General features: G+C 68.8%; 56 protein-coding genes and 4 pseudogenes (2 of these 60 cut by a window edge). 23 read left to right on the top strand and 37 right to left on the bottom strand.

Annotated features, from left to right (window positions below):
• On the bottom strand, nt 1–1,934 hold the 5' portion of the coding sequence (locus tag QCN29_RS15415; RefSeq protein ID WP_279928594.1) for a S9 family peptidase. 205 nt of this gene lie to the left of the window's left edge; only the first 1,934 of its 2,139 coding nucleotides appear in the window; the start codon lies at nt 1,932–1,934; its stop codon lies beyond the left edge, outside the window.
• 167 nt (nt 1,935–2,101) lie between these two features.
• On the opposite strand from QCN29_RS15415, the gene QCN29_RS15410 reads away from it, so the two are divergent.
• The 9 genes from QCN29_RS15410 to QCN29_RS15370 all read left to right on the top strand — a co-directional run bounded on the left by QCN29_RS15410 (nt 2,102) and on the right by QCN29_RS15370 (nt 9,394).
• Nucleotides 2,102–2,701: a TetR/AcrR family transcriptional regulator gene (locus QCN29_RS15410; RefSeq protein ID WP_279928593.1), complete on the top strand. Its 600-nt coding sequence runs from the start codon at nt 2,102–2,104 to the stop codon at nt 2,699–2,701.
• 47 nt (nt 2,702–2,748) lie between these two features.
• Complete coding sequence (locus QCN29_RS15405) at nt 2,749–3,189, top strand: nitroreductase family deazaflavin-dependent oxidoreductase (RefSeq protein WP_240136245.1); 441 nt, start codon at nt 2,749–2,751, stop codon at nt 3,187–3,189.
• Nucleotides 3,190–3,359: 170 nt separating this feature from the next.
• On the top strand, nt 3,360–4,175 hold the full coding sequence (locus QCN29_RS15400) for a HipA family kinase (RefSeq protein WP_279928591.1): 816 nt from the start codon (nt 3,360–3,362) through the stop codon (nt 4,173–4,175).
• Entirely contained in the window at nt 4,172–4,555 is a 384-nt protein-coding gene (locus tag QCN29_RS15395; RefSeq protein ID WP_279928590.1) for a DUF3037 domain-containing protein, read from the top strand. The genes QCN29_RS15400 and QCN29_RS15395 overlap by 4 nt, the downstream gene beginning before the upstream one ends.
• 229 nt (nt 4,556–4,784) lie before the next feature.
• Nucleotides 4,785–5,546 (top strand): 3-oxoacyl-ACP reductase FabG, encoded by a 762-nt coding sequence (gene fabG / locus QCN29_RS15390; protein WP_279928589.1) that lies wholly within the window; start codon nt 4,785–4,787, stop codon nt 5,544–5,546.
• 16 nt (nt 5,547–5,562) lie between these two features.
• Nucleotides 5,563–6,372 carry an SDR family oxidoreductase gene (locus QCN29_RS15385; RefSeq protein WP_279928587.1) on the top strand — a complete coding sequence of 270 codons (810 nt, stop codon included), beginning with the start codon at nt 5,563–5,565 and terminating at the stop codon, nt 6,370–6,372.
• A gap of 125 nt (nt 6,373–6,497) precedes the next feature.
• Nucleotides 6,498–8,078, top strand: a complete 1,581-nt coding sequence (locus tag QCN29_RS15380) for an ABC transporter substrate-binding protein (RefSeq protein WP_279928586.1) — start codon at nt 6,498–6,500, stop codon at nt 8,076–8,078.
• A gap of 134 nt (nt 8,079–8,212) precedes the next feature.
• Entirely contained in the window at nt 8,213–8,896 is a 684-nt protein-coding gene (locus QCN29_RS15375; RefSeq protein WP_240136255.1) for a uracil-DNA glycosylase, read from the top strand.
• Between the two features lie 30 nt (nt 8,897–8,926).
• Nucleotides 8,927–9,394, top strand: a complete 468-nt coding sequence (locus QCN29_RS15370) for a hypothetical protein (RefSeq protein WP_279928585.1) — start codon at nt 8,927–8,929, stop codon at nt 9,392–9,394.
• 199 nt (nt 9,395–9,593) lie between these two features.
• Here the strand turns inward: QCN29_RS15370 and QCN29_RS15365 are convergent, their stop codons facing one another.
• The 3 genes from QCN29_RS15365 to QCN29_RS15355 form a co-directional block, all read right to left on the bottom strand.
• Nucleotides 9,594–10,157 carry a hypothetical protein gene (locus tag QCN29_RS15365; protein ID WP_279928584.1) on the bottom strand — a complete coding sequence of 188 codons (564 nt, stop codon included), beginning with the start codon at nt 10,155–10,157 and terminating at the stop codon, nt 9,594–9,596.
• Between the two features lie 90 nt (nt 10,158–10,247).
• Nucleotides 10,248–10,763 carry a DinB family protein gene (locus QCN29_RS15360; protein WP_279928583.1) on the bottom strand — a complete coding sequence of 172 codons (516 nt, stop codon included), beginning with the start codon at nt 10,761–10,763 and terminating at the stop codon, nt 10,248–10,250.
• A gap of 40 nt (nt 10,764–10,803) precedes the next feature.
• Entirely contained in the window at nt 10,804–11,421 is a 618-nt protein-coding gene (locus QCN29_RS15355; RefSeq protein ID WP_279928581.1) for a TetR/AcrR family transcriptional regulator, read from the bottom strand.
• A gap of 92 nt (nt 11,422–11,513) precedes the next feature.
• On the opposite strand from QCN29_RS15355, the gene QCN29_RS15350 reads away from it, so the two are divergent.
• Together QCN29_RS15350 and QCN29_RS15345 are read left to right on the top strand one after the other, a co-directional pair.
• Complete coding sequence (locus tag QCN29_RS15350) at nt 11,514–12,770, top strand: FAD-dependent monooxygenase (protein ID WP_279928579.1); 1,257 nt, start codon at nt 11,514–11,516, stop codon at nt 12,768–12,770.
• Between the two features lie 41 nt (nt 12,771–12,811).
• Nucleotides 12,812–13,717, top strand: coding sequence for a Gfo/Idh/MocA family protein (locus QCN29_RS15345; protein WP_279928626.1), 906 nt, complete (start codon nt 12,812–12,814; stop codon nt 13,715–13,717).
• On the opposite strand, the gene lnt is transcribed toward QCN29_RS15345, so the two are convergent.
• From lnt to QCN29_RS15305, 8 genes and pseudogenes are all read right to left on the bottom strand, one after another.
• Entirely contained in the window at nt 13,641–15,362 is a 1,722-nt protein-coding gene (lnt, locus tag QCN29_RS15340; protein WP_279928578.1) for an apolipoprotein N-acyltransferase, read from the bottom strand. The genes QCN29_RS15345 and lnt overlap by 77 nt on opposite strands.
• 109 nt (nt 15,363–15,471) lie before the next feature.
• The gene (locus QCN29_RS15335; protein WP_279928577.1) at nt 15,472–15,933 is read right to left on the bottom strand and encodes a nuclear transport factor 2 family protein; all 462 of its coding nucleotides are present in this window, start codon (nt 15,931–15,933) and stop codon (nt 15,472–15,474) included.
• A 126-nt stretch (nt 15,934–16,059) separates the two neighbouring features.
• Nucleotides 16,060–17,256, bottom strand: a complete 1,197-nt coding sequence (locus QCN29_RS15330) for a methyltransferase (protein WP_279928576.1) — start codon at nt 17,254–17,256, stop codon at nt 16,060–16,062.
• Nucleotides 17,257–17,446: 190 nt separating this feature from the next.
• Nucleotides 17,447–17,665, bottom strand: coding sequence for a hypothetical protein (locus tag QCN29_RS15325; RefSeq protein WP_240136267.1), 219 nt, complete (start codon nt 17,663–17,665; stop codon nt 17,447–17,449).
• Between the two features lie 87 nt (nt 17,666–17,752).
• Nucleotides 17,753–17,944 carry a hypothetical protein gene (locus QCN29_RS15320; RefSeq protein ID WP_279928636.1) on the bottom strand — a complete coding sequence of 64 codons (192 nt, stop codon included), beginning with the start codon at nt 17,942–17,944 and terminating at the stop codon, nt 17,753–17,755.
• A 52-nt stretch (nt 17,945–17,996) separates the two neighbouring features.
• Nucleotides 17,997–18,134: pseudogene (locus tag QCN29_RS15315) on the bottom strand (undecaprenyl-diphosphatase); the annotation flags it as partial.
• On the bottom strand, nt 18,131–19,534 hold the full coding sequence (locus QCN29_RS15310; protein ID WP_279928574.1) for an integrase: 1,404 nt from the start codon (nt 19,532–19,534) through the stop codon (nt 18,131–18,133). The gene QCN29_RS15310 and the pseudogene QCN29_RS15315, both read right to left, overlap by 4 nt.
• A 353-nt stretch (nt 19,535–19,887) precedes the next feature.
• Nucleotides 19,888–20,244: a hypothetical protein gene (locus tag QCN29_RS15305; RefSeq protein WP_279928573.1), complete on the bottom strand. Its 357-nt coding sequence runs from the start codon at nt 20,242–20,244 to the stop codon at nt 19,888–19,890.
• A gap of 449 nt (nt 20,245–20,693) precedes the next feature.
• Between QCN29_RS15305 and QCN29_RS15300 the strand changes: the two are divergent.
• A pseudogene (locus QCN29_RS15300) lies at nt 20,694–20,804 on the top strand (glycosyltransferase family 2 protein); the annotation flags it as partial.
• A gap of 387 nt (nt 20,805–21,191) precedes the next feature.
• Nucleotides 21,192–22,085, top strand: a complete 894-nt coding sequence (locus QCN29_RS15295) for a carbon-nitrogen hydrolase family protein (RefSeq protein ID WP_279928572.1) — start codon at nt 21,192–21,194, stop codon at nt 22,083–22,085.
• 418 nt (nt 22,086–22,503) lie between these two features.
• Here QCN29_RS15295 and QCN29_RS15290 read toward each other — a convergent pair whose 3' ends face one another.
• Nucleotides 22,504–22,968 carry a hypothetical protein gene (locus QCN29_RS15290; protein WP_279928569.1) on the bottom strand — a complete coding sequence of 155 codons (465 nt, stop codon included), beginning with the start codon at nt 22,966–22,968 and terminating at the stop codon, nt 22,504–22,506.
• 51 nt (nt 22,969–23,019) lie between these two features.
• Here QCN29_RS15290 and QCN29_RS15285 point away from each other — a divergent pair, with 51 nt between their 5' ends.
• The gene (locus QCN29_RS15285; RefSeq protein WP_279928567.1) at nt 23,020–23,184 is read left to right on the top strand and encodes a nucleoside triphosphate pyrophosphohydrolase family protein; all 165 of its coding nucleotides are present in this window, start codon (nt 23,020–23,022) and stop codon (nt 23,182–23,184) included.
• A gap of 30 nt (nt 23,185–23,214) precedes the next feature.
• Here QCN29_RS15285 and QCN29_RS15280 read toward each other — a convergent pair whose 3' ends face one another.
• The 4 genes from QCN29_RS15280 to QCN29_RS15265 all read right to left on the bottom strand — a co-directional run bounded on the left by QCN29_RS15280 (nt 23,215) and on the right by QCN29_RS15265 (nt 27,769).
• A complete protein-coding gene (locus QCN29_RS15280; protein ID WP_279928565.1) occupies nt 23,215–24,999 on the bottom strand; it encodes a hypothetical protein in 1,785 nt (594 codons plus the stop codon).
• A 303-nt stretch (nt 25,000–25,302) separates the two neighbouring features.
• On the bottom strand, nt 25,303–26,352 hold the full coding sequence (locus QCN29_RS15275; RefSeq protein WP_279928564.1) for a threonine/serine dehydratase: 1,050 nt from the start codon (nt 26,350–26,352) through the stop codon (nt 25,303–25,305).
• Nucleotides 26,353–26,376: 24 nt separating this feature from the next.
• A complete protein-coding gene (locus QCN29_RS15270) occupies nt 26,377–26,571 on the bottom strand; it encodes a hypothetical protein (protein ID WP_279928561.1) in 195 nt (64 codons plus the stop codon).
• Between the two features lie 133 nt (nt 26,572–26,704).
• Entirely contained in the window at nt 26,705–27,769 is a 1,065-nt protein-coding gene (locus QCN29_RS15265; RefSeq protein ID WP_279928559.1) for a hypothetical protein, read from the bottom strand.
• A 19-nt stretch (nt 27,770–27,788) separates the two neighbouring features.
• Between QCN29_RS15265 and QCN29_RS15260 the strand changes: the two genes are divergently transcribed.
• The 5 genes and pseudogenes from QCN29_RS15260 to QCN29_RS15240 all read left to right on the top strand — a co-directional run.
• A complete protein-coding gene (locus tag QCN29_RS15260; RefSeq protein ID WP_279928557.1) occupies nt 27,789–28,109 on the top strand; it encodes a hypothetical protein in 321 nt (106 codons plus the stop codon).
• A 164-nt stretch (nt 28,110–28,273) separates the two neighbouring features.
• Nucleotides 28,274–29,497 (top strand): class I SAM-dependent methyltransferase, encoded by a 1,224-nt coding sequence (locus QCN29_RS15255; protein ID WP_279928555.1) that lies wholly within the window; start codon nt 28,274–28,276, stop codon nt 29,495–29,497.
• A gap of 128 nt (nt 29,498–29,625) precedes the next feature.
• Nucleotides 29,626–30,342, top strand: a complete 717-nt coding sequence (locus QCN29_RS15250) for a uracil-DNA glycosylase family protein (RefSeq protein WP_279928553.1) — start codon at nt 29,626–29,628, stop codon at nt 30,340–30,342.
• Between the two features lie 136 nt (nt 30,343–30,478).
• On the top strand, nt 30,479–31,213 hold the full coding sequence (locus tag QCN29_RS15245) for a hypothetical protein (RefSeq protein WP_279928552.1): 735 nt from the start codon (nt 30,479–30,481) through the stop codon (nt 31,211–31,213).
• A 172-nt stretch (nt 31,214–31,385) separates the two neighbouring features.
• Nucleotides 31,386–31,946: pseudogene (locus QCN29_RS15240) on the top strand (AMP-binding protein); the annotation flags it as partial.
• 115 nt (nt 31,947–32,061) lie between these two features.
• Here QCN29_RS15240 and QCN29_RS15235 read toward each other — a convergent pair.
• The 10 genes and pseudogenes from QCN29_RS15235 to QCN29_RS15190 form a co-directional block, all read right to left on the bottom strand.
• Nucleotides 32,062–32,271 carry a hypothetical protein gene (locus QCN29_RS15235; RefSeq protein WP_279928634.1) on the bottom strand — a complete coding sequence of 70 codons (210 nt, stop codon included), beginning with the start codon at nt 32,269–32,271 and terminating at the stop codon, nt 32,062–32,064.
• A 234-nt stretch (nt 32,272–32,505) separates the two neighbouring features.
• Nucleotides 32,506–33,198 carry an HAD family hydrolase gene (locus QCN29_RS15230; RefSeq protein WP_279928550.1) on the bottom strand — a complete coding sequence of 231 codons (693 nt, stop codon included), beginning with the start codon at nt 33,196–33,198 and terminating at the stop codon, nt 32,506–32,508.
• The gene (locus QCN29_RS15225; RefSeq protein ID WP_279928625.1) at nt 33,195–34,364 is read right to left on the bottom strand and encodes an MFS transporter; all 1,170 of its coding nucleotides are present in this window, start codon (nt 34,362–34,364) and stop codon (nt 33,195–33,197) included. Before QCN29_RS15225 ends, QCN29_RS15230 begins: the two co-directional genes overlap by 4 nt.
• A gap of 122 nt (nt 34,365–34,486) precedes the next feature.
• Nucleotides 34,487–35,260 (bottom strand): MFS transporter, encoded by a 774-nt coding sequence (locus QCN29_RS15220; RefSeq protein WP_279928549.1) that lies wholly within the window; start codon nt 35,258–35,260, stop codon nt 34,487–34,489.
• 77 nt (nt 35,261–35,337) lie between these two features.
• Nucleotides 35,338–35,751 (bottom strand): annotated as a pseudogene (locus QCN29_RS15215) (MFS transporter); the annotation flags it as partial.
• Nucleotides 35,752–36,022: 271 nt separating this feature from the next.
• The gene (locus tag QCN29_RS15210) at nt 36,023–36,553 is read right to left on the bottom strand and encodes a hypothetical protein (RefSeq protein WP_279928548.1); all 531 of its coding nucleotides are present in this window, start codon (nt 36,551–36,553) and stop codon (nt 36,023–36,025) included.
• 189 nt (nt 36,554–36,742) lie between these two features.
• Nucleotides 36,743–36,868: a hypothetical protein gene (locus QCN29_RS15205; RefSeq protein ID WP_279928546.1), complete on the bottom strand. Its 126-nt coding sequence runs from the start codon at nt 36,866–36,868 to the stop codon at nt 36,743–36,745.
• Nucleotides 36,869–36,891: 23 nt separating this feature from the next.
• Entirely contained in the window at nt 36,892–37,224 is a 333-nt protein-coding gene (locus QCN29_RS15200) for an SH3 domain-containing protein (protein ID WP_279928544.1), read from the bottom strand.
• A 296-nt stretch (nt 37,225–37,520) separates the two neighbouring features.
• On the bottom strand, nt 37,521–37,877 hold the full coding sequence (locus QCN29_RS15195) for an SH3 domain-containing protein (RefSeq protein WP_279928543.1): 357 nt from the start codon (nt 37,875–37,877) through the stop codon (nt 37,521–37,523).
• Nucleotides 37,878–38,243: 366 nt separating this feature from the next.
• Nucleotides 38,244–38,459, bottom strand: coding sequence for a hypothetical protein (locus QCN29_RS15190; protein WP_279928542.1), 216 nt, complete (start codon nt 38,457–38,459; stop codon nt 38,244–38,246).
• A 606-nt stretch (nt 38,460–39,065) separates the two neighbouring features.
• Between QCN29_RS15190 and QCN29_RS15185 the strand changes: the two genes are divergently transcribed.
• The 4 genes from QCN29_RS15185 to QCN29_RS15170 all read left to right on the top strand — a co-directional run bounded on the left by QCN29_RS15185 (nt 39,066) and on the right by QCN29_RS15170 (nt 41,419).
• Nucleotides 39,066–39,659 carry a DNA-binding protein gene (locus QCN29_RS15185; protein WP_279928541.1) on the top strand — a complete coding sequence of 198 codons (594 nt, stop codon included), beginning with the start codon at nt 39,066–39,068 and terminating at the stop codon, nt 39,657–39,659.
• A 471-nt stretch (nt 39,660–40,130) separates the two neighbouring features.
• Nucleotides 40,131–40,628: a hypothetical protein gene (locus QCN29_RS15180; protein ID WP_279928540.1), complete on the top strand. Its 498-nt coding sequence runs from the start codon at nt 40,131–40,133 to the stop codon at nt 40,626–40,628.
• Nucleotides 40,625–40,810, top strand: a complete 186-nt coding sequence (locus QCN29_RS15175; protein ID WP_279928537.1) for a hypothetical protein — start codon at nt 40,625–40,627, stop codon at nt 40,808–40,810. Before QCN29_RS15180 ends, QCN29_RS15175 begins: the two co-directional genes overlap by 4 nt.
• Nucleotides 40,811–40,849: 39 nt before the next feature.
• Nucleotides 40,850–41,419, top strand: coding sequence for a hypothetical protein (locus QCN29_RS15170; protein ID WP_279928536.1), 570 nt, complete (start codon nt 40,850–40,852; stop codon nt 41,417–41,419).
• Nucleotides 41,420–41,491: 72 nt separating this feature from the next.
• Here the strand turns inward: QCN29_RS15170 and QCN29_RS15165 are convergent, their stop codons facing one another.
• The 10 genes from QCN29_RS15165 to QCN29_RS15120 form a co-directional block, all read right to left on the bottom strand.
• Nucleotides 41,492–41,971 carry a hypothetical protein gene (locus tag QCN29_RS15165; RefSeq protein WP_279928534.1) on the bottom strand — a complete coding sequence of 160 codons (480 nt, stop codon included), beginning with the start codon at nt 41,969–41,971 and terminating at the stop codon, nt 41,492–41,494.
• A gap of 102 nt (nt 41,972–42,073) precedes the next feature.
• Nucleotides 42,074–45,412, bottom strand: a complete 3,339-nt coding sequence (locus tag QCN29_RS15160) for a hypothetical protein (RefSeq protein ID WP_279928532.1) — start codon at nt 45,410–45,412, stop codon at nt 42,074–42,076.
• Nucleotides 45,413–45,456: 44 nt separating this feature from the next.
• Complete coding sequence (locus QCN29_RS15155) at nt 45,457–47,751, bottom strand: hypothetical protein (protein WP_279928531.1); 2,295 nt, start codon at nt 47,749–47,751, stop codon at nt 45,457–45,459.
• A gap of 55 nt (nt 47,752–47,806) precedes the next feature.
• Nucleotides 47,807–48,706, bottom strand: a complete 900-nt coding sequence (locus QCN29_RS15150) for a hypothetical protein (RefSeq protein ID WP_279928529.1) — start codon at nt 48,704–48,706, stop codon at nt 47,807–47,809.
• A gap of 574 nt (nt 48,707–49,280) precedes the next feature.
• Nucleotides 49,281–50,270 carry a hypothetical protein gene (locus tag QCN29_RS15145; protein ID WP_279928528.1) on the bottom strand — a complete coding sequence of 330 codons (990 nt, stop codon included), beginning with the start codon at nt 50,268–50,270 and terminating at the stop codon, nt 49,281–49,283.
• A 170-nt stretch (nt 50,271–50,440) separates the two neighbouring features.
• Complete coding sequence (locus QCN29_RS15140) at nt 50,441–52,816, bottom strand: DNA topoisomerase (RefSeq protein WP_279928527.1); 2,376 nt, start codon at nt 52,814–52,816, stop codon at nt 50,441–50,443.
• 221 nt (nt 52,817–53,037) lie between these two features.
• Entirely contained in the window at nt 53,038–53,589 is a 552-nt protein-coding gene (locus tag QCN29_RS15135; RefSeq protein ID WP_279928526.1) for a hypothetical protein, read from the bottom strand.
• Nucleotides 53,586–54,758 (bottom strand): hypothetical protein, encoded by a 1,173-nt coding sequence (locus tag QCN29_RS15130; protein ID WP_279928525.1) that lies wholly within the window; start codon nt 54,756–54,758, stop codon nt 53,586–53,588. The genes QCN29_RS15135 and QCN29_RS15130 overlap by 4 nt, the downstream gene beginning before the upstream one ends.
• Nucleotides 54,755–55,162, bottom strand: a complete 408-nt coding sequence (locus QCN29_RS15125) for a hypothetical protein (protein ID WP_279928524.1) — start codon at nt 55,160–55,162, stop codon at nt 54,755–54,757. The genes QCN29_RS15130 and QCN29_RS15125 overlap by 4 nt, the downstream gene beginning before the upstream one ends.
• Before the next feature lie 292 nt (nt 55,163–55,454).
• A protein-coding gene (locus QCN29_RS15120) for a hypothetical protein (RefSeq protein WP_279928522.1) crosses the window boundary here: on the bottom strand, nt 55,455–55,988 show its 3' portion. Its footprint extends 168 nt past the window's final position; the window shows 534 of its 702 coding nt (coding positions 169–702); its start codon lies beyond the right edge, outside the window; the stop codon is at nt 55,455–55,457.

Genomic DNA, 55,988 nt, shown 5'->3' with positions numbered 1-55,988 from the left:
CGGGTCAGACGGTCGGCGAACGGCACGAGCGACGAGCGCCGGTAGTTCTCGGGCGTGACCTCCGGATGGCCGAGAAAGCGCTCCTCCCAGTGTGTGTCGTACAGCCGGCGGTCGGCGGGCGCACCCCCGGCGATCGCGGCGTGGAACACCTCGGGGCGGTGCAGCACGGCCCCGGCGGCGAGATAGCCGCCGTAGGACCAGCCACGGATCGCCACCGCACCCGGATCGAGGTCGGGATGGCGGTCTGCGGCCGCGTGCAGCGCGTCGACCTGGTCCTGAAGGACGGGGCCCAGCCGGTCCCCGCGGATCGCCCTGGCCCAGGCATGGCCCCGGCCGGGGGTGCCGCGGCCGTCGGTCACCAGCACCGCGAAGCCCTGCTCCGCGAACCACTGCGCCACGCACGCGTGCCATGCCCGGGAGCGCTGCACCAACTGGATGCCCGGGCCGGAATACGGGTTCAGCAGCACCGGTAGCCGGCCCTCGCCCGGGCGGTGCCACGACGGCAGGAACAGATGGCTGCGCAGCGCGCGTTCACCGAGGCTCAGCCGCACCGGTCGCGGAGTGAGGACCGGTCGCTCGGCGAGCACTTCGATCGAGCCGGCGGGCACACCGCCGCGCAGCACGGTCACGCTCCCGCCGTCGTCCGTGTCACTGCTCAGCACGACGGTGTCCCCGCCGGCCGCCGCGGTGTGGACGCCGGGGGAGCGGCTGACCCGGAAGAAGGGGGAGGCGGCGTCGGACTCCGGGTCGCAGCACCACACATGTGTTTCGGTCGGGTCCTCGCTCGCGCTGAAGTAGACGCGTTCCCCGACGGCGCCCAGCACCGTGCGGACCTGGAGGCCGGGCGGCGTCCGCACTCCGCCGATGCGCAGCCCCTGGACGTCGTCCTTGACGAACGGTGCGACCGGTGCGCCCGAGGTCGTGCGGATCAGGGGCGAGGACGGCAACTCCACCCAGGCGGCGTCCCGCTGGAGGTGCAGCGGCCGTGTGACGCCCGATGCCGGGTCGACCTCAAGCAGGCTCGCCGAGCGCTGGTCACGTGACTGCACCTGCACCACCGGGCCGAGCGTGTCCCAGTCCGCCCAGGTCACATACTCGAACGTCCGGTCCGTCCAGTCGCCCGGCGGGTGGAGCTCGGCGTCCGCAGCGCCGGGAAGGCGGACGTCGACCCGCCGCCCGTCCAGCCGGACGACATGCACCGTCACCACCGCGTTGGGCGTGCCCGCGGCGGGATACCGCACCGGCTTGGGCGGCGTTGCCGGATTCGCCGGATCGGACAGATACAGCGTCCGCACCGGGGAGTTGTCCACACGGGTCACCAGCAGGGCGTCCGAGGCGGGCGACCACCAGTGGCCGCGCTGCCGGCCGATCGACTCCGCCGACACATGGTCGCTCAGCCCGTAGACCACGTCTCCCGGACGTGCGCCCGGCTCCGGTGCGGCGAGGGTGCGGTCGTCCGTGCCGTCCCGGCGTATGACATGCAGGGCGCCGCCCGTCACATAGGCGATCCACAGCCCGTCCGGCGAGAGGCGTGGATCGACCGCCGGCCCGGCCGTGCCGACCCGGCGCGGCGTGCCGCCGTCCGTGTCCACCGTCCACACCTCGCCGGCGAGGGCGAACACCGCCCGGCGCACCTCACGGTCCGTCGCGTACGCCACGATCCCCGAGGACGCCTCCCTGGCGCGTTCCCGGCGCACCCGTTCCTCCTCGGGGACTCCGGCGTCCCCGGGGGCGCCGTCCAGGGTGCGCGGATCGGCCAGCGGCCGCTCGCCGTCGGCACCGTACAGCCAGAGCCCGCCGACCGGGTCGTCGCCGCCTCCGGTACGGGTGAACAGCACCCGATCGCCGTCCGGCGAGACCGTGAAGCGCTGCGGGACGCCGAGCGAGAAGCGACGTGTACGGGCCAACTGGCGGGGAAATCCGGGTACTTTCATGTGCGGACCATGACAGCGGGAAGTCGAACGATCAAGGTGCTCGTGCCCGGTCCGCGTGGGGCTCCGCGCCGCGGTCGTGCAGGGCGTCCCCGGTCTCCCGTCTGGCGATCGAGATGTCATGTATGCAATAATGACTGACCAGTCAGTCATTATTGCGGGGTTGGTCGATGCCCAGGCAGGTGGATCGTGAGGCGCGGCGCGAGGAGATCCTCGCCGCCGCGGTGCGGGTCTTTGCCCGCTGCGGATACGCCGGCAGCCGGATCGAGGACATCGCCCGGGAAGCGGGCATCGCCAAGGGCAGCGTCTATCTGTACTTCGGCAGCCGCGAGGAGCTGCTGCGGGCCGCGTTCGAGGGGCTGGCGGCCCGCTCGGAGGCCCTGCTCGCCGAGGTCGGCCGCCGGCCCGGCGGCGCCGCGGCGCGGCTGGAGCTCCTGGTGCGCTCGGTCATGGAACTGCTGGCCCGGGAGCGGGATCTCGCCCGGGTGCTGCTGGACGTCTGGTCGGCGGGGGTGCGGGCGCCGGAGTGGATCGACATGGCGGCCTTCTACCGGGACTACCGGGCCGCCGTCACCGCTCTGCTGACGGCAGGGGGCGAGCGCGGCGCCGAACCGGCCGTGACCCCGGAGGCGCACGCCGCGGTGCTGGTCGGAGCGATCGAGGGATGCGTGCTGCAGGCGCTGTTTGACCCGACCGTCGACCTCGCCGCTCTTGTCGAACCACTCGTCACGCTGCTCGTCCCGTCAGAAGAAGGGGGACACACGTCATGATCAATCCGCTCAAGGGAGGACCGCCCTCGAAAGGACTCCGGCGCGCGGTGCTGCGTGCACCGATCACGCTCTACCGCATCGGGCTCGGCGGGCTGCTGGGCCACCGCATGGTGCTCCTCACGCACACCGGCCGGAAGTCCGGCCTGCCCCGCCAGGTCGTCCTGGAGGTCGTCGCCCGACTCCCCGAGCCGGGCGCGTACCTGATCGCCTCCGGTTACGGGGAACGCTCGCAGTGGCTGCGCAACGTCCTCGCCGCACCTGAGGTGCGCTACCAGGTGGGGTGGCACACATACCGGGGCACGGCCGTACCGCTGCCGCCGGCGGAGTCCGGCAGGGCCCTCGCCGACTACGCCCGCCGCCACCCGCGCCTGGCCGAACGCCTGATGCGGTCCGTCGGCCACGCCCCGCGCACCGCGGCCGACTTCGAGGCCCTGGGCGCCGACCGCCGTAAGGGCGTGCCGCTGATCGCCCTGCGCCCGTCGGACTAGCCAGCAGGACGACAACACAACAAGGCAGGAGCGGGCAGCGCTGCGCGCCGCGTGGGAGCCTGCGCCGGCGGATCCTCCCGGGCCGGCCGCTTGCCTCTGCGGCCCGGGGGTGGCTTGGCTCTGATCGGTTCCTTGGATCGCCAAGCTCGGTCGCCGGATAGCCTGGGAAAATGCTCACAGAAGTGATCGCAACTCGCTACGTCACGCCCCTGCGTGAGGGCGGCTCGCTCCCGGGAATCGTCGAGGCCGACGACCTCGGTACCTACGTCATGAAGTTCACCGGAGCCGGGCAGGGCCGCAAGACCCTGGTCGCCGAGGTCGTCTGCGGGCTGCTCGGGCGGCGGCTCGGGCTGCGGGTGCCTGAGCTGGTCGGCATCCAGCTGGACCCGGTCATCGGACGCGCCGAGCCGGACCAGGAGGTGCAGGAGCTGCTGAAGGCCAGCGGCGGGCTGAACCTCGGCATGGACTTCCTGCCCGGCTCGCTCGGCTTCGACCCGCTCGCCTACGAGGTGGACCCGGCCGAGGCGGGCCGGGTCGTCTGGTTCGACGCGCTGATCAACAACGTCGACCGCTCCTGGCGCAATCCGAACATGCTCGTGTGGCACGGAGACCTCTGGCTCATCGACCACGGCGCGACCATGATCTGGCACCACAACTGGCCCGCCGCGGCGGCCTCCGCGGCCAAGGGCTATGACGCATCCGACCACGCCCTCGCGCCCTTCGAGCCGGATGTGGCGGCCGCGGCCGCTGAACTCGCGCCGCAGGTCACCGAGAAGCTGCTGACCGAGGTGACCGCCGAGGTCCCCGACGCGTGGCTGGCCGACGAGCACGGCTTCGACGGGCCGGACGCCGTGCGCCGCGCCTATGTGGAGACGCTGCTGCCCCGCGCGGCGACGATCCATGAGCGGATCGTCGTCGGCGCACCCACCGCGGACCGCCCCTCGCAGGCCCCCGGCTGGCTGACCGGCAAGGGGGCGGGCGAGTGAGCGAGCGCGACGTCTTCGAGTACGCGCTGCTGCGTGTGGTGCCGCGGGTCGAGCGCGGCGAGTGTTTCAACGCGGGTGTGGTCGTGTACTGCCGCGCCCGGTCCTTCGTCGCGGCGCGGACACATCTGGACGAGGCGAAGCTCAGGGCATTGGACCCGCAGGCGGACGTCGCCGGGGTGCGGGCGGCACTGCGGGCCGTCGAGGGCGTGTGCCGGGGCGGGAGGGACGCCGGGCAGGCGGCGGGCGACGACGCCGGGCGCCGCTTCCGCTGGCTGATCGCGCCGCGCTCCACCGTAGTCCAGCCGGGCCCCGTCCATTCGGGGCTCACCGCGGACCCGGAAACGGAGGTCGAACGGCTTCTCGATCTGCTCGTGCGCTGACCGGCCGGTGCGGCGTGGCAGCCGCATGGCAGCCGCATGGCGGCCGGCGCAGGCGGGCACGGCGGCCGTTGACACCGGGTGCCAGGGCTTCTAGCGTCTCGTCTGCCGAAGGTACTAAGCGGTCGCTCACCTGGGGGCTTGTGGGACGGGTCCCGGGCCGGCCACCGCCGCACTGCCCCTCGGCATCCGTCAGACATCCATGGTCATTCCCAGGGCGAGGAGAGACAGCATGTCCACCACCGAGCAGCGCGTCGCCGTCGTGACCGGCGCCGCACGGGGCATTGGCGCCGCCACCGCGGTACGGCTGGCGGCCGAGGGCCGCGCCGTCGCCGTGCTCGATCTCGACGAGGCGGCCTGCAAGGACACCGTCGAGAAGATCACCGCCGCCGGCGGCCGGGCGCTCGCCGTCGGCTGTGACGTGTCCGACGCCGGGCAGGTCGAGGCGGCCGTGGCGCGCGTCGCCGACGAACTCGGCGCGCCGGCCATCCTCGTCAACAACGCGGGTGTGCTCCGCGACAACCTGCTGTTCAAGATGTCCGAATCCGACTGGGACACCGTGATGAACGTGCACCTCAAGGGCGCGTTCCTGATGGCGAAGGCCTGCCAGAAGCACATGGTGGACGCAGGCTTCGGCCGTATCGTCTCGCTCTCCTCCAGCTCCGCCCTGGGCAACCGCGGCCAGGCCAACTACTCGGCGGTCAAGGCCGGGCTGCAGGGCTTCACCAAGACCCTCGCAAAGGAGCTGGGCAAGTTCGGCATCACCGCGAACGCCGTCGCCCCGGGCTTCATCGTCACCGAGATGACCGCCCAGACGGCCGCCCGCATCGGCATGGGCTTCGAGGAGTTCCAGGAGGCGGCTGCCGGTCAGATTCCGGTGCAGCGCGTGGGCAGGCCCGAGGACATCGCGAACGCGATCGCCTTCTTCACCGGCGAAGACGCGGGCTTTGTCTCCGGCCAGGTCCTGTACGTGGCCGGCGGCCCGCTCAACTGAACCGGAGGCGACCGAAATGACCGAACAGCCGGAACAGCCGGAACAGTCGGGGCGGCCGGGACGGGCGGGACGGGCGGCGCCGGACAGCGGGAAGGTGGCGTTGGTCACCGGCGGCAGCCGCGGGATCGGCTACGGAGTCGCCGAGGCGCTGGTGGCACGCGGCGACCGGGTCTGCATCACCGGACGAGGTGAGGACGCCCTCAAGGAAGCCGTGGAGAGGCTCGGTGCGGACCGTGCGATCGCCGTCGTCGGCAAGGCGCACGACGAGGCCCACCAGGCCGTCGCGGTGCAGCGGACCATGGAGGTGTTCGGCCGCGTCGACTTCCTGATCAACAACGCCGGGACCAACCCGGTCTACAGCCCGATGGCCGACCTCGACCTCGGTGTGGCCCGCAAGGTCTACGAGACCAATGTGATCTCGGCGCTGGGCTTCGCCCAGCAGACCTACCGCGCCTGGCAGAAGGAGCACGGCGGGGCGATCGTGAACATCGCCTCGGTGGCCGGGCTGTCCCCCTCGCCCTTCATCGGCGCGTACGGGATGAGCAAGGCGGCGATGATCAATCTGACCGTTCAGCTGGCGCACGAGTTCGCGCCGGGCGTGCGGGTCAACGCGATCGCCCCCGCCGTGGTCAAGACCAAGTTCGCCCAGGCGCTGTACGAGGGCCGTGAAGCGGAGGCGGCCGCCGCCTACCCGCTGGGCAGGCTCGGCGTGCCGCAGGACATCGGGGGAGCGGCCGCCTTCCTCACTTCCGACCAGTCCGCCTGGATCACCGGGCAGACACTGGTGGTGGATGGGGGTATCTTCCTCAATGCCGGAGTGCACTGAGGTCGCCTGCACCACTTGCACCAATTGTTGGTGATTGCGCTAAGTGCCCTGCCGGACCTCTCCATTGACCCGGCAGGGCGCTGCGGTATCGTCTGCCGACCCATGGCTGAACGAGGAGCGTGCAAGTGTTCTACCGGACCAGTCTGCAGGCCGCTGCAGCCCTAGCGTCCATATCTCTGCTGGCCGGATGCGGTCTGTTCGGGGACGAAGACTCCGGCGACGGCGAAAAGATCATCGTCGGCACCACAAGTGAACCGACGACCCTCGACCCGGCTGCCGCCTGGGACGGATCGTGGGAGCTGTTCCGCAACGTCTACCAGACGCTGCTCAGCTTCCCGACCGGCAGCAGCGCTCCGCAGCCCGACGCCGCCGAGGGGTGCCGCTTCACGGACGCCTCCAACAAGGTCTTCCAGTGCACGCTGCGCCCGGGGCTGACCTTCTCCAACGGCGACGCGCTGGACGCCGCGGCCGTCAAGCACTCCATCGACCGGATCAGGACGATCGACGTGGAGGGTGGCCCCAACGGCCTCCTCGGCTCCCTCGCCTCCATCGAGACGACCGGTCAGGAGACGATCACTTTCCGGCTCAAGGCCGCCGACGCGACCTTCCCCTTCATCCTGGCCACGCCCGCGATGTCGCTGGTACCGCCCTCCGAGTACCCGGCAGACCAGCTCCGCGAAGACGGCAAGCTCACCGGATCCGGCCCCTATGTGCTGTCCGAGTACAAGAAGGGCGAAAAGGCGGAACTGGTCAAGAACGCCAAGTACCAGGGCTTTGCCAACATGCAGAACGACGGCGTCTCGATCCGCTACTTCCAGGAGTCGGACGTCCTGGTGGAGGCGCTGAAGAAGAAGGAGATCGACGCGATCTACCGCGGTCTTCCTTCCAGCCGGGTGGTCGAGATCCAGGAGGGGCAGGAGGGGACGGAGCACCTCCAGCTGGTCGAGACGGTCGGTGCGGACATCCGCTACCTCGTCTTCAACTCGAAGGATCCGATGGCGGGCAAGCTCGCCGTGCGGCGCGCCATCGCACAGGTGGTGAACAGGGACACCCTCGTCGCCAACGTCTACCAGGGCACGGCCGAGCCGCTGTACTCCATGGTCCCCAAGGGCATCTCCGGCCACACCACCGAGTTCTTCGACCGCTTCGGAGAGCCCGACGTCAAGAAGGCCAAGGAGATCCTCGAGGAGGAGGGCATCACCGAGCCGGTGCCGCTGACCTTCTGGTACACCACCGACCGTTACGGTTCGGCCACCAAGGCGGAGTTCGAGGAGCTCAAGCGGCAGCTCGACGCCTCCGGTCTGTTCGAGATCACGATTCAGGGCAAGCCGGAGAAGGACTTCCAGAAGGGCTACAAGGCGGGTGAGTACCCCGTCTTCGGCCGTGGCTGGTTCCCCGACTTCCCGGACCCCGACAACTTCATCGCCCCGTTCGTCGGCGAGAACAACGTGCTCAGCACCCCGTACGAGAACGCGGAGATCACCGAGCAGCTGCTGCCGCAGTCCCGGCGGGAGAGCGACCGGGGAGCGGTGACCAAGCAGTTCGAGAGGGCGCAGGAGATCCTCGTCGACGACGTGCGGCTGCTGCCGCTGTGGCAGGGCAAGCTGTATGTGGCCGCGAGCGAGGAGATCGGCGGCGGCGAGCGCGCCCTCGACCCGCAGACGGTCATGCAGATGTGGGAGCTGTACCGCAAGGCCAGCTGGTAGGCCGACGCCGTCTCCACGGCCCCGTGGGACCGGGCAGCCGCCCGGTCCCACGGGGCCGTTGTCAGTGGTCCCCGGTAGGTTCTGTGAAGCAAGAACACGGATCGCGAACTGATCCCATACCGGAGGTTGTTGACGTGACCGACACCGCCATGCTGCCCGAGTCCTGGCGCGGCGTCCTCGACGAAGAGCTGCAGAAGCCCTACTTCAAGGAGCTGACGGAGTTCGTCGAGGAGGAGCGCGCCAGGGGGCCGGTCTACCCGCCGCGCGAGGAGGTCTTCGCCGCCCTGGAGGCCACGCCCTACGAGCAGGTCAAGGTGTTGATCCTCGGCCAGGACCCGTACCACGGGGAAGGGCAGGGGCACGGTCTGTGCTTCTCCGTGCGGCCCGGTGTCAAGGTCCCGCCGTCGCTGCGCAACATCTACAAGGAGATGCACGAGGAGCTCGGGCACCCCATCCCCGACAACGGCTATCTGATGCCGTGGGCCCGCCAGGGGGTCCTGCTGCTCAACGCCGTGCTCACGGTCCGCGCGGGCGAGGCGAACTCCCACAAGGGCAAGGGATGGGAGAAGGTGACGGACGCCGTGATCCGCGCCGTCGCCGAGCGGCCCGACCCGGCGGTCTTCGTGCTGTGGGGGAACTACGCGCAGAAGAAGCTGCCGCTGATCGACCAGGAGCGCCATGTGGTCGTCAAGGGCGCGCACCCCTCGCCGCTGTCCGCGAAGAAGTTCTTCGGGTCCCGGCCCTTCACCCGGATCAATGAGGCGGTCGCAGCCCAGGGGCACGCGCCGATCGACTGGCGGATCCCGGATCTGGGCTGAGAGGATCGGCGCGAGGGAGGTGCAGGCCCCGTGGCAGAGCAGCGGCAGGCGTCGGGGGACGCCATGATGACCCGGATCGGGCAGGCGGTGATGCTGCTGCACGGCGGCGACCGGGAAGAGGCACGCAACCGCTTCGCCGCTCTCTGGGGCGAGATCGGCCAGGAAGGGGACCCCCTGCACCGGTGCACCCTCGCGCACTACATGGCCGACGCCCAGGACGACCCCGGCGATGAGCTGGCCTGGGATCTGCGGGCGCTGTCGGCGGCGGAAGGGCTCGGCGATGAGCGGCTCGCCCGGCACGAGGAGACGCTGGCGGTGAGATCCCTGTACCCGTCGCTCCACCTCAATCTCGCCGCCGACTACCTGAAGCTGCACCGGCCGGAGGCCGCGCGCGTCCATCTCGACCGGGCGCGGGCGGCGACGGACTCCCTGGGGGACGACGGGTACGGGGACGGGGTGCGGGCGGCCATCGCGCGGCTGGAGAGCCGGCTGGCCTGAAGGGGCCCGGCCCCAGGGCCCGAGCCTCCGACCCGGGCCCGGTCGGAGGGCCCTCGCTCCTGGGACTTCCCCGGCCGCCTCTCCCCGGGCTCCGTCCGCAGCTGCCGCCGGAAGCGCGCCCCTTCAAGGGGCTGCGTCCCAGGCCCCTGCCTCCTGGGCCGGGGAGCTCGAGGGCGTGGCCTTCAGGAGGTGCGGCGGCTCAGTCTCCGGCCGCCTGCTTGCAGATCACCGCCTGGGGGCTGTCCGTCGGCCACCCCCCGTACTCCTCGCCCAGCGCACAGACGTCGGGCCGTACGGCGGGCACGGGCAGCGCCGTATCTGCGGGGCCGGCGAGCGACGGGGACGCGGGTGCGGGCCGCCAGGACGGTGTCGCCGTGCCGGGCCGCGGTCGCGGCGCGGCCTCCGGGGTCGGCCGTGGCTGCTGCCGTACGGGCGGCTGGGCGGCTCCGGCGGGGTGTCGCCGCGACCGCGGGGCGGCGTCCGCGGAGCCGGGAGCGGCGGCCTTGGACGTCCGCGGCGAGGCGGCGCCGTCGGATGCGGGGTCGCCGGCCGGCGGATTGCCGGCCGGCGGGTCACCGGGCGGTCGGCGCAGGACCTCGCGGCCCGGCCCCTGCACGATCTGCGGTGTCACGGCCTGTGCCGAGGGCGGGGCCTGTCGGGCCGGCGGCGGAACGGGCCCCGTCTCCACGGCCACACACCCCGACGCGGCCGCACAGGCGATGACCCCGGCCAGCGCGTGTAACGCGGTTCGGGTCTCATGCACCCGCGCAACTCTGCTGCGTGCCGGGTGTCCTCTCAGGCATACGGCCGTCGAATGGCCCGCACGGGTGACGCCGCCGGGCTCGTGGACCGGTCAGTCGCCGGTCGAGCCGTCGACGCATTCGCGCAGCAGGTCGGCGTGGCCGTTGTGGCGGGCATACTCCTCGATCATGTGGGTGAGGATCCAGCGCAGGTTGTACGACTCGCCCGCGCGCGATGTGCGTGCCGCCAGGTCGTCCAGCGAGCGGTCCGCCGCCAGCTCCCTCGCCCGCGTGATCTCCGCCTGCCAGGTCGCCCGAGCCTCCTCCCAGGTGTCCTCCTCGGCGGGGTGGAAGTCCCCGTCCCGGTCCGCGTCGTCGTAGTACAGCGGCGGCGCCTCTTCGCCCGCCAGCGTCCGCCGGAACCAGCCGCGCTCCACCTCCGCCATGTGCCGTACGAGTCCGAGGAGGGAGAGGTCCGAGGGCGGCACGGACGCGGTGCGCAGCTGTTCGTCGGTCAGGCCGGCGCACTTCCTCTCCAGGGTCTCGCGGTGGAACTCCAGCCAGCCCTCCAGCATCGCGCGTTCGCCGGCGGTGGTGGAGGGCTCGGTGCGCTCAGGTGTGGTCGTCATGGCGGACATCATCGATCAACGCACTGCCGCACGCCACGGTTTATCGGCTCGGCTGTGGGTCCTCGCCCAGCATGCCGCGCAGCAGTTCGCCGAAGCCGGTCCGCAGCTCGGCCCGCGAGGGCACGGCCGCGTGATACGAGCCGGCGGCGCACGAGAACATCAGCCCTTCGCACCAGGCGACCAGAGACAGCGCGTGCCGCTCCGGCTCGGCGGAGCCGGCCGCCGCCATCAAGGCTCTCAGGGGTTCCCGGAAGCGGCTGCCGGTCGCGTCGTAGAACGAGCGGAGCTCCGGACGCCGGGTCGCCTCCAGGGCCAGCTCATAGCGGCAGACGAGCAGGGGGCGGTGGTCGGTCAGATAGCGGTGCAGAGCCAGGGCGAGGGCGTCGGTCAGCCCGTCGAGCCCGTCACCGGGGACCGGCAGCTCCTGCGGGGCCAGCGCGGCGGCCTCGCGGTCGGCGAGCCTGCGCACCGCCGTCTGGAGCAGGGCCTGCCGGGTGCGGGCGTGGTTGGACGTCGACCCCTGGGGGAGTCCCGCCTTCGCGTCGACGGCCCGGTGGGTCAGCCCCCGCATGCCGCGCTCGACGAGCAGCTCCAGCGCTGCGTCGCCGATCAGTTCGGCGCGTGGGCCCGCGCCTGTGGTCCTGGTGCGAGCGGTCATGACGTCAACCTACCGCCTTCACTACACATGTAGTACGTTGATGGCATCACTACAGGTGTAGTCGCCGCTGTGTGAGCACTCCAGGAGGAGCCATGTCCTCGGCCCCGCGCACTCCCGCACGACCCCACACCCCCCGAGCCGTTGTGATCGGCGGCGGCATCGGCGGGCTGACCGCCGCCGTCGCCCTGCGACAGAGCGGCTGGCACACCACCGTCCTGGAACGGGCCGACAGCCTCGAACCGGTCGGCGCGGGCATCGGCCTCGCCCCCAACTCCCAGCGCGCCCTCGACGTCGTCGGACTGGGCGACGCCGTCCGCGCCCTGGCCACCTGGCACGGCGACGGCGGCCTGCGCACCCCGAGCGGACGCTGGCTCTCCCGCACGGACAGCCGCGCCGCCGCGGAACGCTTCGGCGGCCCCCTCGTTCCGCTGCACCGCGCCACGCTCATCGAGCACCTCGCCGCCCGGCTGCCCTCCGACGCCCTGCTTCTGGGCACGTCCGCCGTCCTCGCGGACCCGGGCGACCCCGCAGGCCGCCCGGCACGCGTCACCACCACCCGGGGGGACATCGCCGCCGAGCTGGTCGTCGCCGCCGACGGCATCCACTCGGACGCGCGCACCGCGCTCTTCCCCGGCCACCCGGGCCCCCGATACACCGGCGTCACCGCCTGGCGGGTCGTCGTCCCCGCCCTCGACCGTCCCTTCCCGCCCCACGAGACCTGGGGGAGCGGCGCACTGTGGGGCAGCCAGCCCCTCAAGGACGACCGGATCTACGCCTACGCGGCGGCCGCCGCCCCCTCAGGACAGCGGGCCGGCGACGACGAGAAGTCCGAACTGCTGCGCCGCTTCGGCGACTGGCACGACCCGGTTCCCGGCATCATCGCCGCCGCCGACCCCGAACAGGTGCTGCGCAACGACATCTGGCATCAGAAGGATCCGCTGCCCGCCTTCCACCGGGGCCGCACCGCGCTCCTCGGCGACGCCGCCCACGCCATGGCGCCCTTCGCCGGCCAGGGCGGCAACCAGGCCGTCGAGGACGCCGTCGTGCTCGCCCACTGCGCTCCGCCCGACGCCGACCTGGCGGCCGGCCTCGCCGCGTACACCGCCCAGCGGCTGCCCCGCACCACCGCCGTGGTGCGCCTCTCCGCGCGGATCGCCCGCCTGGCCACCCTGTCGAACACACCCGCCGTCGCCGTCCGCAACACCCTGATGGCCGCGGCCTCCCGGCTCGGCCCCGGCCTGGTGCTGCGCACCTTCGACGGGATCGCCGACTGGTGTCCGCCGCAGCCCACGTATGCTGCCGGTGCCGCCGGAGCACCGCCGAAGCGACGGCGAGAACCGTCAGATTGAGGTCGCACACGCGCATCACCGGCGCACAGAGGGAGGACGACGTGAAGGTCGGCTGCATCGGGCTCGGGGACATCGCGCAGAAGGCCTATCTCCCCGTGCTCTCCACCCTGCCCGGCGTGGAACTGCATCTGCAGACCCGCACCCCGGCGACGCTCGCGCGGATCGGAGACATGCTCCATGTCCCCGCGGAACGCCGCCATGCCGACCTTGCGTCGCTACTCGCCGAGGCGCCGGACGCCGCCTTCGTCCACGCCCCGACCGCCGCGCACGCCGAGATCGTCGGCCGGCTCCTGGACGCCGGGGTGCCCGTCTTCGTCGACAAGCCCCTCGCCTACGAATTCGCCGAATCCCGGCGACTGGCCGACCTGGCCGAACGGCGCGGGGTCAGCCTCGCCGTCGGGTTCAACCGCCGCTTCGCCCCCGCGTACGCCCAGTGCCTGGAGCATCCGCGCGAGCTGATCCTGATGCAGAAGAACCGCGTCGGCCTCCCCGAAGACCCCCGCACGCTCGTCCTCGACGACTTCATCCACGTCGTGGACACCCTGCGCTTCCTGCTGCCGGGGCCCGTCGACCACACCGACGTGCGCGCCCGCGTCCGCGACGGGCTGATGCACCATGTGGTGCTCCAGCTCTCCGGCGACGGATTCACCGCGATCGGCGTGATGAACCGGCTGAGCGGCTCGGCCGAGGAGATCCTCGAGGTGTCCGGCCAGGACACCAAGCGCGAGGTCCGCAATCTCGCGGAGGTCGTCGACCACAAGGGCCAGCCGAGCGTGCGCCGCCGCGGCGACTGGGTTCCGGTCGCCCGCCAGCGCGGCGTCGAACAGGCCGTGCTCGCCTTCCTCGACGCCGTACGGGCCGGAAAGACCCTCAGTCCCGCGGATGCCCTGAGGACCCACGAGCTGTGCGAACGCGTCGTGCTCCACGCCCTCGAGCAGACGACCTGAACGTACGGGCGCCCGCCGCGGCGCTGAGCGCGGCGAGCACCGCGAGCGCGCCGTACACCGGCCAGTCGCCGAAGCGGACGTACAGCGTGGAGCCCTCGGCCAGCGGGATCTCGTACACGGCGGCCGTGCTCTCCTCGGTGCCCAGCACCCGGCCGATGCGCTCCCCCTCGGCGTCGTACACGGCGCTCGCGCCCGTCAGGGTGGCGTGCACCATGGGACGGCCGGTCTCCGCCGCGCGCAGCGCCGCCAGCGACGCATGCTGCTCGGGCGCCCAACTGCCCTGGAACGTCGACGTCGCCGACTGGGCCACCAGCAACTGCGCGCCGTTGCGCGCCAGCCGCCGGCTCATGTCGGGGAACGCCGTCTCGAAGCAGATCAGCGGACCGATGCGCAGACCGTCGCCGGGCAGCTCCATCACCACGGGCCGGGTGCCGCGCCTGCGGTCCTCGTCCGCCGCCTCGCCCATGGAGGTGACCCACCCCAGCAGCGCACGGGCCGGAACGTATTCGCCGAAGGGCACCAGACGCATCTTGTCGTAGCGGTCCCCGGCCGGACCCTCGGGGCCGACCGGCACACTGCTCTTGAAGATGCCCGGCCGGTCGCCGCGCCGCGCGTCCACATTGACCAGCAGCGGCGCGTCCGCCTCGCGGGAGAGCGCGGCCAGCCGCCCGGCCAGATCGGGACGTCGGCCCAGGTCCGCGCCGACGCTGCTCTCGCCCCAGACCACCAGGTCCATATCGAGGTCCCGGGCGGCCAGCCCGCGGGTCAGCTCCTCGCTGCGGTCGAAGCGCCGCTCGATGCTGGAGAGGCCGTTGACGACGCCCGGCTGGACGACTGCGACGCGCACACGGCCGGAAGGGTCCGGACGCGGCGCCCACAGCCAGGCGGCAGGGACGGCGAGCGCGATGACGAGCAGCCCTGCCAGTGCGGGAAGGCGCGCCGCACGGGCCGTCAACAGCAGCACCAGCGCCGTGTTCACCGCCACGATCAGCAGACTCACCAGCCACACGGAGCCGACGGACGCCAGTGCCAGCGCCGGCTCGACCTGCCACTGGCTCGCCCCCAGCAGGCCCCACGGCCCGCCGAGCCCCTCCCAGGACCGTGCCAGCTCGATCAGCAGCCAGCCGGACGGCACCGCGAGCACGGCCGCGGCCCCTCGCGCGGCGGAGGGTGCGCCGCCCAGCAGCGCCCGCACGAGCCAGCCCCAGGGTGCCCACAGCACGCCCAGCAGCGCCCCCAGGACCACGATGAACACATGCAGATTCGGCGCCAGCCAGTGGTGCATGGCGACCACGAACCCGACGCCGCCGAGCCACCCCTCGAGCGCAGCGCGGCGGCCTGACGGGGCCGTGCGCAGGATCAGCAGCCAGGGCGTCAGCGCCACGCATGCCAGCCACCACAGGGACGGCTCGGGGAAGGCGAGCACCGGCAGGGCGCCGGCGACGAGTGCCGCCCCGTCGCGCGCGAGGGGCGGAGCCGTCGACAGCCGGGAGGTCAGCAGGCGGTTCAGCCGACCGGGCGGACCTTCCCCCGGACCGGCATCCGGGCCGGCATCCGGTCCGGGGGAAGGCCCGGATGCCGGTCCGGGCACCGGACCTGACGCCGGGCCCGGCGGATCGCCGCGTCCCTCCGCCGGGATCCGCATGCCGCGCCTCCTCGTCCCGCGTCCCCGGCCTGCCGGACCGGGACCCGCCAGCAGTGTTCCTTCCAGTGTGGGTGAGACAAACGCGCGCGGGCAGACCGCGCGGGGCGCATCAGCCCTCGTCAGGCCCGAGGCGACCGGTACGCCGCCACTTCTCGTGGATCACTGCGGAGCGCAGCCGCCAGCCGGCCTCGGTGCGTATGAGGGAGAAGGCGTACCGGCCGCCCGAGGTGAAGTCCTCACCGGAGTCCAGGCGCATCGGATTGAGATAGTCGGCCTGCACGTCGGCCGAGTCCCCCGGGTAGCCGCCGAGGTCCTGGAGCCGCACCCGCCGGTTGACGATCAGATGCTGGCGAACCGGAAAGACCCGCAGAGTCTGCGCCAGCCAGTCGGCCACATCGTCCGCCGGGCCCTCGATCCCACCGGAACTGCGGTAGTCGGCGCGGCCTGCCCGCGCGAACAGAGCCCGGTAGGCGTCCCAGTCGCCGTCGTCCACCGCAGCCGCATAGCGGGAGACCACGTCGTCGACGGCGAGCCGGTGCATCACGGTCGTGAGATCCACACGCTGCGTCATCGGCTCAGTGTCGGCCACCGCGCGGACTGCGCCAAGGGTCCGCGCGAGGATGGCGGGTCCGAGCTTCGCGCCGGAGCGGCGACCGTCGTCTTCGCGGGGGGCCGCGGACCCGGGGGGCGCGGCCCGTCAGCTGTGCTTGACGGCGCGCAGCACGACGAACTTGGGGTCGCCGGCGACCGTCTCGCAGTTGCCGAAGAGCCGGCGCAGCCGGACGTGATAGCCGAGGTGGCGGTTGCCGACGACCCACAGTTCACCGCCCGGGCGCAGCGCGCGCCGTGCGCCGCCGAACATCCGGCGGGCGGTGGCGTCGCTGGTCGCCTGGTGCGAGTGGAACGGCGGATTGTTGAGGACCAGGTCGACGCTGCCGTCGGGGACGTCCGCCATTCCGTCGCCGACGAGGAAGCGGGCCGCGGAACGTCCTCCGGCAGCTGCGGTCTCCTTGACGTTGTCGCGGTAGGTGGCTTCGGCGGAGGCCACGGCGGAGTACGACTCGTCGATGAAGGTCACCTCGGCCTCGGGGTTGGCCAGCGCGGCCGCCGTGCCCACGATGCCGTTGCCGCACCCGAGGTCCACGACCCGCTCGGGGCCGTGCCGCTCCGGCAGCTTGCTCAGGAAGAAGCGCGTGCCGATGTCCAGCCGGTCGGCGCAGAAGACGCCGGCGTGGTTGGTGACCGCGACGCCCGCCAGCCTCCCGGTGTCGGCGGGCAGCCGGTAGCGCAGCGGCCAGGGGCCGGCCGTCCTCGGCAGTGCGGGGTCCGGTGTGCAGAAGATCAGCCGCGCCTTCCTGGCCGCGAGCGACGTCCTGGTCGGGCCGAGGAGCCGCTCGAACAACGCCAGGGTGGAGGTGTGGATCTCGCGGACCATGCCCGTGCCGACGACGACCGTCCCGGCGTGCACGGCGGGCGCCAGCCGGTGCAGCTGGTCCTCCAGCAGTGCGAGGCTCTTGGGCACCCGGATCAGCAGCACGTCGATCCGTTCGGGTGGCGCGTCCCGCGCGGTCAGCAGCCGCGCCGAGGCCGGGCCGATGCCGTTGCGCGCCAGATTCGCCTCGGTCGCCCGGCGGCCGAGGAAGGAGTCGGAGATCTGCACGGGACGGATCCGTCCTGGCCGGCGGCCGGCGAGCGCCACGGTGAGCGCGCCCCAGCGGTCGTCCACGACGACGACCGTGCCGGACAGGTCGACGGGCGGGGCGGCGCCCTCGATGCCGTCCAGGCAACGCAGCAGATACTCGTCGGAGGCGTCCCATGCGCGGAGCGGGTCGCGGGCGTCCTCGGGGAAGCGGGTGAGGTCGAACTCGCCCCATGACGTGGTCAAACGGTTCATCGTGCCCTCAGGCTATCCGAGCGCCCCGACCCGTCGGCCCGGTCGGTCCGACGGGTTGTTCATGCGGCGCTGCGCTCACGCGGCCGGGCTGTTCACGCGTGGGCCGTCGCCAGCTCGCGGGGAGAGGGCGGCGGCCGACCCGCGACCGTGGGACGGTCGCACGCCCGGCTGTGCACGCCGCCGGGCCCGGTCACGCCGCGTCGTAGGCCTCGTGAGGGCCCGCACCGCGCCACTCGATCAGATGCGGGTCGTCGAGGATCATGTCCGCGTCCTCCAGGCCCGCTCGCCGCAGGAACTCGACCAGATCCTTGTCACTGCGGGCGACGCCCACCGTCTCCCCGCGCACGGTGACCCTCCGTCCGCCGCCGGGCGACGGCGGATGGACGACGATGGGCGCGGTCCATGCCATGTCTCCAGGGTGCGCCGGTACGGCCCGACATGCAGCCGCCGGGCTCCGAAGAGCCCGGCGGTCGGCCGGAATGGGGTGCCCGCAAGCTCAGGCCGCGCGACCGGCGGGGGTGCGGGACGCCGCCGCGGCCCACTCCACCACCAGGGCCTCGTACTCCCGCCGACGATCGTCGGGCAGCTGCCCGTCCGCCCACAGTTCGCGGATGCGCGCGTTGAGCTCGGCGGCGGACGGTCTGGCTTCCTTCGTGCGGGGGAGGGTCATGCGGTGGAAAGGGGGCATGCCGCCAGGCTACGGCCTCCGCGACGCGCTCGTCTTCCCCGCGACGGCTGTTCTAATCCCCCGATTCTCCGGCGTGCGGGCTGAGCACATCCGTTCCGACCAGGATGAACAGCACAAGTCCCAAGATCACTCGGTAGATCACAAACGGCATGAAGCTCTTCGTAGTGATGAACTTCATGAACAAACCTATGGCGACTTGTCCCGAGCCGCCGCGACCTGCGCTTTCATCCACCCAGAAAGATCAACTGGGAGAGGGGTGGGAGACGGAGGCGGCTCCCACCCCTCCGGAAGCGCCAAAACGAACCTCTCCCAACGCGCTTGCAGCGACTCCATGATGGCCTTCTCCATCGCCGGAGTCACGTTGGAGTACAGGCCCTCGACACCGGCCAGTTCGTGACCCATGCGCGACTCCGTGGCGATGCGGCTGTGGCCGTCCTCGTCGATCCACTCCTTGTGCCCGTGACGCATCAGGTATTGCCGCTTGCCCTTCCACCGCTCCACGGTCGGCAGCTCGGGGACGGGACGCCGGGAGCCGACGGTCTGCCTCTGCCCGAGGCGAACACGCTCGAACTCCTCCTTCGCCTCACGCCCGTCGGCGAACTTTCTCCAGTAGTGGTACGGGAAGTTCGCGTTGATAAGCGGGCCGTCGTTAATTGAGGTGAACACGCACTCAGACCCACCGCAGGCAATCAGCATCTCCAGCAGCTCCGCCAGGAACCGCGGCACCACGAGCGTGCGCCGGGACTCGTACTTCGGCGGGTACAGGCCGGGCTTCCCGACGCCCTCCTTGCGCTGGTGCTGCCACTGCACGCGGATCGCGGGCATCTCATCGGGACCGTAGCGATCCATGTCCTCCTCGTGCCGCTCCTCCCGGTCTTCCTCCTCTTCGTCGTCCAGCGGGTCGGAGGCAGGCCAGTTGGGGTGGCAGTACTCGGGGCGCAGACCGTAGAGCTCGGCCGGGCGCATGCCGGTCATCGCAAACGTCCATACGTACACGTAGCCGGGAAACCCCCAGAACACGAGTGCATTGCACGCCAGTTGGTGGACGTCCTCGATACGCATGTTCCGCTTCCGCTCGCGCGGCTTCTTCTTGTACTTGCCGCGGCGGTGCTTCTTCTTCTGTACCGGAGACGTCAGTCGCAGGCCGTCATCGACGGCGTCGTCCATCATCATGCTGAAGACGAGCAGGATCTCGCCGCGGTAGCGGCCGCCGATGTGCGGCTGCTCCTTCAGCCAGATCTCCCAGGCCCGGTACAGGGACGGTTTGATGTCGGCCACGGTCATCTCGCCCCAGCGGGGTTCGATGTAGAGCCGGATGATCGACTCGACGTTCCGCTTACGTAGATGGCCGACGTCAAGGGTCTGCTGCCACGTCTTGCAGTACTCGCTCATGAGGACCGCGCCGTCGCGGCGGCTGATGTATCGGTCGTTGCGGATGTCCGACTCGCGGTCGAGGCCGTACTCGAGGGCTTCGTCTTCTGTGTCGAAGCCGCCTTGGCTGTCGTAGATCCAGCGCCCGGTCTCAGGGTTCTTCTTGCCGGTGTTCCAGCGGACGCGGCAGAAGTTGCCGCGCCACTCGATGTAGGGCATCAGGTGTCTATCTTTCTGGGCGGTAGGGTCAGAGCTCGGGCAGTTGAATGAAGCAGATGCGTCGCGGGGTGTGGGACTGCGGGGACTTGGAGGCGGCCCGGAGCCTGGCGTGGAACGGCCTGGATCCCCCCACGACTCGGACTGTCCGCAACGGACACACCAGCACTTGGTGGGTCACGGAAGCCAGGTTGGGGTGACGCGCAGGTTGCCGGGCATGGGAGAACCCGCCCTGGTCCGGGAGTTTTCTCACGTCAGGGCGGGTCCGGCGGAGCGAGCCGACCTATGCGCTCCTTCGTCTGGGAGAAGCAAATGGGGGTGAGGCCGCCGGTCGCGGCATACCCTTAGGGATCGCCTTACGCGGCGGGCTTGAACCGGGCGGTGGCCGGCGTAGCCGGGCCGCTGCCAGTGGACTTACGTGGAGTGGCCTTGCGGCGGCGGGCCTTGGCCAGTGCCGACGGCCGGGTCATCTTGTGATGAATCTCCCGGATTTCGCGGCAGTCCTGGAGGCTGAACCGCAGAAATTTGCCGAAGCGGTGGTGAGGGAAGCCGCGCTGGTTGGCCCCATCTCGTAGCCACCTCTCGCCGCAGCCGATGACGCGGGCCGCCTCCCCTGGGTCGAGCGTCACCTCGCCCTGCTCAAGGGCCCGCATGGCCGCATCGATCACGGCCTTGCGCTCGGCGCCGGTGCGGTTCGTTTCGGGGCTAGTCATGGCACCTCTTCCGTCTGGGCTGTTGGGGTGCTGCGTCAGCTGGGAGGCACCCGGGCATGAAGCGAGCGCAGGAACTCGTACGAACTTGTAGACGGCTGGTCCTCGCGTCTCAGCGCGGAGCGCACCTTAAGCTGCGGCACTGCCGACGCTGTGCTGCAGCGATGATGTCGAGTCGGTTCCCGGTGTGTGTCAAGTCCTCATGGGTGGTGCTCCGGTTCGCCTATCAAGACTTACTCTGAAAGCCTAACGAATGGCGTATTGACTCGTCAATCAGATCTTCTGTCCTTCGGGGCGAGTCGCTGCTAACTTACCCAGTCGATCGCTATTGGCCTCCTGTTGAATCCCTCGGCTCCTGAATCTCTGTAGCTCGCCATGCATGTGAGCCTCGGTCGCATGCTGATGGGCACGGCGCGCCGTGGAGTGACCTTTGGGGTCTATGTGATCGCGCCATGTTCCGGGGGTTCGCCGAGGGGCTTCGCGGGGGCGCGGGGGAGCGGCGGGCGATGTCCTGGCGCACGGTGTGGCGACTGACACGCGCCGGCCGCCCACCGCTCGTCTGACCCGCCCGGGCCCCCGTAGGTGCACGTCAGTCGACGGCGGCGCTCCGTTCGCGAAAACTTGAAGATCGACGTTGCCGCTGGCCGTCCCCTGGACTGGCTCGTCAGCTACACCAAGTCCACGAGGGCCTGCTGGCATCGAGTACCCCGGCGGCACCACCGGTGCCGCTCTGGTCCAGAACGCCGGGCCTACGGCCAGGACTTGTGTGGAGCGGGGCGCCGAAGGTCGACGACACACGTGGTCACGGTCTGGACGCGGGCTGACCCTCACTGCGGTCGGCGTGCCAGCCCACCGGTCACAGCCGGCGAACCGGACAGGAACCGCGCGGATCCGGCCGGGCCGGCCGGAGCTTCACGCCACGGCGGTGGAGATGCCATAGCGTCCACGTCATGGCGAGGACATTGCGGCTCGCTGTCGCGCAGAGCACTGTGCCGGAGGATCCCACCGACCGAGGCGCGCTGCGAGCGGCCGGGGAGGAGATCCGGGCCCTGATGGCTGAGGCCGCCGACGCGGGCGCGCGCCTGGTGCAGTTCCCTGAGGGATCGATCACCTACCCGAGCAAGCACCTGATGGCGGTCGGCCCGGACGGTGGGTTGGCCCCGGCCGACTGGAGCCGTGCCGCCTGGGACGTCCTGCGCGAAGAAGCCGAGTCGATCGCCGCGCTGGCGGGGGAACTGCGACTGTGGACGGCGTTCGGGTCGATCCATCCGCTCACACCGCCGAACCGGCCCCACAACAGCCTCTTCGTCGTCTCCGACCGCGGCGAGCTGGTCGCGCGATACGACAAACGCTTCCTGTCGCACACCGAGGTCTCCTACCTGTACACCCCGGGGCGCGAGCCTGTGGTCTTCGAGGTGGACGGCATCCGCATCGGCTGCGTGCTGTGCGTCGAGGCGAACTTCCCGCCGCTCTTCGCCGAATACGAGCGCCTGGACGTCGACTGTGTCCTGCTTTCCGTGATGGTCGACGACGCGCCGCGGGCGCGGGTCGCCCAGGCCTACGGAACGCTGTACAACTACTGGCTCGGCTACTCCGTCCCGGCCCAGTACAGCGCCACAGTGCCGTCCGGGATCGTGGCGCCCGGCGGCCGGTGGCTGGTGCAGTGCCCCGCCGACGGGCAACCCGCCCTCGCGGTCGCGGACATCGACCTCGACTCGGCCGACCCGGGCATCGACGTGGCCCTTCGCTACGCCCGGCCCTGGCGCCGCCTGGCACAGAACGGGCTCTACGACGAACATCTGGTAGCCGGGGACCCGCGAAGCGACACCCGAACGGCCTTCTGAGACCGCCCCGCCCTCCAGAGCCTCTCGGCGCCCGGGACACGGAAACCACCGCCCTCCCGCAGGTCCAGTCCATCCGCTGTCGCACCCTCCTCACCGGAGTCCGCACCGCCGCCAGCTGGCAACTGCGCGCCGCCGGGCACAGTGATGCGCTGGACGCCCTGCGCGGCACTATCGACATCATGACCTCGCTGCTCCAGGCCACCCCTCAATGGGCGCTCACCGCCGTCCCGTACGGCAGCCCGCACCGCCCGCGCTCACGCGCGCGCCACCCCGGCCGACCAGGACGTGCCCTCGATGTACTGGATCACCGAGGGCGTTATGCGGTCTGTCAACCTGTTCCAGCGCGAGAGTGTCTCAAGGCTGCGTTGCTGCTTGGCCGCGTGACGGGGCCGTGGACCAGGCAGCAACGGGCGGGCTGTCAGGGGCGGGTGGCGACGATGGCCTCGGTGCGTACGACTTCGTTGACTACGCCATCGGGGTTGAGCTCGGTGAGGGCCCGACGCAGATCGCGTTCGAAGTCGTCCTTGTCGTCGCCGAGTTGGGCGAGACTGGAGTAGCTGTAGGAAAACTGCAGACCGATGACCTCGTCCAGGGTGCGGGTGACGATGCGGTCCCATCGGGCGGTTTCGACGTTGGAGAATGGGGAGCGGGCGAGGAAGTCCTGGTGGCGTTCCTTGGGGTGGGAGTAGGTGCCTGATCCGGCCCGTCGCTCGGGGCCGAGGTAGCGGGTGCGGACGTCGGCGATGACCTGGAGCCAGGGGGCGGGCTCGATGTCGCCGGGGGCGCCGCTGGAGGCCCCGGAGCGGGCGGCAATCCCGCACTGAGCCCCACCGGCGTCGACACAGCAGCCAAGTTCCAGAAGATGAACCAGACCTGACACCATGGGACCGGCTCGGCTCGCCTGGCGCCGGGTACGGATTCAACTCCGCGACTGATGAGGTGCACGCTCGTCGCCGACGTTTTCCTGTACCTGGTGGTGATCGCCGAGATGCAGGGTGGCGACCTCGGTGCAGAGGACAAGCGAAAGATCGAGAAGAACGCGGCTCGCGTCTACACCGCTGGTCCCAACGGCACGCTGCTGCGGACCAGCGAAGAGTAGGAACACGGCGGGTGGGTGCCGTCCTTGGCATCAGATGGCGCTGGCTGCCTCTGGCGCGGGGGCTTGGATGCTGTCGAGGAGCTGCCCGAACGTGATCTTTTCGTCCGCGGGGCCGTAGTCGAGTGCTTTGAGCAGGGCGTTCCAGCGATCCGGCTGGGTGCCGCACTGGGCGAGCAGATGAGGCAGGGCGAGGTGTGGTTCGGTGCGGTCGAGGACCTCGTCGGCGGGCAGCTGACGGAGGTGATCGAGCGTGTGGTGGCGGGAGTTGAGGATGGCCCGGTACACCTCTCGGTGCGTCCACAGGCCCTCGGTTTCGGGGGCGTTCAGCCAGGACTGCAGTACGGCGCCCGGGTCGGGGTGACGGTCGAGTTCGTCGTCGGTCAGCAGCCGTAGCACGGCCTCGTTGTCGTCGGCCGGGGCGAGGGCGGCCGCGGCCGTGCGGAGCCAGTCTGGGACGTCGCTTTGGTGGCCGACCCAGGCGAGTTCGAGCGGGTGCAGCACGGGGAGTGCCTCGGTGACGGCGGTGCGCGGAGTGTGCGGGTTGCCCGCGAGGGCGAGCAGCGCGGCGACGCGCCGGTGCTGGGAGTGCCACTCCAGGAGGCGGACCGGAGTGAGCACATCCGTGCCTTCGGTGACGCGGGACAGTCGGGGGCTGGGCGGACTGGAGACGACGGTGGGCTGTTCCAGCGAGGTGAGCAGGGCACAGGCCCTGGTCAGGTGCTGGGGGTTGGCACTGAGCCGGGCCAGGTCCTCCGCCACGGGGAGGGCCGTCTGCCGGGCGCTGTCGTTGCGCGGCCGCGTGAGCAGTCGGCCCCGCTGCACGCATTCGTCGGCTGCGGCGTGGAGCTGCTCGGCGGCAATGTCCACGAGGCCCGGGTTGTTGCGAACCCGTTCGGCGATGCGGTGGAGCCGGTGGCGGGCGGTCACGCTCGGCTTGGGCAGGTCGGCCATCTCCGGCAGGCACAGGGCGGGCAGGCAGGCCTGCAGCAGGGCGCTGTCGAGCGCCGGCCCAGGTTCCGGCCGTTCGGCGGGGTCTTCGTCCTGGGTGCCGCGGGTGAGGTAGTCGCCGCCCCACCCCATCAGGTTGCGGCGCGCTTCCACTTCGGCGTGGTCCAGCAGGAGGTGCTGGACGGCCATGCCGAGCGTCGGGTGTTCGAACAGGGCGGGCCACCGCGCGGGACAGGTGGCGAGGATGCTCCAGGGCGCGCCTTCGCCGAAGTCGTGCGGCAGCCCCAGGTCGGGGTGCTTGGCGATCTCCCACCCGTCGTGCTCGCCGGGGTTCTGGAGAAGGCGGGCGAACGGGCCGAGGGCGTACTCCAGCACCGCGTCGAGGAGGGTGGGCGGGAGGGGCGGGAACGGCTCGGCATCCGGGCGGTAGCGGCGGGGGTTCCACTCGCTGACGACACGCTCCAGCTCGTTGCTGTGGAAATGGCAGAGCAGGCCGATCGCGGCGTCGACCTGCGCAGGATCGCGGGCCAGGCCGATGACCAGGCCGGGCGTCGGGCGGTGGGTCCGCAGGATCGCGGGCAGGTCGGCCGCCGTGACCACGCCCTGGTCGGCGAGGTCGGCGAGTTGCTGGTCCTCGGCCCGCTGAAGGAGCTGTTCGCGCAGCGCGGGGTCGGCCGTGCGTCGCAGCAGGGCGGGCAGCGCTTCCGCGAAGGCCTTCTTCCGCCACTCTTCCCCACGGTTGTCCACGCCGTAGAAGGCACGGGAGGGCGTGCACAGCGCCTCGATCACTGCGGGCAGCGCCTCGTCCGGCAGCCCCTCCATGACGGCAAGCTGCTGCCACAGCGGGTACGTCCGGGCGTTCACCATGCTCGACACCTCCAAGGGTCCGACTCCGTGTGACCAGTTGGTCACTGCACTGCCTGAGGTGACGGTACGGGGCGACGGCGGCCCAACGGTCCGGAACCGCGCAATACGCCGCCACTGCGAGGGCGAAGAATCTCGCCGCAGCCCGCCCGCAATCGCGGCCTGGGACCATCGACCGCATGGGCAAGCACAGCCGTCCTGGACCGCCGAACCAGCTGTCGCGCGCTCTACCGTGCGTCGATGCCGACGACCCGCTCGCCGCCTACTCTCGCTGAGAAGGCGCAAGCTGATCTGCTCCTCGTACGGTCAGTGCTCCTCGGGCCGGTGCACGAGATCGCTCGGGTCGGTGTTGGCCCCGCACAGGACCACGCAGACCTTCTCGCCGTTGCCGGGCCGGTAGCTGCGGCCCCACGTCGACGGCCGGTCGTGCGTGTCGGGCCGGTGCTGGTCCGGCGAGGTGAGCGCCGCGAGGGCGGTTGCGGCTCCGTATTCCACGGCGATCCGGCGGTGGTACCACAGGCGTTGGCGCGCGCGGACGATCTCGCTGTCCGGCACGATCACGGAATGCGCCCGGTCCTGCTGGGCCGCGTGCAGGGCCATGGCGGACGTGCGGCGTGCGCCGAGGGAGTCGCCGGCGATCGAGTCAACGGGGACGTCCACCAGACGTTCGGCCTCGAGCGCGGCGTTCAGCGCGCGGCAGTTTTCCGGTTCCACGGCGATGGTGCGGATGCCGTGGTGCTGAGCAGCCGTGGCGACGCCGGCGAACAGGCCTCCGCCGCCGACTGCGACGAGTACGGTGTCCAGTCCGGGAATCTGCTGCAGGATCTCCTCCAGCAGCGTGCCGGCCCCGGCGGCGATGAGCGGATGGTCGTAGGCGTGCGAGGTAAGGGCGCCCGTGGAGGCGGCGAACTCCTCGCAGGCCGCGAGCGCTTCGGCGTACTCGGAGCCGACGAGCTGTACGTCCGCGCCGTAACCGCGGAGTTTGGCGACTTTCACCTGCGGCGCGTTGGCGGGTAGGAAGACGGTGGCCGGGATGCCTTGCTGCTGGGCGGCCCAGGCGCAGGCCAGTCCGGCGTTGCCGCCGGAGGCGATGGTCACCCCGGCCTCGGGGAGGGTTCCGGCGTCGCGGTGGGCCTGGATGAAGTTTTGCGCGCCACGGGCCTTGAAGGAGCCGGTGTGCTGCATGAACTCCAGCGCGAGCCACACCTCGCAGGGCTGTTCGGGCCGGTCGTCGAGGGGATCGCGGTGGCCGGTGCGAATGGCGCCGGGATCTACTCGGGCGAGGGTGACGGGCCGGATGCGTCCGGCGATCCGGTCCTGGGCGGTCTTGATATCGCCGTGGGTGAGGGCGTGCATCGTGTTGCTCCTGTCAAAGAGGGGTCAGGACCAGGCGATGAGCTGGCCGGTGGTGGTCAAGCCGAGGAAGAAGGCGAGGGCGATCCGGCGCCCGCCCGGGTTCGGCTCGACGCAGTGGAAGTGGCACCGAAGGGGGGCGGCAGTGGTCGCCCAACTGAGCCGGGCGGGGAAGGTGTTCGTCGTCCTTGCCGCCCACTGCACCGGGTGCGCCCGCTGCAAACCCGACCTTGACGCCCCGCGAACCAAGACCTGGCCGTGTCCGAGAGCCAGGGAGTTGTACCGCGTGTGGAAGCCTGCCTGGACGCGAGAGCGCCGACGTTGACGTTCCGCCACGCGGGCCCACCCAGCTCCGCTACCAGTCGGCCACCGGCCGCAGCACCACAGCATCGGAGGTGCGTGCGTACTCCCACCAGTACAGGTGATACGCCGCTTTCGGTTCGTAGAGCGGGTGGTGCGACCGCAAGGCACAGACGATCAGTTCGCTCTCTGCGGCACGGCCCGGCCACTCCTGCGAGGACGGTCCACCGCTGCGGTGCGGGTTCCTCGCCACCAGGCCAGTGACCCACTCAGTAGGCGCACCGTTGACATTCTCTTCCTCCAGGTCCAGGTCGCTGTGCGAGACGACGTAACCGACCACCTCCAGCGCAACCCTGTCCTGGAGGTGATGCTTGGCGACTGCCGGGCTGCTCAGCGGACGGAAGTAGCTGAACGCGGCGGCGTCGAACTGCTCGAACAGGTGCCGGATCGGCTGGAAGTCCACGGGGACGCCGGGCAGCTGGAACGACAGGTGACAGTCGTAGACCGACCGCGCCTCATGGACGGCAATGCTCCCGGTGAGCGTGTAGAAGCCGCCGCCCTGGCACGTGTCGAAGTAGGTGATCAGCTCGGTGTGGTGCGCGTCGTCCAGGCTCTCTTCGCGCTTCTTCCAGGCACGCAGCGCCTGAACGAACTCCCGCGCGCCGAAGCCATGCCAGTTCGCGCCGGACTGCTGGATGTTCCATTGCGGCTCGGCGCTGGTCCATCCCATCGAGTCCAGCCCGTGCAGCAGCTCCACGATGCCGGCCTCGTCGTACGGCCTGACCGGCACGTCGAGGGAGACGCCGCTGCCGCTGCCGAACGCCCAGTCCACGTCGGGCAGTTCCTGCACGAAGACGAATTCCCCGAACCCGCCGCCGGAGGTGACGTAGGGCAGCGGCTGCCTGGCGGCGTCGAGCAGCCGCACCTCCGCGCCCGGCAGGTCCGTGGCCAGTCGGCGCCGGCGCCGGGGCTTCGGGGCAGCGGCCAGGTGCACGCGGCCGTGGGTGATCAGCTCCTCCCGCTTCACCTGCAGGAGGCTGACCAGCGACCTCGGTGTGCTCAGGACCTGCGTCAGCTCGTCATCGCCGAACAGCAGGATCGGCCCCAGGTCCCGGCGCACCCGACTCCTCACCGACGGCGTGCGGTTCAACGTCTCGCCCAAGCTCGCGAACGCTGGCGGGGATGAAGACAAGCGCATTGCGGCGGATGCGCTGCGTGCCTTCGCGGACAGCGGCCAGGCCGTCTTCAAGTTCGTTGCCGAGCGGGAGTCGGATCTGGAGGAGATCCAGCTCCACGTCGACCGCTTTGGCCTCACCCCGGTGTACGTGATGCCGGAGGGCACCACCCCGGGGACCGTCATCGAACGCGCCCGCGTCCTCGCCGATCCCGTCATCGCCCGCGGATGGTCCATGACCACCCGCCTCCACATCCTGCTCTGGAAGAACGAGCGCGGCCGCTGACCCGGGCATGGCCGTCACCCTGTCCTGGAGCACCATCGAAAACCTCGCCGAGCCCTGATGAACCCGGTCAGTCGGCGGCGGCCGACGGCCCGGCGTCACGTGCGCTGCACGCCACACCGAGGTGAGAGATCGAGGCCCAAATGAGCCCGAACAGTACGTATTGGATGAACTACGCCATTAGCATCGCGCAAAGGGCGCAACAATCAGGTCGGCGGGTCGGCGTTGCGCTCGTTTCTGAACACGACGAGTTGATTTGCTCCGCCTTCGAGGGCGAAGGGCGCGGCGCATCCTGGTATCGCATTTTGCGGCGCAGAATTAAAGGACTCGGAACATCCAGCGCACACAGCGTATATCTGACGATCAACACCCTGTCAGCGGCCTGGTCGTTTGAGCTCGCCGAGCTCTTAAATGAACTGCGCATCGACAGGGTCTATATCGGTCTGCCAGACCCCGCCCTGACGAGTTACCTCGATGACGATCCCGTCACTGCACGAGGGCACGTATACCGCTTCCCCGACGATTTGCAGCGCGAGATACTCGAGCAGAACCGAGACTTCTACGCAGCGAGCGAGCAAAATATCGAGTGCAACCCCCACTACTCCACACATCGCATCAGTGAAGCCCTCTCCACCAGCCTAAGGTCGAGGGGGTTCGCGCTTTCCAGGAGTGATGTCAATGCGAACAGGGGCAGGGTCGCGCTCGCTTCTCTAATCTGCCAGAGGTATGGGATTGAGTACAAGGAGGCTGATCGCGCCGTAAACGACGCACTGTCCGAAGCCTTTGACGCGAAGTACGGCACCTATGACTACGCGTACGACGCTCGTGCCGCCAACTTGAGGTGGACCGACGACTTCATGTCGGTTTACAGGAGGTCGTCCACAAGGCCTCTGTCTACCGTCAACATCCTCAACGTCGGCGTCGGAGCTGGCTACGAAGCAGCAGCTCTGTTTTCAGATTGCCCGCAGATCACCTTTGTTGACATCGCGGAACGTGGCCTTGCAAATATAAGCGGACGCATTCCCTCGTCGAGAACCGTCGTCTCCAGCGCCGAAGACCTGTCTGCCCTATCGGAAAACAGTTACGATCTGTATGTCTCCTTGAGAACGTACAACTCATCGTTCTTCGATACGTCCGCAGCGGCCTCAGAGGCGCACAGAGTACTGAAACCCGGCGCGGTGATAATCGTCTCCGTAGCCAACGGATTTCTGTATACTCAGCGGGGCTGCGTAGTGCCAGGACTGATCATCCCCGGAACTGACTTCGTCGACCTCTATCGCGGGATGGACACAGCCAATCTGATTGGCGCGGAGCTCGACCGTGCCGGATTCAAAGATATCCGAATATTCCCAACAAGCACCGAGATTTACCTGTCGGCTGTCACCGCCTAACGTTTCCACCGCCCCTCCAGCCGACCACGTTCGCGACGCCCCATCAGTTCCGCGGGAAGGCTGAATCGCAGACGGCCGGGGGCGACCGGACTGTCCAGAGTGACCAGCGCGAAGGAAGGACTTCTGCAATGAACGGGCGAACGACTGTTGCCCATCGGATCCTGCAGTTCAACGCGGAACTTGCGGAAACGACGCTTGAACTGCCTCCCGGATTCACGGTAATCAACCCGTTCAGCGGCCCCCAGAAGGAGCGTGTCAGGGAGGTGACGACTGCGTTCTACCACAAGTACTACGACGACGATAAGCCGCGCCGTCTGGTACTGGGTAGCTCGCCCGCCCGGCGCGGCACGGCCGTGACAGGGGTCCCGTTCGAAGATGCCCAGCTCCTCGAAAGCGAAACGGGAGTCGATGTCGACGGCTATGCGGTGAGCCGGCCTTCCGCCGGGTTTCTGCACGACGTCATCAGGCGCTACGGGGGCCGCGACGAGTTCTATGCCGACTTCGTCATGAGTTTTGTGTGCCCTCTCGGCCTGGTGAGAAGGAGCCCCAAGGGAAAAGAGGTCAACTGCAACTACTACGAGAACAAGAAGCTGCTGGAGCTCCTGCACTCTTTCCTCGTGGACGCCCTGGAACGCCAGCTGGCATTCGGAACTGACACGTCGGTGTGCTACTGCATCGGCAGTGGCGAGAACTTCAGATTCCTCTCGAAGGTAAACGAGGATGAGCGCTTCTTCCAAAGGATCGTGCCCTTGGATCACCCGCGTTTCATCACTCAATACAATCGGGACAGAGAGGAAGAATTCGCCGAAAAGTTCCTCAGCGCCTTCCGTGAGCAACGCGATTAGTTGCGGCGTCCTCCGGAACGCTTGCCAACTCAGCTGATTCGACGAAGGCCGTAGGCTCCCAACGCGCTGGAACGAGCAGGAGAACAGTACATTGGCGACAGAAGGCAGGGTCCTGGTCCACTTCGACTCGGAACGCGTGAGCGTTTACCGCTCCCAGAGCGGCGAGTTGAAACTACTCAAAAGGGAGCGGCTCGCGTTCGAAGACAGCCGCGCCCACGAGGTGCTGGCAGACAGAGTCGGCGAGTTCTGCGCCGGACTCACGGAGTTCAACGAGGTCGTCGACAACAAGACAACGCGCCTGTACGCCACCGGGGTATTTCAGCAGCTCCCGCAGCCGGAAGCGGCCGCACTGGTCAACAGCGTCTATGTCGACACCGGCCTCTATTTCAACATAGTCGGGCCTGAACTGGAGCGGTTCTACCGGGAAGCGGGCATGTCCGCGTGCGGATCGAACGGCATGATGGAGGGCCTGATCCGGCGGGAATTCCGGAATGCTGTTGTCTGCGGCAGCTTCCAGCAATCTCTGGGGTATATCGAGGACACCATCGTCCGTCTGCGCGAGAGCGGCACCGTCGCGCTGAGCCCTCGGAGCACAAGGATCAAGCCGGAAACCGCGGGCACCGACTTCATCCTCTTCGACTACCAGGATCTGCTGAAGAACGAACGCGACACGTGGCGGCACAAGTACGTGCACATGGACGCGTTCAGGCAAGCCGACGCTGTTGTCGTATGCAACCCCGGCGGTCTCGTCGGAAACGGCACAATGTTCGAGCTCGGCTTCATGTCCGCGCTTTCCAAGAGGTTCATCTTCACGGAGGAGCCCCAGGGCGTTTCAGTCCTGTTCCCCTGTGAGGTCGGCCTGGAGTTCTGAGCACACCCGCTGAGGGCCGCGGTATCCCACCCCGTTCTTGCATCCCCGACCGGAACAAATCGGCGTTTCAGCGAACGGCACAGGGCCGGAAGCAGGTCTCCGGCTCATCCTCGCTCTCTGTCCACCCAGATCTCACTTCTCGGCTACGACGATACCGAAAGGACCCTCACCGGTGCGCGATGCAGAACCCATCGACATAGTGCGCGACAGGCTGCGAGAGATCGTGGCGTCTGTCCTTGAAGTGGAAAAGGAAGACATCGAGTCCGGTGCCCTGTTCTATGAGGAACTCGGCATCAGCTCCTTGGAAAAGGTTGCGATCGCGGCCGCGATCGAGCGCGAGTTCGGAGCCCTGTCCGCTGAGGAAGCGGCAGCCCTCACCAGCCTGGACGCCGCGGTGTCCGTGCTCAGCGAGCGGGCGACAAGCCCCCAGAGTGTCGACCTGATCGACCGCCTGGTGGCGGGGCATGTCTCCGCCGGCCGGGGCGAAAGGACCAGCTACCTCGACCCCCAGGCGGGGGAGATCACGTACGCCGGCCTCCTGGAGGCAGCACGCGGGTACGCGGGCGCCCTCAGGGCAGCAGGAGTGCCTGAGGGCGCCCGCGGCCTCCTGGTCGCCGACGATTCCGTGGCGACCGTGGTCGCCGTCCTCGGCCTGTGGTGGCACGGTTGTGTCCCCGTGGTGATCAGCCCGGTGCTCACGGACGACGAAGTCCGCTACATCGCCGGAGACTGCGCCGCCGCGACGCACACTGCGATATGTGGCAGTGGGCGGGGTCCTTGCGACCTTTGCTGGGACGGGGCGCACGGGGACTCTCCTGGGGGCGAACGTGATGATCGGTCGGCTGTGGTCAGGCAACGCAGGCGGTGTTGGCGTCGGGCTGAATGTGGAAGCCCCCGCGTTCTTCGACCAGTTGGAGTCGCCGGTGGAAGTCCTCGACGGCTTCGGCCAGGACTGGCGCGGTCGCGCCGGGCAGTCCGTCGGATGCGCCGTATACGGACGGGCTGTACAGGGCGTCGGCTTCGATGGCCGGACGGGTGACGCCCGCGTCGCTTTGCATCGCGCGCCGCAGCGGGCGGTTGGTGATCTGGCTGGTAGGAAGGCATGCGGTGCTGACGCGGGCCCTCGTGGAGGAAGAGGTGGTGGCGGCTGCGGACCTGTTCGGTGCGGACTGCCCGCCAGGCGGCGCCCCACTCGCGGGTGTGGAAGGGGGCGGCGGCGCGCCGCTCGGCGGGAAGTGCGACCGAGGAGTGCCACGTGCTCGTCACCGCACGGGAGTTGGGGTGCAGGACGGTCATGCGCTCGTAGCGAGGGCGGTCGGGCGTGTGACGGCGGGCGGCGGGGGAAGCCGGCGGGCGAGTGCGGCCGGGTCGCCGGGGTAGTGCAGGGCCTGCATGCCGAGCTGCTCGGCGGCTTCGACGTTGTCCAGCCGGTCGTCGACGAACAGGGTCTTTGAGGGGTGGGGCATTCCGGCGGCCTCGAGCGCGGCCTCGTAGGCCCGTTTGTGGGGCTTGTTCACTCCGATACGGGCGGAGTAGACGGTCCGGCTGAACAAGGTGGCGCACCACTCGGCGTCGTCGAGGGCGTTTGCCAGCGGTTTGGGCGCGTTGGACAGGAGTACGAGACGCAGCCCGGTGGCGTGGGCTGTGTGCAGGAGGTCCAGCACGGCGGGGTCCGTGGCGGTCCACATGTCGATGTCGGCGCGTGCGAGAGCGGCCAGGAGGGTGCTGCCCACAGGTGCGGTGCGCCCGTTGCGCAGCAGTCCGCTCCAGAACGTGTGGGTGAGGGCGACGCCCTGGTCGTAGGGCTCCCGCCGCTGCCAGAACGCCTGTTGGAAGGCGTGGGTCTCGTGGGGGTGCCAGCCCGCGAGTTCGGCGAGCCGGGCCCACTGGGCCGGGCCGGGCTGGCGGCCGATGACGCCGTTGTAGTCGAGGATCACGGCCTCGAGGTCGGCGCCGCTGGGGGTGGTGGGCTGGGAAGAGGTCAACGGAACTCCAGGGCTCGGTGGGAGACGACAGCGACGGTCGCGGTCAGGACGACGAGCAGGGCCAGCGCGGTGGTCAGGCTGGTGAGCGAGGCGATCGCCCCGATGGCGGCCGGTCCGGCAAGCAGGCCGAGGTAGCCGATGGTGGCGACGGTGCCCACCGCGCGTGGTCCTCCCCGTCCGGCGGCTGTGATGAGGGCCGGCATGGCCGTGGACAGGCCGGCTCCGAGGGCCATCCAGCCGAGCAGGGTGGCCGGGGCGCTGCCGGCGATCAGTGCAGCGCCGAGTCCGGCGGCGGCCAGGGTGGCCCCGGCGCTTAGCAGGGCGGGTGCTCCGTAACGGCCGGTCAGCCGGTCACCGGTGAGCCGGCCCGCGGCCATGGCGGCGCTGTAGAGGGCGTAGGCGGCCGCCGCTGTTGCCTCGGAACTGTGGAGGGAATGAAGGTGCACTGCCGACCAGTCGGCGGCGGTACCCTCGGCCAGCAGGCACGCAGCGGCCAGGGCACCGAGCAGCCACACCGAGGCGTGGGAGGTCTGCGCCGGCTTTGCCTCGTCCGGAACCGCTTCGGGACGCTCGGGTGCGTGGTCGAGGGAGGTTGCCGTTCGTACGGCCGGAACGGCGGTGACAGCAGCGAGCACCGTGAGGGCACCGACCATCGCGAACAGCACCGCGTGGGACATCCAGGTGGTCACGGCTGCAAGCGCGGCCCCGCACAGAGCACCGATCGAGTAGGCGGCGTGCAGCCCGGACATGATCGACCGCTGGAAGGCGATCTCGCAGTGAACGGCAGAGACGTTGCAGCCGACGTCAAGCAGCCCGTGTGCGAGGCCGAAGACGACGGCAGCCCCGATCAGAGTCGGCAGCGTGCGGCACTGGCCGAGGAGAGCCAGGGCTAGGCCGAAGACGACGGCGGGGACGACCAGCAGTCGGGAGGGACCGTGCCGGTCGGCCAGACGCCCGCCGAGCTGGAGTCCGGCAACCATACCGGCTGCAGCGCCGAGAAGAACGAGGGACAGATGGCCCGTCCCAAGGTTGGCCACCCTCTGCACTGAGGGCATCCTCGTGCCCCACACCGCCATGACGAGGCCCATCACGACGAAGACACCGAGCAGCAGCCGCCGGTCGCCCGTCGGCGGTGCGGACTGCTCGGCCGGAGCGATCGCGGTCATCGGCCCGCCCCCGCTGCGGGCGTGGGCAGGACTGTCGAAACGGGAGCCCGTCTGGGCGCTGCTGCCCCCCGAGTTGGGGCGCGTGGTGCTGTGTCTCATGGTCCGGTTCTCCGATGCGGCGGTCAGGTAGCGACGGGGACGGGGGTGGCGGTCACACGGGAGGCCGTGCGGCGGTGGGTGAGGCCAGCGAGCGGCACACACAGGGCTGCGCCCGTGGCACCGGCGGCAAGGGCGGTAAGCGCGGCGAGAACCCCAACGCCCGAGTTCAGGGACACGGCCGCGAGAACCGGGGCGATGATCACGGCGACGGCGAGGGTTGAACCCCAGATCCCGGCGTACAGACCGCGGGCGTGAACGGGCGAGATCTTGGTGACGATGTCGTTGGCCGCGATGAAGAAGACGATCTCCCCGGGGACGGCGGCCGCCACGGCGAGGCTGTAGCCGGCTGTGGTGTCGGCGAGGCCTGCGCTGCCCATGCCCGCGCCCAGCAGGAGCGAGCCGACGGCGAGCAGGCCGGTGACCGGCTGGGGCCCGTCGCAGCGGCGCCGCAGCCACGGGTTGAGGAGCGGGGTGAGCACGACGACGGCGCCGGCGTTGGCGACCTGTGTCCATCCGTAGGCGTCGGCGGCGAGCCCGTCGTCCTCCATCAGCAGTGGCAGCGTGGTGAACATGCCAGCAGCGCAGGTCAGGGCGGCCACGCTGGCCATCCACAGCAGCCACAGGCGGGCGTCGCGCACGGCCGAGCGCAGCGGGGTGCGCGCGGCGGGCTCGCTGGGGCGGGCGGAGGCGGCCGGGGTGTCGTCGTCGAGGTAGCGGTGGGCGAGCAGGGCACAGGCCGCGCAGGCGGCGGCGTTGAACCAGAACAGCGCCGGGAAGCCGAGCTGTCCGGCCAGCATGCCTCCGGCCGCGCCTTGATCGCCGCGCCGATGTTCACGGCCCCGTGGCGCCAGCCGTTGACGGCGGCTCGCTGTCCGTCGTCGGTGATGAGGTCGGCGATGGCCGCGGAGACGACCGGCCTGGGCGCGTCGTACACGATGCCAGCGATCAGGGCTCCGGTACACACGGCGGCGAATGCGTGCGCCTGGGACATCACGGGCAGGCAGACGGCGGCTGTGAGCATGGCGGCCACGAGGGTCCGGCGCCGGCCGAGCCGGTCGGCGGCCCAGCCGGTGAGCAGTTGGCCGACGAGCCATCCGATGCCGAAGACCGCGAGGGCCTGGCCGACGGCGGCCGTGGTGTAGCCGAGGTCCTTGAGGTGATAGCTGAGGAAGGGATAGGCGAAGCCGAAGCCGCGCGCTACCAGGGTGATGACGAGCAGTGCCCAGATCGCCCGCGGCCAGGGCCGCGGTCGGGACGGCTCGGCGGCCTTGTCGGTGGAGATGGGCATGGTGGTGGCTGACACAGACGCTCCAGGGAAAGCAGGGGCGAGACGTTCCTGATGGGGCGGCCGGCGTCAGCTGGTTCGGGCGCCGGACGGGAAGGGTGGAGTGGGTGGGTGCGTCGCCGTGGGCGGACGACGCCCCCACTGAGCAGCCGGGCCCGCGCCCGCGCCGGAAGGACGCGGGGATGTCGCCCCAGGGGGGTGGGAGCGGGGGGCCGGGCTGCGCCTGGTGCCGGCCGACGGAGGACGCTCCGTCCGGTCGGGGAGTTCAGTGCGGCTACACGGTCGGGGAAGCGCTGAAGTTCGTGTTGCGGTAGCCCTTGCCGTCGTTGTTCCAGTCCAGCTGGATGACCCCGTCGGCCAGGTATCGGCCCGAACCGGCCTTGTACTTGACCGTCCCGGTCCTGTAGCTGCCGTTTCCGGCGACGTTGCCGTGCTCGAGCTTGTACTCGAGGCCGGTATAGTTCGCCCACTTCACGACGGGGTCGGCCCCGGCGACCGACTTCTTGACCTGGAGGTGGAACCGGGCTCCATCAAGGGTCTCGGTCATGTTGACGTACGAGACGGGGCCCTCGAACTTCACGTTGGCGTAGGCGTAGATGTAGCCCCCGGAGCGCTTGGCGCACAGTGTGACGTCGAAGTTGTAGTTGTCGGCCCACGGCCCGGAGTAGGCCGGATTGTCGACCGAGGCGCTGCTGGTAGTGCAGCGGTAGTCCGCGGCGGAGGCCGTGGTGGCGGTGGCGAGCGTGGTGCCGGTGAGGGCTCCGGCAGCGAGCAGGGTTATGGCGGTGCGCTTGAACGCGGACATGCAGGTGTTTCCTCCGGATCATGATGGAGTGGCGGGCCGAACGGGGCCGGGCCAGCAAGGGGGGTGGGGAGCGGCCTGTGCGTTCTCGCCGCTCGTGTCCTACGGCGGCGCTTTGACCTGTGGCTTCTCGCGGTGTCTCAGGCCGTGTCCCGGGAACGGTCACCGATGACAGATCTCCGACCTACAAGATCAGCAGCCCCGCGTGTTCTTGGGCGCGAGCTTCTTGACGTAGACCCAGCTGACCCAGCCGACGGTGTTCTTCGGGGTGCACGGCTTGGGTTGCGCCAGCGATCTTTCGATCGGCCTCAGCGCCAACGGCCAAGGCACCACCTCCGGGACTACCTCTCCCGGAGGTGGTACCCGTTGACCCATCCCCACTTGCCTGCGTTGGCCCCGCTGAGGACCTTGCCGTAGAACCACACGTGGTTCTTGGCGCTGCACAGCGGGTCGAAGCGAGTGCCCTTCGTGAGGAGGCCCTTGGAGTAGTAGGACGTCGACGGCCCGTTGCGGAGATTGACGTTGGTGGAGGCCTTGGACACGGGGGAGTAGACGGGGCGGTAGTCGCAAGCAGATGAACCGACCGCGGATGCGGGCGACGCGGCCATGACGGCTCCACCGAGTATCAAGGTGGCAGCGACGGTCACGGCCGCAGCACGCGATGTCAACTTCATGACCAGGTCCTTTCGTTGGTGGATTCAGGTGGTTCAGGACGAGGACCGGCGTGGCAGCCTGCTTTGTCCGGCCCGATGAGTGCGCTGCTGCAGAGCTCGTGATCGCTGTGCGGTATCGGACTGGGGCGCGCTCCAAAGGCCTCGCGCGCCAGCAGCCCGTAGCCGCGTCGTTGCCCGACACGTGTCCGGCCAGCGCGGAACGCTCTGATCAGGGGACTCCCGAGTGCGGTGTCGGAACCGGCACCGCGCCGACAGTGGGATCAGGATTCGGGCACGCGGCCACGGGGCCTGTCCGGTCAGCCGGCCAGCTGGTAGAGGCCGTCGTCGCGCACCCAGCCTCGGGTGCCCTTGGGGATGCCGGACTTGGAGCGCTGGGTGAGCTGGCTGTAGTCCCAGTTGCCGCGGCTGCACATCACGGTCAGCTTGTCGCCGCGGTAGAGGTAGCCCTTGCTGGCGTAGGTGGTGCCTGGGCCGGTGCGGTAGTTCCAGCCGTTCTTGGCCACGGTGGCGCGGTAGTCAGGCCAGTTGCGGGTGCACTTGCTGTGCTCGCCGACGGCGTGCGCGGCCGGGGCGGTTGTCACGGTCAGGGTGGCAGCGGCCGCGAGTGCGAGGGCGGCGGGCGCAACCGAGCGGAGGGCGAGATTGCGGATCATCGGGAACCGACCTTCCGAAAGGGAGGAGGGGGCAGGGTGTTGCCCCGGCCCGGCCAGGGCGTAGCCACTGGCGGGCGGGGCCCCTGCGGCAGGACTGCGGCGTGAGGCCGCCGTATCGGGCAAGGGAGGAGGCGCGTCCGGTGCTGGGCGCAGGGGACGGGCAGACCGGCTGCGGCACGCGCGTGGGTGCCGTTGGGCCCAACTCCAGTCAGACGTGGTCTAGTTGGGGATCGGCGGTGTGGGCGCGGGGTTGGTGCCGTAGGGGTTGGCGCACTGGTAGACCATGTAGCCGCGGACCTTCTTGCCGTCGCTCTTCCGCGTGACCGTTCCGCGGGTGTACCACTGCTTCTCGGCGCGCTTGTAGGCTCACTGGTCGTAGGCGACCTTGTCGCCCCGGTAGCCGATTCCCACCACCGTGGCGGTCTTCGACGGGGCCTTGCGGATCTTGACCGCGCTGCAGCTGATCTTCGTGTGGCCGGTGTCGGCTGCCTCCGCCGCCGAGGTGGTGGCCAGGCCGCCGGTGGCGATGGCCAAGCCGATCGTCGTGGACACGAGGGTGCGCTTGACGCGCTGGGTTATCACAAGGGACTCCTTGGAGTGGAGGGAAGCACGGACGGTGGGCATGGCTGTCCGAGGCGCCGGCGGTTCTATGCGGCCTTCCTCCGGCGTGCGACCGAGGCCTGAGTTGTCGTCATGGCGTCGCGCCGCAAGGCGATGGATGCAGCGGCATCGGCTCCGACCTGAATGGCCTCCATGGGAATCGGGCGAAGCGAGACTGCGCGAGACGCAGCGGTGGAGACTCGCACTCGACTCGGCGAGGAGGCATGCTCGGTCACGACCGCGCCGCAATCAGCGGAAGAGTCGCGCCCGAACATGTGTTGCCCGCCTTGTATAGAGTGAACCGAACGTCTATTGTCATCCTATCGAATCATAAGTCCGAATTCTATTCAATGGGCAGTCGACTGCGACTCAATGAACGCCACTGCGCGGGACATGTGCAGAACTGGCTGCGACTACAAGACCGACCTGAGCTTCTTCGCCAAGCTGCGCCTCTTGTCGCACCCGCCCTCGGCCCGAGGGAACGCGGAGACTGCGACTCCCGGAATCTCTCGTGCGTCTATGCGGCGACGATCAGGGCAATGCGACAACCCACCCGGGGGCCGCGCCGAGCGCGCCTATGATCGACGCATGCCGTCGTCCCTTCCCACGTCCCTTGCTGTGTCCGACGCCATCACCCACTACCGCCAGCTGCGCGAGCTGACCATCGACGAGCTGGCCTATGTGCTCCGGATGCTCGATCACCCGATCTCGACCGACGCCCTCGCGGAGATGGAGCGATGCGCTCGCCCCGTGACCGTCGACGACCTCGTCGCGATCGCCTACGCGCTCGACACGACCCCCGCGGTGCTGCTGTCGCACATCCCCATCGACATGCCGGAACCCGAGGGGCCCCTGGCCACCGGGCTCCCCGGCGACGTCGACCAGGCCGAGCTCCGCGCCTGGCTCGAAGGAAAGACCACACTCGACCGCGAGTCGCGGGTGAACTGGTGGAAAGAGCGGGTCGCCCGCCTCAGGGTCCGGTCGGCGCACCACGAAGAACAGCTACAGGGCGCGTACGCGGAGCTGCGCGAGCTCGGTGACCTGGCGCTCCAGGAAGCAGACGCCCCGCCGGTGCAGCGTCTTCAGTGGCGCATTCAGGACGGCGAGCATGCGCTCAATCAGTCCGAGGTTGCGCTGGCGCTGACTGAGCATCGACTCGGCAACCTCCGAGAAGAGGCCTGACAGCTGAGTCCTGGCAAGTCAAAGGCGCCTATCCATAGGCGCCTTTGACTGGTCTTCTGTCGTTAGGTGGTACATCTGGTACATCAATCTGCAATACTGCTAGTGGACTTGTGAATACCTTCGCAAGCGCTGATGTACGAGAAGAAGGCTCGAAAGTCGGTCAGGTGCTCCTCAAGGGGGCCGGCTTCGGCTCCCGGGCGTGGTCGGGAGCCGGGTCTCGGGGATGCAGTGTGGAAGTGTGGAGCCGAGACGCCGGTCCCTGTGAAGAGGGCGCCACCTGGACACGCAGGGCTGAACGAGAGGAAGCGGGGGCGATTATGACTGAGGATCAGCCTCAGATACCCGAGCAGCCGACACAGGGCCATGCAACAGCACCACAGGCCGTGCCGCCGCGACCGCAGGTTCCGCCCGTTGTCACGGCCGAGCAGTGGGGCCGCCGGGTTCCAGCAGACGCATCACCGCGAGCCGACGATGTCCGAATATCAGGCCGCCGTTCATGCCGGACTGATCGCTCCCGAGTGCCGGCCTCGTGATCCGTCGACGCAGCAGATGACCGACGAAGCCAAGCAGGTCGTCAACGGTGCCCGGGACCTCTTCAACACCAAGGTCGCGCCGGCCGTTGAGAACTCTGGAGCCAAGGAGTTCCTCAGCAGCCGCGTTGCCCCCGCCGCGCAGAGCGCCGCGCGCTCGATGCAGCAGAGCACCTCGCGTCCGGGACTGGCCAAGCTGAGGGGGCTGGCCACCAACATCCTTCCCGCCGCGGCGTTCCTGGCGATCATCTCGCTGTTCATGCCGGTCGCTTCAGTCATGGGCTTCTCGGTCAACTACTTCAGCGACGAGGCCGACGGCGAGGGCGGCTTCCTGCTCTTCATCATGCTCGCGGCCATCGCTGCCTCTGCCATGGCAGTCATCCGCAAGGCAAACCGGTCCCGCATCACCGCCGGAGTCGTGGCATCGGCGCCGGCATGATCGACAGCTTCGGCACCATGGGCTCCGTCAGCGGCACCCGCTACGCCTCCGTCGGAGCAGGCGTGGTGCTCCTGGCGCTGCTGTCGGTCGTGATGCTGGCTGCTGCCGTCCTCATCCGGCTGCCGTCGCGTCAGGCGTCTGCGATCCCGCAAATGCCACCGACCCAGCCTCCGCAGAGCTGACCCCGACCGATCATCCAGAACGAACGAAGGAAGAACACCATGAAGACCACCAGGACCGCGCATGCGACGCGGACCAGGATCGCCGTGTTCGCCGTGGCCCTGGCCGGGGGCGCGCTCATGCTCACCGCCTGCGGCGGGAGCAGCGATGCTGCTTCCTCGCAGAGCCCCAGCAGCAGCCAGGCTCCCAGCTTCGACGGTGCCTACATCTCCATCACCGACGGGGCGCGCGGCGGCATCGCAGCCGTCGAAGGCCACAAGATCACCTACATCAACGTCACCGCTGGCGACCAGCAGTGCCAGCTGACCACGAAGGCCCTCGACGACATCAAGCACGGCTCGATCGTCAAGGACGGCACGACCGACAAGGGGCAGTACCAGGTTCTCTCGACCGGCACGATCAACGACAGCCGGACCAGCGTGCTCTGGGACGACGTCAACGGCTCCGACCAGACAGGCACTGACCCGGGATCCGGCTCGATCTCGATGTCGAACAGCATGATCACGCTCGGGTACACCTTCACCTATTCGATCGACCAGGTACAGCTCGTCCCCGCCGCCAGCGACCAAGCGAAGGCATTGATGGCCAAGGACTGCAACCAGCAGAGCTGATTGCCGCACCACCCAGGCAGCACAGAACCCCGTGGACATCACGTCCACGGGGTTCTGTCCTTTCTCTGACACCTACTCCTGGAGCTGCTGCGCCCGGTACTCCTCAATCGTCTCCGGTGGCCGGCCGTACTTCGGCGCGTGCTGCTCGACGAAATCCAGCTCAGCCCATGCTGTCGACTGCCGGATCCTCGACCGGGCCACCAGGACGAACACCGTGGCACTGATGACGATGTTGAGCAGACACCACTCAGCCAGCACCGCCGTCAGCACCACCGGTAGACCATCCTCGATCGCCATGGTGACCAGAACGGCCAAGCCTGCGCTGTTGACCAAGAGGCTGGCCACGTACCCCTCGAACGTGCCGGATAGGCGCGCCAGAGTCCGCGGCTCGTCGCGCTGCCGCACAGCGCGCTTCATCTCGCCGACGAACACCACGGTGGCCACGGCCGCCGCAGTGCTCAATGCCAGGTCGCGGATCCCGGTGATCCACCATCGCGCCGAGCGACACCAGCCGCGCGGGAACTCGCCGCGAAGCCTCGATCCGAGCCTCATGCTCTTCCCCTTCTCTTCCTGCCCCGCAAAAGACGACGCACCCGGTGAGGACGACCATTGCGATCATCCTCACCGGGTGCTCAGCCCTCCATGCTCGCCCGATCAGTCCTGCGGCTTCTCGCGCCGGCGCCGGCGAAGACCACCGGCCGGCCGCTGCTGCGGCTCCGGAGTCTCCACGCTCTGAGGGGCCGGATCGGCAACCCGGCGCGGACGGGGACGAGGGCGCGGAACCGGAGTCTGCCGCGGCGAAGAAGCCGGTGCAGGAGCCGACGTCTGCGGAGCCTGAGCCCGCGGGGCGGGCGTCTGGCGCGGCGTCGGCGTCGACGCCTGGATCGAACCCGGCTGACTCGCTGCCTGCGTCCGAGCCGGAGTCCGCGCACCAGGCGCAGCCGGAGTCTGACCCGAAACCGGAACGGCCACGGGACGAGGAGCCGACGTTCCAGCTCCCAGCTGCCTCGGGGCAGCGGTGTCCTGAGCGGAGTGCGTCGGACGCGTGCTCGGCGCGGCCGGCTGCCCGGAAGCAGGAGCCGGGCCAGGCACAGCGTCGCCGCTGAAGCGCTGCGGTGCAGCCTGCTGACTCTGCGCACCCTGGGCACCCATGCCAAACTGCGCCGGGCCCGTCTGACCGGCGACGGCCTTACGGCCTCCGCTGGTCGGAACAGAACCAGCGCTGTCAGCGCTGCTCTGCCCCTGAGGACCACCGTGAGAACTCGACGGCTCCGTGGACGAGGCCAGAACCTCGCCGGGGATGACCTTGTTGCCGTCCGAGGTGTACCCGAGGTTCGACAGGCCGCCCTGGTTGCTCAGATTCTGTGCCGTCTGCTTGTCCGAGTGCGAGCTGCCCGCTCCACCGCTGGTCAGCTGCAGCGGACCGCCCTTGTCGTCGGAACCGTCGCCCTGGCCGGACGCGCCCAGAGCACCAGCCGGCCCGCTGCCGCCACCGGAGCCACCGCTGCCAGGACCACCGTCCAGTGCCGGGCTGTTCGGATCGCCCGGGCCACCCTCTCCGCCGCCCTCCAGAGCCAGCGCCTGCTTGCCAGCAGTCAGAGCCGTGGCGTTGCCGTTCGTGCCGCCGGCGTTCGTCGATGCCGTCTTGCCCGCGGGCTTGCCCGTGCTCGGAGACGCCGGACCGCTGGTCTTGCTGTTGAACCCGTTGGCGAGCTTGTTGCCCATGGCCATACCCGCGCCAGCCCCTACACCTGCAGCCAGAGCAGGCATCAGCCCGCCCTTGTCCGGCTTCGGCGCGGTGTTGGTCTCCAGGAACTTGTCCACGAGCTTGGTGACCACCTCGTCCATCGCCTGCAGCACCGTTTTGCGGACCCGCAGCAGAGCGAAGGTGACGCCCACGATCAGCAGCGACGAGATGAGCGTCAGGATCACCACGATGATCCCGCCGAACGCAGCGCTGCCCCACAGGCCGCCCGGGCTCATGAAGCTCGACACGGGTCCAGCCATGATGTCCGGGACCGAGATCAGGAACTCCGAGACGAACTGGTAGATGAACAGCGTGACGAGGACCTCGAGGATCAGCGCGATGGAGTAGACGATCACCTTGGCGATTGCCTGCATCGCGCCCAGCGTCGCGAACGGTACGGCCGCTACGAGGCCAAAAATCCGCTTGACCGAGCCGGCCAGCATGCCGATGGCGTACCAGAAGCCAAGCAGGACGATGGAGCCCAGGACCGTGGCTGCGTTGGACCAGTACATGAACTTCGCCGGCCCCGTGCCCACCTGGCTGACGGCCATGTGGTTCTCGCGGGTGAAGCCGGACGTGGCGTTGTTCGAGCTGTACATGTTCAGCGAGCTGGGGCTGAACCCCGTGTTGAGGTAGTTGTACGCCGCTAGAGGAGACAGGTTGCACGAGGAGGGCGTCTTGCCCACCGTGAAGCCGCAGTTGCTCTTCGTCCCGGTCGTCGTGAAGATTGTCGAGTCCTTGCCGGGACGAGAGGAGGTCAGGCCCGTGCCGTCCGTCGAGATCACCGGGTGATCGACCGGCTTCGGCCCCTCCTCCTCACCGAACTCCTCCACGTCGCCGTAGCTGTCCTTGTCGACGAACCAGCTCTTCTTGTCCTCCGAGCTCTCGTCCAGCTGCGTGATCGAGCTCTTGATCCCCGACTCGAAGTCGGAGGCTGCGATCTCGTTGCTGGCGATGTACTTGCCGATGACCCCGAAGGTCGAGAACACTGCCTTGAAGTCGTCCGACGCGCCGGTACCGGCGGAGACCGTGCCGTCCTTCCAGGCTGACTCGGCGTCGTTGGCCTTCGTGCCGATGCCGATGCCGTTGAACGTCGCTCCGTGGGACTGCTTGTTGATCGCCAGCGCGCTCGTGCGCACCGACATCATCGCGTCAGAGCTCGCCTGGTCGCCGTTCCAGGAGACAGTGGCCTGGTCCGGGATCCCGAGGCGGTCGTTGATCATCCACGCCTCGAAGTCGACGTACGTGCTCAGCACGACGCGCGTCGGACCGGCATGCTGGCCGAGAACCGAGTCGTCGAACTTGTCGAGCACGCTGGTGTACATCGAACCGATGAGCGGCAGGCCGACGCCGATGAAGACGACGCGCACGATGAGTTTCTTGATCGCCGAACCCCGGTCCATCTTCTTGAACATGACCAGGCCGATGAGCAGGAAGCCGATGAAGATCGGCACCAGCACTTGCCACGAGATATCGACAAGTAGGCCGTACCAGCCGCTGATCCAGTGCTGGAGGCCCGAGAGTGCGCCGCCTCCGGTGTCACCTCCCGTCATCCCGTCGGCGAAGGTCGGATTGACCGCCCTGACTGCCTGGTAGAACCACAGGAAGGGGTTGATGAGCTTCAGGAACTGGAGGACGACGTAGAACAGCGTGCCGACCGCCAGCGCCAGGGCGTAGAGGACCCAGATGACGGAGCCTCCGATCACGCTCACGATCTGGCCGCCGATGCCCGAGGACATCGTGTCCAGGCCGAGGTCGGCGTTCGCCGCCCCGAAGTGCGCGTAGTCGAGCATGCCCGAGTACTTCGCGTTGCCCTTGTCGTCTTTCGCGGCCAGGGTCTCGTACGTGACGGTCTGGGAGGACCCCGAGACCTCGGCGAAGAACCAGCCCACGATGTTGCCCAGGCTGAAGTCCGGGTCGGCGTAGCCGAGCATGGAGCCGCCCGAGGCCGGGCTGCCGACGACCGGCTTCCAGTTCTCGTGCATGCCCTTGTCGTTCGACGGCGAGTTCTTCTCGCTGAAGTACGAGCTCGCATTCGAAGCCAGCTGGTAGAGGCTGTAGTTGTCGCGCTCCTTCTCGTCGTCCGCGGACGCCGGCGAAGAGGTCGCCATCATGAGGACCGGCACGAACAGCGCGGCCAGGAGCATGAGGGCGATCCCGCGCGCGAGTCTGCCCTGGCGGGCTCTGCCACCGCCGTGGCCGGCCCGGGCATGCAGCCGCGCCACCGCCGCGATCGTCCCGTTCATGGTCTCTCCCCTGCTCCTCGCCTTCGTATCAGTGCTGACCTCGTTCATGCCTTGACCAGCTTCTTCGGCCTGGGCTTCCTCGCCGGCCGCCTTGGGCCGTCCTCGGGCTGCTGCAGGTTCTTCTTGCCGTCGCGGCGCTTGCCCCTGTCGCTCTGGCCCGCGTCAGCCTCGCCGTCGCCGCCCTCGCTGTGCTTCCGGATGCTGGTGAGGTTCGCGCCCGGTGCCGGCTTGTCGTGCATGATCGCGTCCATCCGCGCCGCCTCTTCGGCCCTGGCCGCCTCCAGGCGGACCTGCCTGCGCTGGGCCTCGCGGTAGGGGTTGGTCCCCAGTGCCAGGTCCAAGTGGAAGACCACGTTGGAGACGCCCCGGCGCAGGTACGTAAGATTCCCGCCCTTGGTCGTGATGAGCTGGGCGAGATCCGGCGGAATCCGCTGGTGCAGCTGCTTCTGGTATTCCGCCACCGTGCCGTCGCGCATCGGACCGAAGAGCGTGAAGTCCGCGGCGTCGAACTTGTTGAAGTCGCTGTCGGCCAGCATCGTGTCGACGTTGTTGTAGCTGTAGACCACCCGGCCACCGCGCTCGTGCATGTGATCGAACTGGTCCTTGATGTACTTCTTCACCCGGTCGTCGATGTGCTCGGTGCCGTGGACGATCACCGTGTCGCCGAGCCCCAGCTTGCCAACGGCGAAGCCGACGATGTTCACCAGCTGCGCCATCGCCACGCCCTTGCCACGGCGCATGAGCCGCGAGAAGTCGTAGACCACGCGCCGCGAATCCCGGACCCCGTCCACGGCCGAGGCCGTGTGGTTGTTGAACAGGTCGCCGTTGGTGCTCAGCATCGCGCTGGCGATGCCCCTGAGCACGTTGTAGGCGCGCAGCTGGTCCGGGTCGGTCTTGCTGGAGTTCAACAGTGCCTTGTGCGCGGTTGCCACGTAGGAGACGAACATCTGAAGACGCGGCACCTGGGTGTGCGGGATGTTCACCACGCGCAGGCGGTGACGCTGCTCCTTGGCGTTGTGCCGCCACATGCCCTGCTCGATGTAGAAGTCGGTCGCGGTGTCTTCGAGGGCGCTGCGGATGATCGAGCCGATCGCTCCGTCGCTGGTCTCGTAGAGCTGCTCGAACATCAGCTTGAGCTTCTCCATCTGGGCGGAGAAGACCGTCAGCTCGTCCTCCTCCTCACCGAACATCTCGAACATGTTCACGTCGCCCTGATTCAGGTCCACGCGCGAGGTGAGCCGCTCGAACCTCGGGCCGAGCTTGTCGAGGTTCGCCCCGTCAAGGACGAGGTGGACGACCTGGCCGTTGTTCAGCAGCGCCGCCTGAGAGATCTTCGAACACCACATGTTGGCCACCCGCTGGCGGTCGAGGTACTCGCTGAGCGTGGCGTCGGCGACGATCACGTGGTGGTCGTAGGCGTTGACGTCCATGAGCACGGCGCTGTTGTTGACGTCGCCGACCATGTAGCCGACGTACTCGCCGCCCTTGTCGTTGAGGCCATTGGTCACCAGCGAGTACGAGCCGGCCAGCTCGGTCGAGGTGAAGTGGAAGCCCTTGCCCTTCTTCTTCTCGTTGTTCTTCCACAGGCCCGAGAGCTCCTGGCGCTGCTCGCCGGCGTAGGGCGCAGCCTTCAGCGTGCCGAATCGGTCGATGTACAGACGCGTGACCCGGTCGATCGTGTCGTCCAGGGTCGCCAGATCGGGGGCTTTGAGGAAGAGCCGGTTGTGCACCGAGAGGTAGCTCGCACCGTCCTGGATCTCGCCGATCGTGATCCCGAGGTCGCCGGAGATCTTCGCGGCTTTGCGCTTGGAGGAGGTCGTGCCCGTCTCCTCCTGCTCGTTCGCATCCAGCCGGTCCAGCTTCTCCGACTGCTTGGTGTACGAGTCGATCCACTTCTCATCCATCCGCTTGACCTGCTCAAGCACGACGGCGGTGACCCGCTCGTCCAGGCCGTCCGGGATCCGGTCGATACCCCAGAAGGCGGCGAAGTCGTCGTGCGCGGCGTCGTCGTGGAAGTACGCCAGGATGCAGGCGACGGAGCCGTCGACCTCGAAGTAGTCGGAGCGGAAGAGGTACTTCTCCTTCGGCTTCAGCGCGAGCAGGTGAGGGTAGGCGTCGAACGTGCCCTGGAGGTGCTTCACCTCCCGGCGGCGCTGCCACCAGTTCTTCTTCGTTTCGGCGGCCTCATCGGCTGCGTCGTCCGCCGGCGCAGCGTCCCGCACGCCCTCAGCCTGAGCAGCACCGTCCGCGCGCGGATCATCGACCACAAGCTCCGCGGTCTCATTCGTCTCGTCGGGCTTCTTTCCCGGAATGCCGAGCTGTGCCCGGACTTTCGTCATCAGCGCCATGGTGTCCTTCGTTCGTTCCTCGTCGTGGTGGCCGGCCTGGCGCTGGTCAGTTCAGCGACGCCTTGAGATCGAGCAGTTCGTCGTCGATGCCCTGGTAGAAGACCCGGAGCATCGGCAGGGCCTCCTCGCGGTCGAGCATCGAGGCTTCCTTGATCATCAGAGTCGAGCCGCCGACCTCGGCCTGGAGGACCTGGTGCCCCTTGCGCAGTGCGTCGGCGTTCTTGCCCTTGAGCAGCAGGTACTGGTGGATCGAGGTGAACTTCCCGCCCACGTGCTGCGTGAGAATGTCGTATTGCTCGTTCTGCAGCTCGATCAGATCGGGATCGCGGACCTGCAGGGCCTGGTTGCGCCGTTCCAGGTTCGCCACCTGGTGGTAGATCCGCTGCGGCTCCTTCGTCGTGATGAAGCTGTGCTCGCAGGCCGTCTCGACCTTGCGCCAGAAGGAGTCGACCCGATCGAGGATCCCGACTCGGTCCTCATCGAAGAGCAGGTAGCTAGCCGAGCCGACGACCAGGTAGACCCGACCTTCGCCGCCGTCGGAAAAGTGGATCAGCCCGTCCTCGTCGATCCCGTCGATGCCGACGATCGAGTAGAAGTCCGTGGGGTTCGAGCTACGACGGGTGAAGACGTGGCGGGCCTTCCGGGGCAGATACGCCAGGAAGGCTGGCACGCGCATGATGCGCAGCTCCTTCGTCTTCATCAGCCCGCCGAAGTAGGCGATGGCCGCCAGTCCCCAGAGGACGAAGAACGTGATGGCGACTGGGCCCGAGCTCGCGACGAACGTCGACGTGCTGAACCACAGGAGGGCGAGGATGCCGCCGCCGAAGAAGAGTAGCTGCTTGATCGGGGAGGGCTTGGCCGCCCAACCTCCCTTGCTTAGAGTGACCTCGTGGTCGAGGAAGCTCCTGTTCAGCGAACTCGGCACCTTGTAGGACAGTTTCGCCATGGATCCCTCATCTCCCCCTGCAACCCCAAAGGTCATTGACTTGCCTATTGAAAAGCCCTCATGTATGAGGTGTGTAGATGACAGCCTATCTTAGATAGGTCATTCGAATCGAGAGCGAAAGGGGCTTGAATGGCGACGTTCGATGGCTCGGACTGGCGAGTTCGGGTTATCGGGTGTCGTCTGAACGGCTGACAGAGCAGCCATGCCACGGAAGCAGAGGCGCTCAGCCCATTACTACGGCCTCGAAGCGCGGGGCGTCGTCGTCCAGGTGAGCGCGGCCAGTGCATCGACTCAATCGTCCTGGGCGAGGGTCTTTTGGCGGGTCGGTGCCAAAGGGTGAGGCCGGCAGGGGCGCCTGTTGGGGGTGTCGCGCGTCCCTGGTGGCAGTGGTGGAGCGGTCCGCCCCGCCCGGCTATGACGGCCGCAGGTTCTTGCCCTGGGCGAAGCGGCTCACCCCGCCGAACTCCGAAGCCCCGGTCCGATCGAAGATGACCAAGGGGCGGCTGATCGCCTGGCGCGACTTCGATGCCCAGCACACCGTCGGCGCCCTCAGCTTCAGGTGGCCCCGACCTCCCTACCCGTTGCCTCCCTCGCCGTCCCTGGGGCGTTTGCGCGGTGGCGGGGTCGCGGCGATGAAGTCGGCGCTCAGCACGTCCGCGTAGGGGGCCAACTCCTCGTGGGAGGCCACCACGGCGCGCACGATCCGGTTGATCGTGTCGGAGCGGGCCAGGCGAGCGCCCCGGGCCCGGTTGGAAGACCCGGTCAGCAGCGCGCCCCGAGAGAGGTAGGTGCCGCGGGCTGGGCTGATGACACGGCCGGTGAGCGGGTCGGGCTCGTACGTCCCGGCGACGGTGCGCCCGACGTAGGCGTCCAGCGCGCGGGCGGCGTCCCGGTTGACGGTGAGGGTGGTCAGGGCGGTGTCCTCGGCGTTCTTGGGCCGCACCTTCCAGCTGGTTCGGAAGCCCTCGTTGACCCGGTCCTCCAGGTCGAGGGCGAGGATCGTGCCGGGGCGTAGCTTCTCGTGCCCGAAGTAGCTGTTGAGCAGTAGGTAGATCAGGGCCCGGTCGCGCAGGGCGTCGCGGCCGGTCAGACGGTCGGCGGCGTGCATCATCCACCTCGGGCCGTCTCCCCTCAAGCCGGTGCGCTTGGGGTCGGTCGGCACGGGGGCCCCGGCGAGGCGGGCCCGGGTGAGTTCGGTGTCGACCCCGTAGGTGACGCCCAGAGCGAGCAGGTGCTGGTAGAAGCTCGTGACGGCGGAGACCATCACGGCCCGGGTGGCAAGGGCGGTGCTCTCGTGCTCGTCAGAGATCCACACCCCGATGTTGGCCCGTGCGCAGGCGTAGGGGTCGAGTCTGTCTCTGAGGTCGCACCAGTTGAGCCAGGCGGTGGTGTAGGCGCGGTAGTGACGGCGGGCCTCGGCGGAGAAACCGCCGGAGGCCAGCTTGTACGGGGACCCCTCGGCGGTCCAGGCGGCGAGCTGCCGGTAGGCGTCGTGGGCATCGTCGCACGGGGCCAGGCGCTCGTGTCCACAGCAGGTCGAGTGGCGGTGCGGGACGTTCGTCACCCCAGAACCCTAGCGATCCTAAGTGTGGTAACGGACCTACCTGCATGGATTGAACGACTCCGGTCATCGTCCCCATCGCATCCTCATGCGGTCGCTGTCGCTGCCGTGAAAAGGCAGCAGCGGGCCCCGAGGTCCGGAGCCCGCTGTTACTCGTCAGTGCCCGTCCGGCATCAACCGAACGTCGGGACGATTCTCTTCTTGCCGCCCTCTGTCTTCCAGGAGATGCGGGCGTCGAAGGTCTTGCCCTTGGACGAGACGAAGCCCGTGCCCTGGATGGTCTTGCCCGCCGCCAGGTCCTTGCGCTGAGCGTCGGTGAAGGTCACTTGGCACCAGGACCGAGGCGGCTCGTCTTCGGAGCCGAGATCAGAGGTGATCTTCTTTGCCTTCGCGTCCCAGCTGACCCTGCAGCCGAAGGTCTTGCCCGTCCGCGCGCTGACGAAGTCGTCGATCTCCAGCGACTGGCCTGCCAGAAGCGCTGTGACCTCCGCCGGCGTGAACGTCCGACCAGACCACTTCGTCGGCCTGTCCGGCACCTCCAGCTGGAACCCGACGAACTTGCGGCCCTTGAAGTCGCCGACGCCGAGCGCACCGGTGGCCGTGAAGGGTTTGCCCTCCGTCGACCTCGCCTCGAACGAGATCGTCTCGCCCGCGAGCAGCTTCGCCACCTCGTCATCGCTGAACGTGTGGCCCGACCAGACCTTCTTGAAGGTGACCTTCTTCGGGCCGCCCGGAGCGACCTGCCACACACCCTCGGCGCGGGCGGCGTCGACCCGCTCCTTCAGGCCCAGCTCAGCGCGCATGGACGCGGCGTTCCTCGCCATCGTGGCGATGTCCTCGCGCACCCAGTCGGCGACGACAGCCAGACGCTCCTCGGCGGTCGCCCTCCCGGCGGCGATGTCGCGCATGTCGGCGTAGACCTTCTCGGTGAGCCCGAGATCGCCGATGCGCGTGCCGGGCAGGAGCCGCCAGCTCATCTCGCCGGCCTGCGCCAGCCTGAGCTTCCGGCCCTTCTCGGTCAGCAGTGGATACTTCGCCCTGTCGTTGGTGACTTCCGAGTACGTCGACGTGCGGGTCGCGCCCGTGCCCACGTCACGCTTCTCCAGCTGCTTCATGAGCCACTTCATCGTTGGGTGTTCGGGGCGCTTGTTCGCGCCCTCGAAGATGAACGGCTCAGCGTTCCGGCCCAGGCCCTTGCCGGACTCCTTCCCGTCGTCCTCGGCCGGGCCGTCGCCGGCGTCCGGATCGAACACGGCCCGCCAGCCAGGGGACTTGGGCACGTTGGCGATGCCGACGAAGTCCGGGTACTTCTCCACGTGGCCCTTCTGCTGCTCGTAGAGGTAGTCCTCGGCGAGCATGGCCAGATAGCTCTTCGCGAGCAGCTCGTAGATGAGCCGCCCGGCCTTGCCGTACTTGCGCTCGACCTCGTCCAGCGACGAGGGCACCTTCGGTCCCGGACGGTTCGCGCCGTGAGCGCCCTGGGGCTTCACATGCGTGGGACGGGGCCGGCGGTGCGTCAGAAGCCTGGCGTCGACGCCGACCACCGCGGCGATCTTGTCGACCAGCGGCACGAGGTCCTTGAACTGCTCAGGGGTGATCGTCTTGTCCTCGGTGCGCGGGTAGGAGACGACCTGGTCCTCGTACATCTTCTGGTAGGTCGAGAGCGTCAGGTTCGCCTTCACTCCCTTGCCGACGAGCATCGAAGACAGGGAGGCAAGGTCGAGCAGCTTCGGCGGTGCGGTCTTCTTGTCCGCCTTGCTGTCCAGGACGACGGCGGAAGGGCCGTACGACTGCGGCACCTGACCCTTCTGGTCGAACCGCGGCTCGTCCGGATTCGTGTACATGACGTCGTTCTCGTCGCGGAAGCGGTTCTGGAAGAACGGCTTCTTGACGTAGGTGTCGTAGTCCTTCTGCTGGTCGCCGACGAGCGAGACCATCGCCGACTTCAGCCGGCCCTGGCGCAGCACGAGGTCCTGGCCGGACTGGCGGCCCATCGCCGTGGCGATGCGAGTGAACTGCATCGAGAGGAAGTCCCACTGGGAGCGGTACATCGCCTTGCGGTAGTCGCCCTCGTCCTGCATGGACTTCACAGGCCGGCGCTGCTCGAAGGCCTTTTGGATCGAAGCCTTCGACTCATCGGTGAACTCCATGCGGCTGAACTGCTTGCCATGGAAGCCGAGTTCGTTGATTGCCTCCCAGAAGAGCAGGTCGCCCTCGCCGGACGGATCCAGGTCCGTGGCGATGACGATTTCGTCGCCGCGGCCGAGCGCGCTGCGCAGCGTCTTGATGACGTCCGCGACGTTCTTCTGCGGCTCGCGTTTCCACGTCAGATCATCGGGATCCCAGGGCAGATTGCTCAGATCCCACTTCTGGTAGGCGTCCGCGAGAGAGGGGTCCACCATCGCGTGCGGCTGGGCGAACTCATAGAGATGGCCCCGCAGGCTCGCCACCTCGTAGACCGTGCCCTTGTAGCTGCCCTTCGCACCGCCGAGGGCGCTGGCCATGTTCCTCGCTGCGCTCGGCTTCTCCGCCACCACGATCGCGACCACGCCAGACTCCTTATCGTCATCGACCCGTAAGCGAGTTCGATCCTACTTGAAAGGGGTGTCCGAATGGGAGTCGAATGGTCATTCAGGGAGACCCTTGGGTGGTGCTACGGGTGTGTAGAGAAATCCGGTACTGGCGCGCTCTTCGGGCAATCGCCGCTCGTCGGAAAAGGAGGAGACCCCCGAGAAGAGACTTCTCGGGGGTCTCCGTCTGCCGAGCGCTACTACCGAGTCGGCATCGCCACACCGAGCCGGACGTGGTTCATCCGCAGCACCTTGCCGAGCGTCTCGAGCCCCTCAGGGTGCTTCAGGCATTCCTCCAGCTCCTTCAGTTGGATGGGCCGCACTCCAGCTACCTCGGCGACCTGCTTGCGCGTCGCCTGTCCCCTGAGCTTGATCAGCAGATCCGGCAGGTCTGCTGCAAGGTCCTCGAACATTCGGAACTTCTCCCGCTCGCCCATGCGCGTGTGGCCGAGGTGAATCGCACGATAGCTCTCCTCGCACCAGTACCAGCTCGTCGACGCATCTTCCCGGAGCCTCGTGGGGATTTCCTGCTCGCTCCGGTAGCGGCGCTTGAAGGCCCATCTCCCTTCACGTCGCGTCCGGCATCCGCGCGGCGCGTCCTCGGGCTGCGAGGCCGGCGAGGCCATACCCGCCAGCAGAGTGCAGTACAGGCCGAGGTGCAGCGGGTCCTGGGCGCGGAGGGCCAGACCCTTGCCGCACGTCTTGCAGCGCTGCCGGACGGGGAAGGGCTTCACCTTGCCCGTCGCGGTCATCGAATCGGCCGTCTTTCCCGCTCGCGTTCAAGCTTCGACTGCTTCCTGGTCGCCTCCCGGGCCATGTCCCGGAGATAGATCGCCTCCTTGTGCGTGATCGGCGCGTCGTGGAGGTTGTGCGAGCCCCGTAGGAAGTTCTCCGTACGGTCGGCGATGGAGTACGCCAGCGCCTGCTCAACCACCGCGGTGGTCTGGCGCACCTCGCCCAACTCGTCGCACAGCTTGCGCAGCAACCCGTCCCGCTCGCGTTCAGCGCCCTCGATGTTCGCCAGGCGTGCCACCACGCTGCCCAGTAGCGGGTCGCGGGAGCGGAACAGCTCGACCGCGCGCTCGGTGGCAGGGTCGGCATCAAGGCGCAGGTCGAGCTGCGCCAGCAGGAACGCTGTCACCAGCGTGCCCTGGCTCAACCGCCGGCTGAACTCCCGAGCAGTGCTGTCGTTCACGCCCAGCTCGCGGACCGCGGCTGCTCGCAGCTGCTCCCGCAGCGCGTTCATGATGCTCTCGGGCAGCGCTTTGATGTGCGGCTGGCTCTGCACGCCGGTGAGCCGGAAGCCCGACTGGGGGAGCGTGGAGGTCTCGGCTCTGCTGCCCGAGCCCCCCTTCGAGGCCGGGCTCTGCACGGCATCCTGATGGTCGGTGAGCTGCAGCGATCCAGGCGATACATGCTCGGGTTCATCCGGTGCGGCGACGACGTCATGGGCAGCGACTTCTGCTGTGGTGGCGTCCTCGACGTCCGGTTGTGCCCCGGGGGGCGGAACGGCATCGACCGCAGGGCCCGCCGGTGCGCCGCCCGGGAGCACCCCGTCAGTTCCTCCCTGTCCACCGCTGTCACCACCACCACGCTGGTTGGATCCGCCGGCCCGCTCGGAGTCGCCGGCGTCGGGCTCGTGGTCCGGCTCCAGGTCCAGGCGATCCTCTTCGGCGTCCTCATCGAGATCGGCCTGCAGACCTTCAATCTCGGGTTGAGAGTCGACGACACCGGCCTCATCAAGCTGCGCCGCCGGCTCGGGCGTTGCCACCTCAGGCTCAGGCTGTGCCGCCTGGGCCTGGACGCGCTTGAGCTCCTCACACCCGCCGCGCCGGTAGGCGTCGAGGAAGGACGTGTCCACCTCCATCGCCTCGGCGGTGGGTGTGGCCGCTTCCAGCATCTCTGCGAAGTCTCGGCTCATCCGAGCTCACCGTCCTCGTCATCCAGGAGGTAGTTGTCGCCGCGGGTGAGCCCGATGAGGGAGCCGAAGCCTGTGGTGACGACACGTTCGAGGTTCGCCGAGTTCTTCGCCAGCGCCGCGACCTGGTCGACAAGCTCGTTGAGTCGCGCGATCTCCAGGGTCGGCAGATCGTAGTCGAGGTTCTCGCGCCGGATCTTCTCGACCAGCGCCTCGGCCACGTACTCGTTCACCGAGGAGAACCCGCGCTTGTCAGCCCAGTACTCCGCGCGCTGCTTGTCGTCCGGATTCAGCCGGACGAACATGCCCCGGCGGCCACTACCGCTGCTCTGCGTCACGCCCGGCGGCTTCTTCTTCGTGCCGCGCACGGGCTGCGTCGTCTTCTCCAACTCCTGTGTGACGGTCATGCGCGGCTTCTCCTTGCCTTATTTGACTGATCTATGAGGCCATCTTATCAACGCTACCCGATAAGCGATCTGCGCTCTTTGTGTTCCTCTCGAATACCAGTAGAGTCGCAGTCGCGCCCAGTCAGTCCCCCCTGGCGGCGCATCGCCGCAGCAGGTGGGCCTGCTCGATTCCTTTCCTCTCGGGTGGGGCCGCCTGCTGCGGACCACCCCCACTTTCGCGTGACGGCGAGAAGAGAAATGGCCCGGTGCGACACATCGCACCGAGCCCTTCGTCTGCCTGATGGGCTCCCGCTCAGGGGTCGGGCATGGGAGTTGGCGTCGCATTCGTCGTGCAGTCGACGAGCCCCTGGGTGAACCTCGGCGACTGCCAGATCGCCTTGTCCTTGTCGTTCGGCAGGTGTTCGACGATCGACCCGGTGCCGAGGGGCGCGCCGCCGGCGAAGAAGTGCAGCGCCTCTTGGCTGAAGCCCGCGTTGTACACCAAGGCCGACAGGCACTGGCCGGCTGCCGCGTAGGTCTTCTTCTGACCCTCGTCCCGGGCGTAGGAGGAGAACATCGAGACCAGGCCCTTGGTGAGCTCGATGGACGAGTTGACCGGCTGATGCGCGCGGACCGGGTAAGCCGGCTTCAGGTTCGGCTTGCCAACTGCAGGCTTCGCGGCTGCCTCAGGCGGCGCGTAGCTCTGAGTCTTGGGGCTGCTGCCGTTCGGAAGTACGGCCTTGTCGATGCACGCGTCGAAGTCCTCACGCAGCGACCGCGAGGCCAGGAGCGCAGCGTCGTCCTCGCTTACCTTGTTCAGTCCGTCGATGACTGCACCCATGTCGTC

The sequence above is a fragment of the Streptomyces chengmaiensis genome, assembly GCF_029846775.1.
Lineage (GTDB): Bacteria > Actinomycetota > Actinomycetes > Streptomycetales > Streptomycetaceae > Streptomyces > Streptomyces chengmaiensis.
The sequence above is the reverse complement of the archived record's forward strand: the minus strand, read 5'-3'. Positions and strand labels throughout refer to the sequence as shown.

Coding starts and splice junctions, on each gene's coding strand:
- QCN29_RS15155 (WP_279928531.1), bottom strand. CDS start 47,751: ATGACGAAAGTCCGGGCACAGCTCGGCATTCCGGGAAAGAAGCCCGAC.
- QCN29_RS15235 (WP_279928634.1), bottom strand. CDS start 32,271: ATGCAAAGCGACGCGGGCGTCACCCGTCCGGCCATCGAAGCCGACGCC.
- QCN29_RS15195 (WP_279928543.1), bottom strand. CDS start 37,877: ATGATCCGCAATCTCGCCCTCCGCTCGGTTGCGCCCGCCGCCCTCGCA.
- QCN29_RS15220 (WP_279928549.1), bottom strand. CDS start 35,260: ATGCTGGCCGGACAGCTCGGCTTCCCGGCGCTGTTCTGGTTCAACGCC.
- QCN29_RS15185 (WP_279928541.1), top strand. CDS start 39,066: ATGCCGTCGTCCCTTCCCACGTCCCTTGCTGTGTCCGACGCCATCACC.
- QCN29_RS15360 (WP_279928583.1), bottom strand. CDS start 10,763: ATGACGACCACACCTGAGCGCACCGAGCCCTCCACCACCGCCGGCGAA.
- QCN29_RS15285 (WP_279928567.1), top strand. CDS start 23,020: ATGAGGTGCACGCTCGTCGCCGACGTTTTCCTGTACCTGGTGGTGATC.
- fabG (WP_279928589.1), top strand. CDS start 4,785: ATGTCCACCACCGAGCAGCGCGTCGCCGTCGTGACCGGCGCCGCACGG.
- QCN29_RS15290 (WP_279928569.1), bottom strand. CDS start 22,968: ATGGTGTCAGGTCTGGTTCATCTTCTGGAACTTGGCTGCTGTGTCGAC.
- QCN29_RS15355 (WP_279928581.1), bottom strand. CDS start 11,421: ATGACCGCTCGCACCAGGACCACAGGCGCGGGCCCACGCGCCGAACTG.
- QCN29_RS15305 (WP_279928573.1), bottom strand. CDS start 20,244: ATGACTAGCCCCGAAACGAACCGCACCGGCGCCGAGCGCAAGGCCGTG.
- QCN29_RS15280 (WP_279928565.1), bottom strand. CDS start 24,999: ATGGTGAACGCCCGGACGTACCCGCTGTGGCAGCAGCTTGCCGTCATG.
- QCN29_RS15330 (WP_279928576.1), bottom strand. CDS start 17,256: ATGAACCGTTTGACCACGTCATGGGGCGAGTTCGACCTCACCCGCTTC.
- QCN29_RS15130 (WP_279928525.1), bottom strand. CDS start 54,758: ATGAGCCGAGACTTCGCAGAGATGCTGGAAGCGGCCACACCCACCGCC.
- QCN29_RS15275 (WP_279928564.1), bottom strand. CDS start 26,352: ATGCACGCCCTCACCCACGGCGATATCAAGACCGCCCAGGACCGGATC.
- QCN29_RS15250 (WP_279928553.1), top strand. CDS start 29,626: ATGAACGGGCGAACGACTGTTGCCCATCGGATCCTGCAGTTCAACGCG.
- lnt (WP_279928578.1), bottom strand. CDS start 15,362: ATGCGGATCCCGGCGGAGGGACGCGGCGATCCGCCGGGCCCGGCGTCA.
- QCN29_RS15385 (WP_279928587.1), top strand. CDS start 5,563: ATGACCGAACAGCCGGAACAGCCGGAACAGTCGGGGCGGCCGGGACGG.
- QCN29_RS15255 (WP_279928555.1), top strand. CDS start 28,274: ATGAACTACGCCATTAGCATCGCGCAAAGGGCGCAACAATCAGGTCGG.
- QCN29_RS15335 (WP_279928577.1), bottom strand. CDS start 15,933: ATGACGCAGCGTGTGGATCTCACGACCGTGATGCACCGGCTCGCCGTC.
- QCN29_RS15180 (WP_279928540.1), top strand. CDS start 40,131: ATGTCCGAATATCAGGCCGCCGTTCATGCCGGACTGATCGCTCCCGAG.
- QCN29_RS15350 (WP_279928579.1), top strand. CDS start 11,514: ATGTCCTCGGCCCCGCGCACTCCCGCACGACCCCACACCCCCCGAGCC.
- QCN29_RS15210 (WP_279928548.1), bottom strand. CDS start 36,553: ATGTCCGCGTTCAAGCGCACCGCCATAACCCTGCTCGCTGCCGGAGCC.
- QCN29_RS15225 (WP_279928625.1), bottom strand. CDS start 34,364: ATGACCGCGATCGCTCCGGCCGAGCAGTCCGCACCGCCGACGGGCGAC.
- QCN29_RS15320 (WP_279928636.1), bottom strand. CDS start 17,944: ATGCCCCCTTTCCACCGCATGACCCTCCCCCGCACGAAGGAAGCCAGA.
- QCN29_RS15160 (WP_279928532.1), bottom strand. CDS start 45,412: ATGAACGGGACGATCGCGGCGGTGGCGCGGCTGCATGCCCGGGCCGGC.
- QCN29_RS15125 (WP_279928524.1), bottom strand. CDS start 55,162: ATGACCGTCACACAGGAGTTGGAGAAGACGACGCAGCCCGTGCGCGGC.
- QCN29_RS15165 (WP_279928534.1), bottom strand. CDS start 41,971: ATGAGGCTCGGATCGAGGCTTCGCGGCGAGTTCCCGCGCGGCTGGTGT.
- QCN29_RS15150 (WP_279928529.1), bottom strand. CDS start 48,706: ATGGCGAAACTGTCCTACAAGGTGCCGAGTTCGCTGAACAGGAGCTTC.
- QCN29_RS15175 (WP_279928537.1), top strand. CDS start 40,625: ATGATCGACAGCTTCGGCACCATGGGCTCCGTCAGCGGCACCCGCTAC.
- QCN29_RS15295 (WP_279928572.1), top strand. CDS start 21,192: ATGGCGAGGACATTGCGGCTCGCTGTCGCGCAGAGCACTGTGCCGGAG.
- QCN29_RS15170 (WP_279928536.1), top strand. CDS start 40,850: ATGAAGACCACCAGGACCGCGCATGCGACGCGGACCAGGATCGCCGTG.
- QCN29_RS15200 (WP_279928544.1), bottom strand. CDS start 37,224: ATGAAGTTGACATCGCGTGCTGCGGCCGTGACCGTCGCTGCCACCTTG.
- QCN29_RS15410 (WP_279928593.1), top strand. CDS start 2,102: ATGCCCAGGCAGGTGGATCGTGAGGCGCGGCGCGAGGAGATCCTCGCC.
- QCN29_RS15400 (WP_279928591.1), top strand. CDS start 3,360: ATGCTCACAGAAGTGATCGCAACTCGCTACGTCACGCCCCTGCGTGAG.
- QCN29_RS15310 (WP_279928574.1), bottom strand. CDS start 19,534: ATGCCCTACATCGAGTGGCGCGGCAACTTCTGCCGCGTCCGCTGGAAC.
- QCN29_RS15135 (WP_279928526.1), bottom strand. CDS start 53,589: ATGACCGCGACGGGCAAGGTGAAGCCCTTCCCCGTCCGGCAGCGCTGC.
- QCN29_RS15325 (WP_240136267.1), bottom strand. CDS start 17,665: ATGGCATGGACCGCGCCCATCGTCGTCCATCCGCCGTCGCCCGGCGGC.